This window comes from Bradyrhizobium sp. UNPA324 (genome assembly GCF_006658635.1).
GTDB classification, from domain to species: Bacteria; Pseudomonadota; Alphaproteobacteria; order Rhizobiales; family Xanthobacteraceae; genus Bradyrhizobium; species Bradyrhizobium nanningense.
The window spans coordinates 5,820,314-5,877,984 of record NZ_LFJD01000004.1 but is presented as its reverse complement, the minus strand read 5'-3'; the positions used below and the strand labels follow the sequence as shown (position 1 = coordinate 5,877,984).

The following is a 57,671-nucleotide window of genomic DNA, read 5'->3' as shown; positions in this document are numbered from 1 at the left end:
GGACATTCATCAACGCGAGCGGACCCGGCAGTCATCCTTGGCAGGACCGTCGGCGATTGGGACCTCTGAATTGCAAATGCAGCGGTGCGGGCATTGCGAGATCTGAGCCGGGCGATGAAAGGAGCTGTTCCGGACGTGCGGAGCCGGTGCCTTCCAAGTCACGCGCCCGTTCTTTGTGGTGCTGTCGAAATCATACGACGCGTCAAATGCCGGAAATAGCGCTGAGAGGTGCCGACTTCAGCACAAAATGCGGTCTGATGTGTACAATCGTATTGCTGCTGGAAGTCGTTCGTTGGGTTTCTGCGATCGAATTCCGCATTCGGCGTTTGCGAAAGGTTTCCAATCTTTCGCTTCCTCCCTCTACTTGGCCCGGCGCGATCGCCGGGCCCTTTTCTCGACGCTTGGCTAAATCTTATGTCGCTCGAAGCCGGTTGATCAGCGTTGTATGATCTTCTTCAAGATTTCGGTAAGCGTTCGAAATTCATCTCGGGTCAGGGGGGCGAAGGTCTCGCCAGAAATCTCGCCGATAGTTTCAATCGCTGCGTCCGCTATCCGTCTCCCCTTCTCGGTCAAATCGATCTCGCGTCGCCGCGGATCCAGAGGGTCTTTTGAGCTCTTGATGAGGCCGCGTGATTTCAGACGATTGATTACGCCGGTGATGGTCGCCGAGTCGTAATGAATTAGCCGTCCTAAGTGGTTTTGCGAACAAGGACCTACTTCCCTCAATTTCGCCAGCGTCGAGAATTGGGGCCCCGTTAATTCTTCAATCATCTTGGCGGCGAAGATCGACGTGTGAGTACGGAGCGCGACTCGCAATAAGAAGCCCGGTGCGTCATCCAACCGGTATGAATCTATAGCTTCTTTAACTTTCTCCGCCGGGCGCGGCTTTGTTTTGGGTTGCACCACTTTTACTTCCTTGCGGTAGGTTGCCTTAGCTCAAGAAGAGACAGGCTTTAGCTCCGAATGTCTTCGGTGCCGGCCGATTGTCTACATTTCCTGACCTTGGAAATCCATCGTTGTTCGACTTCGTCCGGTTTTATCGCGATTTGCTGCGTTGAGAGCGCCGGCGGGGGCACCCTTTGGGTGCGTCCGTCGTTCGCAATTGGAATTCCGCTCCGGCTGAGGGGCGAAGCTATTTGGCGCAAACGCTTGGTTAGACCGGTCCGTTGCGGCTTGCGTCGGACCATCGGCCCGAGATTGGGCACATTTCCATGACTCGTACACAAGTGCAGCACTTGCATACAAGTGATATATATCGTAATGTCCTGAGATTGCTCTCGGGAGGCTTGGGCTTCCCGCCTTAAGGGGGCGACGCACCTAAATACCAACGGATTTGCGTATGTCGGCGACTGACAACATGAGTGCGGTCCGACCGGACCTGATCGAAAAGGTCACGGGACGCGCCGAATACGTGACCGATTTGGCGATCCCGGGAATGCTGCACGGGTTTGTGGTTCGCTCGCCTGCCATCCACGCCCGCATCGTTTCGATCGACACGAGCGCTGCCCGATCGGTGGATGGTGTTGTGGACGTACTTACAGGTGACGATGTCGCGTCCTTCGGATGTTGGGGGGTTGTGCTCAAGGACCGACCGATCATTGCCATCGACCGGGTGCGGTATGTGGGCGAGCCGGTCGCGGTGGTGATCGCCGAGACCATAGAAATCGCAGAAAACGCCGCTGAGCTGGTCAACGTCGAATACGACGAGCTTCCACGCGCCACGACCATTCAGGAAGCGATCATGGACAATGCGCCGCTCATCCACGAGCGGCACGAAAACCTCGAAGATTTTTATTTCAAGGGCGGTGCCCGGCCCACTCAGAACAGCAACGTGTTCCACACTTACCGGAACAGCGTCGGAGACGTTGACGCTGCGGAAGCTGCTGCGGCCTACATTCACGAGGACCGGTTCACGTTCCCAGCCATTTCGCACTTTGCGATGGAGCCGCATGCAGTCATTGCGGACTTTCGTGGAGATTCTCTTACGGTCTGGGCCGGAGCGCAAACGCCGACCGCCGTTCAAAAGGTGCTGTCGCGTCTTTACCAATTGCCGCTCGCCAAGGTGCGCGTGATCGTTCCGTTCGTCGGCGGCGGATTTGGCGGCAAGGCTTCAGTCAAGATCGAGCCTCTGGTTGCGGCTGCATCATGGAAGGTGCAGCGACCGATCCGCATCGCTCAATCCATGATTGAGTCAATGCTCACCTGCCGAAGGCTGGGTGCCGACATCACGATCCGAACGGCTGTGGACGCGAAAGGGCGGATTCTGGCCAAGAGCGCCAAATTGCTTCTAGATGGCGGGGCATATTCTGACACCGGCTCGGCCGTTGCCACCAAAGCGGCAAATCGCATTATGGGCCCTTACGTTGTGCCCAATCTGCGCCTCGAGGCGTCTGCGGTCTACACCAATACCATCCCAGGTGCTGCATTCCGCTCGATTGGTGGGCCGCAAGCGGTATGGGCCAAAGAATCACACATGGACAATGTGGCTTCCGCTATTGGCATGGATCCGGCGGAGTTTCGTTTGCTGAACTTTGCTTCACGCGGCGAACGAATCCGCCCGGATTTGCGGGCCCTCGACATGGATATGGGCGAGTTGATGGGGCGTGTGACCCAGTCATTCGCCGCAAAGGCGCAGTCATCCAATCGTCGGGCAAGCGGGCTCGCTGTCGCCGCGACCGATCCGGCCAACACTCCGATCAGCAATGCGATCGTGCGTCTCAAGATCGATGGCTCGATCCTGGTTTCAGTCTCCAGTATAGAAATTGGACAAGGGGCGCACGCGACCATGGCTCGTATAGCGGCGCAGACCTTGAAGCAACCGCCCTCCGCGGTAACCGTGTTACGCACCGACACGGCCGTTGCGCCTTACGACTGGGGCACTGGCGCGAGCCGATCGACTGTTGTCGTCGGCCTGTCGGTCGAGAACGCCGCACTCGACGCGGCCGATCAGATCCTCGAAATGGTCGCCGACGTATGGGAGCTTCCCCGAGAGAGTTTATCGCTCGTCGAGGGAGGTATCTCGACTGGATCAGAAGTTCTCACTTTTCATCAAATTTTTCATCGCGCGCTTGGTGTCGACTCGGGAGAGGTCATCGGCCGTGGCGCGATCACGCCACGCTCGAAGAAGGGGGCCTTAGCAGAGTCTCCTCTGTTCTGGGAGACGTCGGCGGGTCTCGCTGAAATCGTTGTCGATGAAGATACTGGTGAGATTCATGTCCCTCGATACGCCAGCGCGGCTGACGTTGGCCGCGTGATCAATCGCGTCGCCGCGGAAGGGCAGGACGAGGGAGCCGCCGTCATGGGTTTCGGACACGCTCTCCACGAGGCGCTGGAGTTCGAGGATGGTCAACCCATTAATGCGACCCCAATCGATTATTCGATACCGCGCATATCTGACGTTCCGCCGGTGTTTGACACCATCCTTGTCGAGAATGGCGACGGCCCAGGACCAGGCGGCGCCAAGGGGATGGGCGAGGGAGCAATCCTTCCGGTCGCGCCAGCAATCGCGAACGCGCTTTTCTCTACCTACGGCATTCGGATCACCGACCTGCCAATGACGCCCGAAAAGGTTTGGCGCGCCCTGCAGAAGAGGAGCTGAATTCATGGAATTCAATATGTCGATGGTCGTGCCGGCGTCGCCCACCCAGCTTTGGAGCACACTGCTCGACGTCCCTCGCATATCCGGCTGTATCCCTGGTTGCGAGAACGTCGAGGAAATTGAGCGGCTCGCAACCTACAAAGCGACCGTCAAGCAGAAGATCGGTCCCTTCAAGGTCGAGGTTCCGGCCGACATTGTTGTCGAATCGATGACGGAGCCGTCGCATGTGCGCACACGCGCCACGGGCCGCGACAAACTTACCGGAACAAGGCTGGCGGTGGTCCTCGACGTGACCGTCACGCCCGAGGGATCCAGCTCTTCGACGTTTGCTGTAGATGCAAAGGTCGACGTGCAGGGCCGACTTGCGACCATGGGGTTCGGCGTCATCAAGCGACGTGTCGATCAGAACTTCGAGGAGTTTGAAAAGCGGCTCAAAGAAATGCTTGGTGCGGCTTAATCATGCTGCCTTCTCCTTTTGAATTCGACAGGCCCTCGACAATCGAGGATGCCATACGCGGGGTCGGAGAATCCGGCGACGGCATGTTTTATTCCGGCGGCACCGAGTTGCTGCTGGCCATGAAGATGCGCGTTATTCACACTGACCGGCTTATCGATATCAAAGGGATTTTTGGCCTAAATCGCATTTGTTTGAACGAAGCGAATGATATCGAAATCGGAGCACGGTGTACGCACGCCAAGATTGCCAGCGATCCCGTCATTCGTGAGCATGTGCCAGCGCTGTCGTCGCTCTGTGCCAATGTGGCGAACATCAGGGTTCGCAGCGTCGGCACGATCGGTGGAAATCTCTGCTTTGGAGAACCGCACGCCGATCCTCCGACCTTGCTCGCGGCTCTTAATGCGCGTCTCGTGCTCATTGGCCGCGACGGTACGCGCGTCGTTCCCGCTGACGACTTCATCCGGAGTGAGTTGGAAACGATACGAGAGCCGGACGAGTTGCTGACACTCATTGTCTTTCCGTGCCCGAACGGCCCGGTGACCTATCGGCGGTTCAAGCATGGAGAGAGGCCCTCCGTGAACGTCGCGATGGCCTGGTCCATCGACGCTGGCAAAGCGACCATCAAAGGTGCCCGCGTGCGGGTCGGAGCGCTCGGGTCGCGACCTCAACCTTTGAAGGTGGTCGAGGACGCGCTTCGGGGCCTCCCTGTCCGCGAAGTCCGTTCGGCCATCGAGGCTGTGCTCACGACCGCGCTAGATGAGCTTGAAGTCAATGAGGATCGGCATGGTGGCGCGGACTACAAGCGACATCTGGCAGGAGTCCTGCTTCTGAGAAACGTCGAAGAAGCGATCTCCGTCGGCGGGGGAGCGTGAAATGACCCACATGCTTCCGATTTCATTCTGGCTGAACGGTCAGATGATCGCGCTCGACGTCCCAACACATACGCTTCTGATCGACCTTATCCGGGATAAGCTTGGTCTCAAGGGAACGAAGCGCTCCTGTGACATGGAGGTTTGCGGCGCCTGTACAGTTCTGCTCGACGGCGAGCCAATTTCGAGCTGCACCATGCTCGCTGTCGATGTCGACCAGCGTGAGATCACGACCATCGAAGGCGTGACGCCTCCGGATGGCCTATCGCGGGTTCAGAAGGCCTTTGTACTTCACGGCGGCCTCCAGTGCGGCTTTTGCACACCTGGCTTCATAATGGCCGTCACAGCGCTTCTGAAAGCAACGCCACACCCGACTGACGAAGAGATACGTCATTACCTGCACGGCAACCTCTGCCGCTGCACCGGATACACCAAGATATTCGAGGCTGTGAAGAGTCTTGCCAGCGAGCAGGCCTCCGAAAATGCCATCTAACCTTCGGTAAGCAGCGCAATCAACTTTTAGAGATGTCATGAGCATTGAACAGGTCGGCAAATCCAGTGTCCTCATTGCCGGCGCCGGTATTGGTGGTCTGGCAATGGCGCTATCGCTGCTTCGTCGCGGAATTGATTGTGACGTATTCGAGCAAGCATCTGAGTTGCGCGAGGTCGGAGCGGGTCTTTGGATTTCCATGAACGGTGTCCGCGTCCTTCAAGAACTCGGTTTGACCGAAGAAGTTGAACAGAACTGCATAGCGGCCGAGCGACGCAACATTCGGCTGTGGAACACCGGTGAGGCCTGGTCCCTCTACGATAGGACCTCCGACGCAGCGCGAAATCAGCCCTATCTGCTGCTGCGTGCTCACTTGTTGAAAATTCTCGTCGACGGCGTGCGTCGCCTGAAGCCAGGCGCTGTCCATCTGAACGCGCATGTCGTCGGGTTCAGCCAGAACGAACATGGGGTTCGAGTCAAGCTCGCCAACGGAACCGAAGTCGCAGGACGCGCTTTGATCGGCGCCGACGGTGCTCATTCAAAAGTTCGTACCCGGCTGATTGGAAACATCGAGAGCCACTATACGAAGGCCATCGCTTGGCGTGGCCTCGTGCCGGTGGATCGCCTCGCACCGCATCAGCGCGACGCCGTTGTGTCGACCTGGATAGGGCCCACCGCGCATGTCACGGCCTATCCTGTGCGTTGGCAGGATACGGTCATGATGACCTTCTCAGGTCAGGTCGACCACGACGATTGGCTGCTCGAGTCCTGGTCGGAGAAGGGCTCCATCGAGGACTGCCTAAAGGACTTCGAGGGGTGGCATTCCGATATCGTCGAGTTGGTCAAGAACGTGGATACCCTGAACAAATGGGGCCTGTTCGTGCGTCCATCGCTGGGTACGTGGTCCAATGGACGCGTCACCCTGCTCGGCGACGCCTGCCATTCGATGCTGCCTTACCTCGGGCAGGGTGTGAACATGGCCCTGGAGGATGCATCCGTCCTCGGCCGCTGCTTCGGGGAGAATCCCGATGATATCCCGGCGGCATTCAAGACGTATCAGGGTCTGCGGCTCGATCGCACCACCAAGGTCGTGAAGTCCGCGGCCGGCATGCTGCCGATTTTCCATAACCAGGCGCTGTGCAAGCCGGAGACGGCGGGTGGTTACATCAAGACCCAATGGGCACCGGAAGCGACAGCTGCGCGATACGATTGGATCTACCAATACGACGCGACCACCGTGCCGCTTCACTGACATGCTCACGATTGTGAACGCTGGAGCGCAACAGTGAATGGCAGCAAGCAACCCTGGGACGATGTGATACCGCTGGACGAGCGCGAGACCTATGCCCTCGCCGGGCTGGGTGGCGCGGCGGGATTCGGCAAACGGCCGGCATTGCTGGTCATCGACGTGCAGTACCGTTCGGTCGGCAGCCGGCCGATGCCGATCCGCGAGGCGATCAAGGAATACCCCACCAGCTGCGGCGAGCCCGGTTGGCATGCCATCGCACACATCGCCGCATTGATGTGGCTGTTTCGCAAGAAAAAGTGGCCGGTGATCTTCCCGCACGTTGCACCGAAGGTAGGCCAGGACCAGGGCGCATTCTCCGCGAAAATCCCGGGTATCATGCGGATCCCGCCCGAGGGCTATGACTTCGTCCGCGAGGTGGCTCCGGGGTCCGGCGAGTTGGTCCTGCCGAAGACGCAGGCAAGCGCGTTCTTCGGCACTCCGCTTGCGACGTATCTGATCGGTGCCGGCGTCGACTCGCTGGTGGTGACCGGCTGCACGACCAGCGGCTGCGTGCGGGCTTCGGTCGTGGATGCGTGCGCGATGAACTTCAAATCAATCGTGCCGAGCGATGCGGTCTACGACCGCTCGCGCACATCGCATGCCGTCAACCTCTTCGATATTGCCAGCAAATACGCGGATGTCATGCCGACGGAGGCCGCCATCGAGCGGCTTCGCGCGCTGTCGGATGACCACATCAAGGATCACAAGACGTGAGCAGTGTCGCGACATCCGGGTTGCTTTACGGCGCCAATGTGCGAGCCAACGGCATTCGGCAGCATTACCTGCGGTTCGGCGGAGCCGGGCCGGCGATCATCATTGTCCCCGGCATCTCGACGACTGCGGCGCAATGGGCGTTCATCGCAGAGCGCCTGTGCTCCCGACACGACGTTTTCGTGCTCGATGTGCGCGGTCGCGGCCTTTCCGAAAGCGGCCCGCATCTCGACTACTCGCTCGACGCATGCGCTTCCGACCTCATCGGGTTCGCTGAAGCGCTCGGAATGGGCCCCTATACGCTGCTGGGCCACTCGATGGGTGGCCGCATCGGGATCCGCGCTGCGCGTTGGCGGCCATCGTCCATGGACCAACTGATACTGGTCGACCCGCCAGTTTCCGGTCCTGGACGTCGCGCCTATCCGATTCCGGTCGACCCGCTTCTCAAATTGCTGCAAAGCGCGAAGCGCGGAGAAGCCGACGTGGCGCTACGGCGCCCCTCTGCTCCGCGGTGGCCCGAGCAGCACATCCGCACCCGGGCCGAGTGGATGCATACCTGCGACGAGCGAGCGCTCATCGAGAGCCACAAGGGCTTTCATCACGATGATATTCACCTCGACCTCGCCCATCTCAGTGTTCCGACCGCATTGATCGTTGCGGGACGGGGAGGGGTCATTCGGCCCGAAGATGAAGAAGAATTTCGCAGATTGCTGCCGTCGATCGCGACCAGGACGCTGGAAAGCGCGGGTCACCAAATGCAAATCGATGATACCGAGGGTTTCCTTTCAATCGTTGAAGAGCTTCTAGCGCGACCACGCGATCGGTTCGACGGTCGCGCGTCTACGTTCGGCAGACAGGAGGTCAGTGAAGATGTCCCGACAAATCGTTGATGTTGAAATGCTCGAGCTCTTTAAGGCCGAGCTGGCGCTCTGCAAGGTGAAGAAGGACGAAGTCGTTGCCGTCCTAAGCGGCGGCGAGGATCAGCAGGAATACGCTCAGGCTTTCATGCTGGCCGCGCGGGCCCTGGGCGCAACGACCTTTCATCTGAATGTACCGAAGTACGGCCAGGGCAAGGTCGCGGGCTTGCAGGGCCGGCATGCGCTCACGGGCAACCAGCCGGCGATCGATACGCTCAAGCGCGTGGATATGGTGATCGATCTCCTCGGGTTGCTATTCTCTCGTGAGCAAGCCGAAATTCAGGAAGCAGGTACGCGCATCTTGCGCGTGATGGAGCCGTTCCACATCCTCAAGAAGATGTTCCCGACTGAAGATCTGCGCCGGCGAACCGAGCTCTCTCGAACCCTTCTCCAGTCAGCCAGCAAAATGCGGATCACGTCGCCGGGCGGAACGGACGTAACTTATGGCCTGAAGCAGTACCCGGTCATTTCCGAATACGGATACACGGATGAGCCTGGGCGCTGGGATCACTTCCCGTCAGGCTTCGCCTTCACTCAGGCGACCGACGGCGAGGTTAACGGCACGGTGGTGCTGATGCCAGGTGACATCCTCTGCGCGTTCAAGCGTTATATTCAGTCGCCGGTCACGTTGACCGTAAAGGACGGTTACATCGTCGATCTCAAGGGCGAGGGGACCGACGCGCTCCTCATCAAAAACTATATCGACAGTTTCGGCGATCCGCGCGGTTGGGCGATCTCGCATATCGGCTGGGGATCGAACGAGCGTGCCACCTGGCACCACATCGCGGCCTCCCAGGATCTCACGTCGGAGCACATCATGAATGCGCTTTCCTTCTACGGGAACGTCCTGTTCTCGACGGGTCCGAACACGGAGCTCGGCGGCACGAATGACACGCCGTGTCATTTGGACATCCCGCTTCGTGGCTGCAGCCTGTGGCTCGACGATATCCACATCCTCGACAAAGGCGACTTTGCTTATCCGGAATTGAGAGCGCCGGGCCGCTAGGCCCAGCGCATCAAAATCGGTGCCCGGAGCCGCATTTGCGACTCCCAATGACGCGGAAAGCGTTTCGGTAACGACCATCACTTGTCCAGTTCTTTCAACGGGAAGCGCACCACATGTCTACAAATATCGGAACTTCGGAAGATTACACGGCGAGGCAACGGTATTCGATTATGATCTCAGCAATGCTGGGCTACATTCTCGACTTCTACGACGTTCTGATCTTTCCGTTCCTTTTGCCCGCGATTCAACGGTCGATGGCGCTATCGTTGGCCGAGATCGGTTCACTGCAGGCTTTGACATTGTTCGGATCGGCCATTGGCGGCGCGCTGTTTGGCGTCATCGGTGATCGACTTGGCCGAAAGACCTCGCTTCAACTCACAATCGCGCTGTTTTCGGTTGCCGCGATCATTTCGGCCTTCGCATGGAATTACTGGTCGCTTGCCGTGCTGCGGTTGATCACCGGCATCGGTCTTGGCGGCGAGTATGGCGTGGGCATGGTGCTCTTCAACGAGGCCTGGAAAAAAGGCAGCCGAGGTTTGGGGGCGGCGGCGCTTCAAGGCTGTGCCGTGATCGCGTCATCCACGGCGTCAATCGTTGGCATTTGGCTGATTGCGACGTTCAGCGACGAGTGGAGCTGGCGTATCGGACTGCTGACTGGCGGCGTGCCCATTCTGCTGATTATCTTCATTCGTTTCTTCATGCCTGAATCCAAGATCTGGCTGGAGTATGAGGCGCAACGCAAGGCCGGTCAGGTCACCGCAGAAGCTCGCACACTTCCCCTTGCGGATCTCTTCCGCAATGGGCTAGCACGGCAGACCGTCATCGCCTTCGTATGGCTGATGAGCTACATGCTCTGCTACTACAGCGTCGTCTCCTTTATTCCGACGCTGCTGCTGCGGGATATGCATACACCAGGGGATATCGTTCGCACGACAGCCGTTCTGCTCTCGGTGGTCAGCGGCATTTGCTACCTCGCGAACGGATTTTTCAACGACAGGGCTGGCCGCCGCTTCGGAGCCCTCGTGCCCGCGCTGTTTTGGGTCGGGTCTTTGGTCGGTATGGCCATGTGGGGAAGCCAGCTCTACGCCGGATCGAAAACCGAATGGCCGATGTTCTGGCTCTACATCGGCTTCGGGATTGGCAACGTAGCGCTGGGTGTGACCGGTGTCTGGATCTCTGAACTCTATCCGGTCAACTTGCGTGCGACGGCGGTGTCTACATTCTATATGGGAGGGCGCGGGCTCGGCAGCATAGCCCCTGTGATTGTGCCACTTGCGGCCGCCAATTTCGGCGGAAGCCTGCTCAACGGCATGGTTGCGGTGGCCCTTCCCGCTGCAGCTATCTTCATTCTCGCCTCTCTTCTGCTTCCCGAGACCCTTGGTCGGGATTTATCCGCGAAGGGTTTTGAAGGCGGCACGGAAACGGATGCCACGATGAAAGCTGCTTCGGTGACGAGCATTTGACGCTGATGGAAGGACGGTTGATCGGCGAGATGAGGGCTGTCGACGTGCTCATCTCGTCGATGCGTGCGTAGGGAAAGGAGCTGGCACTCCGTCGTCCGATGTTGGTCAACGATGCCTGCCACTCTCTGATATCGACGTCCTCGTCGTACCGTAACGTTGATCGGACGACGCGCGAGCGTTCGATAGCCATTGTGAGAGATTATCTAGCACCGCTATTGAATGCGGTAAGCCGCCGGCCCGCCGGCGCGCAAGTGTTGTCCGATTTGTACCGGCTGTAACGAAACCTAAACCGATCACTTGTATACGAGCAATAATCTATGCGGCCGTGCCTACCGGTAATTGCCTTGGAGACGTTCCTTGAAACTACTCAATAACCTGCCGATCACTCCCAAGATCAGCATTCTGGTGGCGGTCTCGATGCTAGGCCTCTTCTCGGCTGGACTGCTTGCGGGCTATTTGATGCAGAAGGAATGATCAATTCGCGGGTCGAGCAGACCCGCGCGATCGTCGATATCGCCAAGAACGTTGCGTTGGGCTTGCAGAAGCAAGTTGACGCGGGCCAACTCAACAAAGAGGCCGCAATCGCGGAATTCTCACGTCGTGCTCAGACGATGACGTATGACAAGGGTGCGGGCTATATTTTCGCAAATACGATGGATGGTGTCGCGGTAGCCTCTCAGGATCCGAAGACAATCGGGGTCAATCGTCTCGACGGCAAGACAAACGGTCGTGCGCTGATCCGCGAATTGCGCGACGGCGTGGCAGCGAACGGCGATGTTGTGTTGCGTTACGAGTTCATGAGGCCTGGCGAAAAGGAGCCGATCAGGAAGCTGTCCTACGCGGTGGGCATTCCTGGATGGGACATGTTTGTCGGTTCCGGTGCGTATCTAGATGATCTTGATGCCAAGCTACAACCGATCATGTGGTCCCTTGGTGGGGCTATCATCGTAATCGGACTGGTCTCGGGTGTCATCGCCTGGTTCCTCGGTCGCAGCATCACTAAACCATTGGCCGCGTTAGGCACTTGCATGGGGCAGCTCGCTAGCGGCAAGCTCGAGCAAGACATTCCAGGTGTTGGTCGGAAAGATGAGATTGGCGCGATGGCCGCCACCGTCCAAGTGTTCAAAGACAACGCAATTCGTATTCGGAGGCTAGAGCAAGTTGAGGCCGAAGCTCAACGGCTCACGGCTGCTGAGCGCCGTGCCACATTAGAGAGCATAGCGAATGATTTTGAGCAAAGCGTAGATGGCTTCGTTCGTGCGGTCGCCTCCTCAGCCGCCGATATGCAGGGCACAGCGGATATCATGACCACAACCGCAAGGGATGCCAGTATGCGCGCGTCCACTGTCGACGCTGCGTCAGAAAGAGCATCTGGGAACGTTGAAATGGTAGCCGTTGCCGCCGAGGAATTATCGGCATCGGTAAGAGAGATATCGCAACAGGTGCTGCAGTCGACCGGAGTCGCCCGCCAAGCCGTTGGTGACGCCGAGCGCACAAACGCTACGGTGCAGGTCCTGTCAAACGGGGCCGAAAAGATCGGCGAAGTTGTCCAACTCATCCATAGTATCGCCGCACAGACCAATCTCCTGGCCCTCAACGCCACTATCGAAGCGGCACGCGCGGGCGACGCCGGACGCGGATTTGCTGTGGTGGCGGCCGAGGTTAAAGCGCTTGCCAATCAGACGGCAAAGGCTACGGAAGAGATCGCCGTGCAAGTAGGGACTATGCAAGCAACTACAAATGACGCGGTTCTCGCCATCAACGGAATTGCGCAAACGATCGCTAGGATGAGTGATATCACGTTAAGCATTTCCTCCGCGATCGAAGAGCAGAGTGCTGCGACAAGCGAAATTGCGCGCAACATCCAGTCCGTTGCCGCGGGCTCCAGCGAGATCAGACTCCATATAGGCAGCGTCAGCACTGCAGCGGCCGCCACCGGTGCGGCGGCCGGCGAGGTTCTCACTAACGCGCGTGGGTTGGAGAATCAGTCGAAGATGCTGCGTGTGGCGGTAGATCAATTCTTGACCACAATGCGAGCCGCCTGACCGGACGGTCCTGCCGGCGGCACATCGCTCGTGGTAGCACTGCTGTCACTCTCCTGCTGCGCGGCGTGTAAGTCGGCCACAGCGCCCCTCACACGTGGGAGATCGCCGATGATATTGCCGGTAGTCGGAGCGTCGTCTGCCGCGCTATCCAGGAACGTGAGGTATGGTCGATCCGCGAGACATCGCATAGCCGTAGTCGGCTCGATCCAGGACAGCCCTATGACATGCATCTGACTTAGGGCGCGACATCAGCCAAACTATAATCGGCCGCAAAGCGCAGTTCCCTTAGTGGTCGCACCCGCTTGATCGATTCCTGGTAGAGTTCGTGCGCTTTGTAAGCTGCGAGCTCAGCCTCATTGTCGAATTCACCATAAACCACGATGTCGATGTCGTTCCCGAGTTGGTCAGTCTTGCGGTTGCGGGCGACCTCGAGCCGGCGCGCATGCGGGATTGTGGTGAGAACCGACAAACCGTCGATTATCTGATCGATATGGGCTTTGCTGTTCGCGGTGAAGAAGACGATGTGACGAATCATGGCGGCTCTGGCTGTGCGCGATGAGTGTTGCCCGGCGATCTATACGGGCTTCGAAATGGCTGTCTACTCGTAAACATGAGGTGTCCGACGGCCGGCATAGATTCAACAAGATCTGGAGTCCTCGGTTGACCATGTGGGACACTTAATGCACTCGAAACGTCGGTGCCCAGCTTGCGGCGACTCCGCCTTCCATGACGATAGGGTGGGAAGTTCTTACGCGATGATCGCGCGACCATTAGATGTTCCTTCGCGTCCGGCTGCTGCTTTTTAGAGATATTTTTCTTTTTCTCTCCCTCAGTTGACAGTTTCATCTCGTGCTCCATAGGAGAGCGTCGGCTTTAGGGACACGAGCCAGGCTTAACGGAACCTTCAGATGAGAAAAGTGCTGGCCGCAAAGCTGCATGGCATCCACGTTACGGAGGCCAATCTTCACTATCACGGTTCAATCACGCTCGATCCGGATCAATGCCATGAGGCGGGGATTCTGCCGATGGAGTTTGTGGAGATCTGGAACAAGAACTCCGGGGCGCGAATTTCGACCTACGTAATATTCGGCGCGCCCGGCTCGTGTTGTTGTGTGCTCAACGGCGCCGCCGCGCGCACCTGCCAAGTCGGCGACCAGATCATCGTCTGCAGTTCGACGTACGTGGATGGGTCGCAGATCGCTCGGCTGAGACCAAGAATCCTTACCTTCGATCGCGACAATCACATTTCTGATCGCATGACTTATTTAGTCACGTGATGGTGCCGAGCGTTGTGGTTTCGAGATACTAGGTGAGGCAGGCGACGTGAAACCTATACCACTTCGATCCGCGGAATCGAACTAAGGCCGGCTGACGAGATAGGGGGCGAGAATGAGCCACACCTCAGAAGCCACGGGCGAGCGAGTCACGCTTCCAGGGCTGCAACGGTGGAAAGAGGGGGGGCGGCGGCTCGTGATGACGACCGCCTATGATGCGGTCACCGCACGTATTGCGGATCCCATCGTGGATATGATCCTTGTCGGAGACAGCGTCGGAAACGTCTGCCTCGGATTCGACAATACGCTTCCGGTCAGCATCGCGATGATGAATCACCATCTCGAGGCGGTTGCGCGTGTGAAACCTCGAGCCTTGCTCGTGGCCGATATGCCATTTCTGAGCTTTCACCTCAGTACAGAGGACACGATCCGCAACGGCGGAGGCTTCTTGCAGCGGGGCGCCGACGCAGTAAAGCTCGAGGGCGGAGCCAAACGCGTCGAAATGATACGTGCCCTGGTCGAGTGCGAGATTCCGGTGATGGGTCATCTCGGCTTGACCCCGCAGAGCGTCAATGCAATGGGTGGATTCAAAGTGCAGGGCCGCAAGGCCGATGACGCCTTGCGCCTGCTCGACGACGCCCACCGCCTGCAAGAGGCCGGCTGCTTCGCTCTGGTCCTGGAAGGCATTCCGGCCGAGCTCGCGGCGCGAGCGACAGAAACGCTGACCATACCTACCGTCGGGATTGGCGCAGGTCCTGGTTGCTCGGGGCAGGTGTTGGTCTTCCACGACGTGCTTGGCTTGATTGAAGGCCACGTCCCAAGATTCGTTCGTACCTACGCCGACGGCTTCCGGGTGCTGCAGGAGGCGTTGTCCCGATGGGTTGCCGATGTCCGCGACGGTACATTCCCGGCACCGCAAGAGTCCTACCGGCTTCCCGAAGGTATAGGCGAAACGATCGCAAACTGGGCGCCCTCCAACCGAACCCGATGTGAAGCGTAAAAATGCAGACAATCATGACGGTCGCCGAGCTTCGCCGCGCTCTCGCGGAGGCTCGCAGAGCCGACAAACGTGTCGGATTCGTACCGACAATGGGCTATCTGCACGACGGCCACCTGGCGCTGATCGACGCCAGCCGGGCGCAATGCGACGTCACCGTGGTCAGCATTTTCGTCAATCCCACTCAGTTCGGACCAAGCGAGGATCTCAGCACGTATCCGCGCGACTTCCAGCGCGATGAGAAACTGTGCCGCGATGCCGGAGTTGCGATCGTGTTCGCTCCTGGGGCGGAGGAAATCTATCCCGCTCAATTCGAGACCTTCGTTGAACCAGGCGAGCTCGCGAAACCACTCTGCGGCGCTTTCAGGCCGGGACATTTTCGTGGGGTCGCGACAGTCGTAAGCAAGCTTTTCAACATGGTACAGCCGGACGTCGCGTTCTTCGGGCAAAAAGATTTTCAGCAGTGCGCGGTCGTGCGTCGGATGGCCATCGATCTGAATCTGCCGATCGAGATCGTTACCGTGCCGACCGTCCGAGAAGCGGACCGTCTCGCAATGAGCAGCCGCAACCGGTATCTCAACGGGGAAGACCGAGGGCGGGCCCTCGCCATCAGTCGTGCACTATTCGGCGCAGCGGAGGAGTTCCGCTTGGGGGAGCGGAACGTGGATAAGCTGATTGCAATCGCTAAGACGGCTTTGGAAACGGTCGATCGGCTGCAGTACCTTGAGCTCGTCGACGGCGACACGCTCAAACCCGCCGTAAGTCCGCTGCACCGCCCCGCGGCACTGTGCGTGGCGGCCTATGTCGGCTCGACGAGGCTTATTGACAACGTGATACTTCAGCCAACTCCGTAGCGCGACAGAGGCGAAAGAATCTTCTTGATTGAAGCTGTCCGACGCGAGGAGCCTCCCGCACGCCGTCCTCACCTTCGTCGGGCGGCTGAAGGGATCATCTTCGAAGAAGTGCAGTTTCGGCGTGCGGACCGTCAGGTTCTTGCCATTCCCGAGCTTTACTTAGCTGAGCGCCGGATCGGCCTGATTGGTGACAATGGTTCAGGCAAGAGCACGATGTTGCGGCTGATGAACGGGTTGCTCCTGCCGGCTAGCGGGCGCGTCGAGGTGGCGGGGCTCGATACGGTACGGCATCGCAAAGACCTTCCGGCAAAAGTCGGCTTTCTGTTTCAGAATCCCGACCATCAGCTCATTTTTCCGACCGTCGTCGAGGAGGTCGCTTTTGGACCGGCGGAGCGGGGAATGCCAGCGCCACAGGCGCGCCAACAGGCGATGGCGCTACTGGAGCGGCACGGCTGCGCCCAATGGGCGGAACGCAACGTCAACGAGCTGTCCGGCGGCCAGAAGCAGCTTGTCTGCATCCTGGCGCTGCTCGCAACGGACCCGTCGATTCTGCTGATGGATGAGCCTTTCGCCAGTCTCGACTTGCCGACACGATTACGGATGTATCGCAGGATCACGGCACTTCCGCAGCGAGTCGTGATGGCGTCTCATGATTTCGAGCTGCTCGCAGAGTTCGATCGCATAATCTGGCTGGATGCGGGCCACATCCGCCTCGATGGCCGACCCGCCGAAGTGCTGCCCGCCTACCGGGCCCATGCAACGATCGTTGGGGCAGGGGACGCCCTGACGTCATGATGACCGACGGCCTCGCGCCACAGACCTGGCTGCACCGCGTACCGGCCGGTGTCAAGCTCGTGGGCCTTGCCCTCCTGAGTGTGCTTTTGCTGCCGGTCGGCGACTGGCGGATTCTGGCGGGCGTGTTGGCGATGATCGCCATGGTCTATGCCGGCTTCGGCCGGGTCGGTATCGCGCGCCTCAAGTTGCTGCGGCCATTGCTGCCGCTGCTTGTGGTCGTCGGCGGTGTGCAGGCTGCGTCTGCTGGTTGGAATGCCGGCGCCGTCGTTACGATGCGGCTCCTGGCAATGCTTCTGCTCGCCGATCTCGTCAGCATGACCACCACGATGAGTGCGCTGATGGAGGTGCTGGCGCCAGTGTTCCGCCTGCTACGCCCGTTTGGCGTCAATCCGCGCAAGATGGCGCTTGCCGTGGCCCTCGTCCTGCGTTTTGTGCCCGTCCTGATGGCGCGGTGGCGCGCGCGCGAGGAGGCCTGGAAGGCACGCACGCACCGGCGCATTCCGCCGCGACTGGTAGCCGCTTTCGTCGCCGACATTCTGCAACTTGCCGACCGCGTCGCGGAAGCGCTTGATGCGCGCGGCTTCGACCGGTCCGCCGCCGATCATCACTCATCCCCGTTGTAGGAGAAAATCCCGTGGAGTCCCGCGCCATCGTTCGTATCGCCCTACTTGCCGCCGTCATCGCAGCGCTCGGTATGGTGCCTAGCATCGTCTTGCCAATCGCCATGGGTGTGCCAATCACGGCCCAGACGCTCGGCGTCATGCTGGCCGGGATTATCCTTGGCCCCCGTCATGGCGCGCTGGCGGTGCTGTTGTTTCTGTTCGTCGTGCTGCTCGGAGTGCCGCTGCTATCGGGCGGACGCGGTGGGCTTGGCGTGCTTTTCGGGCCGTCGGTTGGCTTCCTGCTGGGCTGGGTTCCCGCAGCCTTTATGTCGGGTCTTGTGATGGCGCGGCTGAGGACCTTGCCGGCTTTCCCAGCGGCGCTCGTTGCCGCGATCACGGGCGGCATCGTGGTGGAGTATGCCTTTGGTATTCTCGGCCTGATGGCGATGGCAAGGATGAACTTGCAGCAGGCTCTGGTTGCATCCGCCGTGTTCGTGCCGGGCGATCTTTTGAAGGCGCTGGCCACCGCGTTTGTGGCGGAGGCGTCGCACCGGAGTTATCCGGCTGCAATCGTCAGCCGTTCATGACCGAGACCTCCACCATCACTGGAACGCTGTCGTGGCATGCCCGCGAAACGCCGGACCGACCGGCCGTCGTTTGCGACAACCATGCGGTGAATTGGAGAGATCTCGATGAGGCGGTGAATCGCCTCGCCGGACATTTGGCGAAGGTGGTGCCGGCGGGCCGCGGCGTTGCGTTGCATCTGCCCAACGGGCCGGCGCTCGTGCTGCTGTTTCTCGCCGCCTGCCGCGCAGGGCGGGAAGCGCAAATTCTCGATCCATCCTGGCCGACGGAGACCGCGCGGCTTGCGCTTACGGCGCTGGCGCCCGGGATCGTCGTGAGTGGCGATGCAACATTGGCCGGCGAGACGGAAGTTCTGGCGGTTGTCGATCCTCACGGCCCGTTTGCGTCCGTCGCGGATGCCATCGGCGCCGGTCCGCTGTCCGCGGCAATGGCCGAGCCGGATCCACTGATGCCGTTCTATGTCGGTTTCACTTCGGGATCGACCGGGACGCCGAAAGGATATCGCCGCCATCATCGATCGTGGATCGAGAGTTTTCGGGCGGGGGACCGCGAATTCGACATCGGCGCGGACGACATCGTTCTTGCGCCGGGTGCGCTGACGCATTCGCTGTTTCTCTACGGCCTTGCGCACGGGCTCTATGTCGGAGCGACCGTCATTCTCTGTCGGCAGTTCCGGCCCAATCTCGTCAACCGTCTGATCATATCGCACGGGGCGAGTGTGATCTATGGCGTCCCAACCCAGCTTGAAATGATGATCGAAGCCGCCATGCGCGATGGCCTGCCGCCATTCGCAAGCGTGAGGTGGATTTTGTCGTCCGGTGCCAAATGGCAAGGTCGCGCGCTCGCCGAATTGCGACGGCAATTTCCGGAGGCGCGTTTTTCCGAGTTCTACGGCGCGTCCGAGTTGAGCTTCGTTACCGTGGCGAAGGACGAGGAGGACGTCCCAGCGGACTCCGTCGGGCGTCCGTTCGCAGCTGTCAGCCTCACCATCCGCGACCATCTCGGGCGATGCCTTCCGCCTGGAGAGGCCGGTCAGGTGTTCGTCGCCAGTCCTTTCCTCTTCATGGAGTATGCCTGCGGAAGCGAAACGCTACTGCCACGTCACGGCGACGCGGTGTCGGTCGGCGACATCGGCATGCTCGATGAGCGCGGCTTCCTGCGGCTCGTCGGCCGTGCGAGCCGCATGATCATCACGGCCGGCAAGAATGTGCATCCGGAGGAGATCGAGCGTGTGCTTGAGGGACATCCTGCCGTTATCGCGGCAGGGGTTCTCGGTGCCATCGACGAGCATCGGGGCGAGCGGCTGGTGGCACTACTCAGGCTCGGCCCTGATGGGCGCCTGGCGTCCTCCGAACTGATAAGCCATGCTCGCCTGAGCCTGCCGCTCTACAAGATCCCGCGCCGTTTTGCCGTGCCCTCGCACTGGCCCATGACCTCGTCCGGCAAGACCGATTTCCATGCGCTGCGCCAGCTCTGGGACGCCGGCGCCTGCGAGTTGCTGCAATGAGCGCCGCATATCTCGTCGCCGCACGCCGCACGGCGGTCGCCCCTCGAGGCGGCGCGTTCAAGGCGTTGGAGGCCGACGAACTTGGCGCGGCGCCAATTCGGGCCGTGCTGGCCGACACTGGCATCGCGCCGGAGGCGATCGACGACGTCATCTTCGGCAATGCGCTGTATGGTGGCGGAAACCCGGCGCGGATCGCCGCGCTGCGGGCGGGTCTTCCCGATCACGTCCCGGCGCTGACCATCGACAGCCAGTGCTGCGGTGGCCTCGACGCGATCATGCTCGCCGCCGAGCGGATCGCGAGCGGAAGTGCGGACGCCGTCATCGCCGGCGGTGTCGAAAGTTTCAGTCGTGCGCCATTGCGCGCGCGGCGGCCGCGCCACGCCGGCGAGGCGCCGCAACCCTATGACCGTCCCCCGTTCGTGCCATGGCCGGAACGGGATCCTGACATGATTGCTGCCGCAGCGACGCTGGCTGAAAGGTTCGGCATTTCGCGTGCACGGCAGGATGAATTCGCCGTCGCAAGCCATCGCAAGGCGCTGCAAAATCCGCCTGACGCGGCGGAGATCACGCCGCTCGCAGGCCTGTCGCACGATGCCTTTCCTCGCGCCCTGACGGGGGCGACCTGCACACGCCTTGCACCACTTGCGGGCGATACTGCGTTCGGCGTGACGCGCGCGACGGTGGCGGTTGAAGCCGACGCGGCAGCAGCCGTGCTGGTGGTCTCCGAGGCGATGGCCCGACGGTTCAACGCGAGGCGGCCCTTGCGGATCATATCGGCGACCCGCCGCGGCGGCGACCCGGCCATACCCGGCGCGGCGCCGATTGCGGCGGCAAACAGCCTCGTTGCAGCGCAACGGATCGCGCCGGCGCAGATTGCGGTGGCCGAGGTCATGGAGGCATTTGCCGCCCAGGCGATTGTCTGCGTCGACGGCATCGGGGTGCAGGAATTGGCCCTCAACCGCGGTGGCGGCGGACTCGCACGGGGACATCCGATCGGTGCATCGGGCGCGATCCTGGCCGTGCGCCTGTGGCATGAAATGCAATCGGAATCATCCGGCGCGATCGGGCTGGCGGCGATCGCGGCCGCGGGCGGGCTCGGCAGCGCCCTACTTGCGACGATCTGAGGAGAAGGACGGGGCGCGATGATTCAAATGCCGCCAGACCCCGAAACTCCGACGCAGGCGACCGCACTTCGCGTTGCGCGGGCGATCGATCTTGCGGCCTTCGTGGGCACCGAACTCGCTCCCGGCCGCTGGCGATCGGTGACGCAGGATGAGGTCGACCGTTTCGTCGCGATGACGGGTGATCGGAACTGGGTTCATACCGATGCGGAGCGTGCCAGGCGCGAGCTGGACGAAGGTACGACAATCGTGCCCGGCCAATTGCTCCTGGCGCTCGTGCCGGCTCTTTTGCAGGAGGCGTATGTAGTCACCGGTGCCGCGCAGAGTCGTGCGGCGGCTCTCCGTGCGGTTCGGTTTCGCCATCCGGTCTGTCCCGGCGCCGTGTTCCGGTTACGGGTGCGATTGACCCTCGTGAAGCAGCGGTCGCGTTTTGTGCAGGTGGACGCATCGTGCGATCTCGAGCTGGGCTCCGGGCAACGGGCTCTAACCTCACAGCGTACCGATGTGCTTTTTGACTGAGGCAGGAGCCATCCCCCACGGGGCACGCAATGAATTGGGTGAAACGACCGTGAGCAAAGGGTGACGCAAATGCCTGTCGCTATCAGTAAAATCAATAACTTAGCGGATGGCCACCGTCATTCGAAGGGCAGGGGGACGCCTCGGTCAGATCGCAACCTGAACCGAATGTCGGCATCGGTGGTTGCGCCTCCGCGATTTGAACCTGCAATCTGGATCGGAAGGAAGGCGACGAGGGCACCACGTGCCTTTGGTCGTTTTCGATTTTCCACGATAGAGGCCGCTTTCGCTGACCTGCAGCTGGAGGTCTTTCAACTTTCGCCATTGTGAGGGTAATCTGCACTCGCCCAACGCGCTCACGAACTGCCCTATGCGTAAGATTGGAGTGCGCCCCGAGATCGTGTCCCGTGGCGTGGTGTAGCTGGCGGCGGATCACGTTCACCGGCAAGAGCCGGGCCGGTCAGCTGGCGATAGCCGGAAGACTGACGGTTGGATCATCGCTCATTGGTGCGATGGTTTCCAGCGTCATGTAACGGGCGCGTTGGACGGCCCACTCATCGTTTTGCTCGAGCAGGATCGCGCCGACGAGGCGGACGATGGCGTCTTCGTTGGGGAAGATGCCGACCACCTCGGTGCGCCGCTTGATCTCGCCGTTGAGACGCTCGATCGGGTTGGTCGAGTGCAGCTTGGTCCGGTGTTGCGGCGGGAAGGTCATGTAGGCGAGCACATCGGTTTCGGCCTCGTCGAGGAAGCCGGCGAGCTTGGGCAGCTTGGGACGGAGCTGATCGGCGACCTTGCGCCACTGCGCTCGTGCGGCCTCGGCATCGTCCTGGGCAAAGGCGGTGGCGATGAAGGCGGAGACGACGCGCCGGCCGCTCTTGCCGGCATGGGCCAGCGCGTTGCGCATGAAGTGCACGCGCCAGCGCTGCCAACTGGCGTTGAGCACCTTGGCCACGGTGGCCTTGATGCCTTCGTGGGCGTCGGAGACGACGAGCTTAACGCCGCGCAGGCCGCGGCGGGCGAGCTTGCGCAGGAACGCCGTCCAGAACGTCTCGGCCTCGGACGGGCCGATATCCATGCCGAGCACCTCGCGCCGGCCATCGCTGTTGACGCCGACCGGGATGATCACCGCGACCGAGACGATGCGCCCGTTCTGGCGCACCTTCACGTAGGTGGCGTCGATCCACAGATACGGCCAGTCGCCCTCGATCGGACGGGCGAGGAAGGCCTTCACCTTGTCGTCGATCTCGGCGCACAGCCGGCTCACCTGGCTCTTGGAGATGCCGCTCATGCCCATCGCCTGCACCAGATCGTCCACCGAGCGGGTCGAGACGCCCTGCACGTAGGCCTCCTGCACCACCGCGGTGAGCGCCTTCTCGGCCATCCGGCGCGGCTCCAGGAAGCCGGGAAAGTAGGAACCCTTGCGCAGCTTTGGAATGCGCGGGCGTGGAATGTCGCCGCTGCGTGCCTCATGATGAAGCCAGTCGGAAAGCCGGATGCGGTAAATCCGCACGTCCGGTTTGATGAGCGGGGAAGGGAAACGGGGCGAGGCCGCACGGCCCGAGCAACCGCGCCCTTCCTCGACTCTACTGAGATATCGTAGGCTTGGCCGTTGTGGGGAAAAGCGGTAGCGCTCCAGGGACTCGAACCCCCGACAACTCTCAGAACTCATTCAAACACGAGCTGCTCTTCGTCGAGAGTTTGCTACCGAGCCATTCCGACAAGGTAAAACCTGTTGGGGTCCTGAATAGGCCGCAACCGATAACGTACCCGCACTCCCCTTAGTGCAAGCCGGTTTCGCGCGAGGCGGGATTGCAGTCGCTCGGCCACGTTCGGAGCGGTCCGAACAATTTGAAGCAGGAAATCATCTGCCACGTCGGGATCGATGACCGCGGCGGATTTGCGATCAGTGGAGCCGAAGCTCGCCGGGATGCTCGCTTGTTACGCCGGGCTTTGAAGGTCGGTATGAGGTCGCCGTTATACGAACGACATTGCCTCTGCACTTTCAAGGATCAGCCTGAGTTCGGAAAAGGCTTTCTCCAGCTTTTCTTCGGTTTCCGGATGTCCCAGACAGATCCTGATGCCTAGGGTGCCGCGATCGACCTGCTGCAGCGCTCCCGGTGGAGCGATGGTGATACCGGACTGAGCGGCCTGCGTTATCAACGCGATCAGGGTCCGTCCGGCCGGAATAGGCAGCCAGCGATGGAAGCCGGGGCAGCCGACAACGGCGAGAGCCAGTTGCCCAATACACGGTCCGCAATCGCATTGCGGCGCGCCGCCGCCCCGCGTTTGGCATGCACCTGTCTCGAGAGATCGCCGCTATGGATCAGCCGCGAAACGACCTCCGACATTATGGGAGACGCCATCCACCCCGTGGCGCGGATTGCATTGATGACGCGATCGCGGAAAGGCTCCGGAGCGACGAGTGAGCCGATGCGCAGGCCAGGTGCGAGGCACTTCGCGAAGCTGCTCACGTAAAAGCTTCGCTCGGGGATCAGCATCGAGATCGGGATAGGGGGAGATTCGAACAAGAACGCATAGACGTCGTCTTCGATCAGGAAAGCGCCGTGCTTCTTGATCACGTTCGCGATCAGCTCGCGCCGCTCGGACGACATCACCGTCGCGGTTGGCGTCTGCAAGGTAGGGGTCGCGAAAAGCGCGCGCGCTCCGGTTTCGCCGAAAGCGCGATCCAACGCTTCGGGAAGCAGGCCGTGGGCATCGCCCGGCACGCCGTGCAAGCGATAGCCGTTCTGCGACGACAGCGCTACCATTCCGGAATAAGTAAATTGCTCGGTAAGCACCGCTTCACCGGGTGCGGAAACCATATTGAGTGCGATCGAGATCGCGTGCTGACCGCCGTGAGTTATAGAGAGGTTCTGAACGTCCGTCTTCAATCCGAGATCGGAAAGCCACCCCAGAAATATCTCTCTGTGAGCTGCCGCGCCCTGGTGTGGGAGGTAGCCCAGCAGAGACTCGAGCACGCCATCGTCCAGCAATTCGGACATCACGGATGCGATGAGCTCGCTCTCGCCGGTCGACGGCGGCACATTGAGTGCGAGATTGATGCTGCCCTGCCCAGCTGCTCCGCCGTTGGGCGAGGGGCGTCGCCGCTGCACGAAGGTGCCTCGGCCGACTTCACCCGAAATAAGCCCGCGAGCTTCCGCTTCTCGCGATCTCCGTGTCGCACCTTGAGGAGGACTGGGATCTACAGCTGGATTTTCCGCTTGGGCTTCACGATGAGCCCCGTCGCCCCGGCAGCAAAATAGGCATGGCACGTTGGGCAGCCGACCGTGCCGTCGATAAGATCCGCGATCGTTTTGGATCCTTCGTCGTGAAACATGAGCGTGGTCACACCCGTCGTCTTTGCGTCCTCGCGGTTCGGTTCGGCCGGTAGGCTGACCGGCCCAGCAACCCTGAGGTTAGTCCGGTCCGCGCCGGGCGGCGAGTATCGTATGCAACGTTGCGTGTGGCCGGCGCGCCCGTCGCCACATCTTCGGTACAATTGCCGGACCGTGCTACTTTCCCGCGCCTGTCGTCAGCCCGCTGACAATGTAGCGCTCGAGGAAGATGCCGACCAGGACGAGCGGGGCGATTGCCGCCGTCGACAGCGCTGCCATCGACCACCAGTTGATGCCTTGCGAGCCGGTCTGGCTCGCCACCATCACCGGCAGCGTCTTCGCATCCGTGCTGGTGAGGAGGGCTGCGAAGAAATACTCATTCCAGCACAGCACCAGCGACAGGATGAAAGCGGCCACCATCCCGGGCACTGCAAGCGGCAGCACGATGCGCAGGAACGCGCCCCAGGTCGACAGTCCATCGACGAACGCGGCTTCATCGAGCTCGATCGGAATCGCGTTGAACTGGTCGCGCATGATCCAGATGACGATGGGCAGGACGGAAAGCGTATAGAGCAGGATCAGGCCGAAGCGGGTGTCGAGCAGCGCGAGCGCCTTGTAGAGCACGAGGAAGGGCAGGGCGAGCACGACCGGCGGCAAGATCAGTTGCGACATGAAGAAGAACAGGATGTCGTCGTTGCGCATCCAGGCGAATTTGTAGCGGAAGCGGCTGAGGCCATAAGCGGCAAGCGAACCGAGGATCAACGCGAGCAGGGACGCGCCGACCGAGGTGATGATGCTGTTGACGAACCGGCTCGTGAACTCCGCGCGGGCGGTCGAGGTGCCGAACAGCGCGTCTGGCGAAAGCCCGAGCGAGCGCCATCCCTTCCAGTCCGGCTGGAAATCGACCCAAGGGATCAGATGCGCCTGCGTCACGTCGACCGCCGATTTGAACGACGTCGTCACCGTCCAGTAAATCGGGAAGAGGCAAATGAGCGTCCAGAACAGGAGCGCGGCATAGATCAGCACGCGGCCAAGCGCCCGCTTGGCGCGCGGTGCCGCGGGATGCCGTCGGACCGGCTTCAATGCCGAAGTCGATATCGACACGCGCGTGGACTCCTTGGTTCTAGACGACTCTCTGCGTCCAACGCTTGGACAGGCGCAGGAGCAGCGTCAGGAGGACGATGATCAGCACCAGATAGACCATGGCGAGTGCCGTGCCGTATCCGACATTGGAGCGGTCGCGGTACACGCGATAGATGAAGCTCGACACGGTGTCGGTGGCGCCCCCGGGCCCGCCGGCCGTCACGTTGATTACGATGTCCGCAAGCTTCAGCTTGAAGATGATGCGGATGATGAGGACGGTGATGCTGACCGGCAGCATGATCGGAAAGGTGACGTGCCAGAACGACTGCCAGGCGTTGGCGCCATCGACCTTGGCGGCCTCCTGTACCTCCCGCGGCATGGCCTGGAGGCCGGCGAGCAGGATGATCATGATGAAGGGGATCGACACCCAGGCGTCCATCGCCTGGATACTCAAGCGTGCCATCCAGGGCGAAGCGAAGAACGCCGGGTTCTCCCATCCAAGATAGCGCGCCAGCGCCGCAGCGGGCCCGAAGCGATATTCGAGGAGCGACTTGCCGATCATCCAGCTCACCGCGACAGGGCTCAGCATCATCGGCAGCAGGAACACCACACGGAAGAACTTACGCGCGCGGATCTCGGCGCTAAGCAGCAGCGCGAGGCCGAACGCGATCGCGTACTCGCCGAGGACTGCGACCGCGTAGAAGATCATGTTGCCCAGCGCGTTCCAGTAATAGGTGTCGTTGAGCATCCCGACGAGATTGCCGAAGCCGCTGAAGCGCGGGCCTTCGACCGAGCTGAGATTCCAGTCGAGCGAGGCGATATAGATCCCGAAGATGGTCGGGAAGATCACCACCGCAATGGTGAAGAACACCGCCGGCAGCAGGAACAGCGCGCGCTGGCCGCGCTCGCCGCGGATCAGCACTTGGGCGATGGCGAAGGCGAGGGCCCAGATGAGATAGGCGATGAGAATCGGTCGCCAATCGGAGAACCCGGACGCGGTCGCACTGGTCGTGTGCAGGATCTGGACCAGGAGCACGAGCAGGAAGCCGAGCGACGCCAGCGCGACAAGCGCGCGGCCGGCGGCCTTCCGCCTGGCCGGTGCGCGCGCTACCGCGAGCTGTTGGTGCAGGTCGTCGGTCACGGGAGCTGAATTCTGCATGGCAATCGAACTCTGCCGATCCTGAATGCCGGCCGGCCGCCGGGCAAGTTTTCGGCTGGCACCGCGAGAGCGTCGCCAGCCGAGGGTCTTCGTGATGCTCATGCGGCTACACGCCGAGCGAGGCCTTGTAGAGTCCGATCTGCCGCTCGCGGCCAATCTGGTCGGTCAGCTTCTCCCAGGCGGCGGCGATGTTGTTCGCGCCGGTCTGCGCGTCGACCTTGCCGGCAAAAATCTTCGTCAGCTCATCCTCCGCGATGCTGTAGTACTGGAAGATGCCGGGGATGCGCGGCTCGACCGCCCGGTTCGGATGATTGTAGGAGCCAAGCTGCGAGTTGAGGTAGGAGGTGATGTATTTGCGGTCATAGCCCGCGGCCACCCATTCGTCGAACTGGAAGTGGCTGGTGCGGTGGGCCTGGAAGCCCGACGGATACATCACCATCCACAGCGACAGATCCTTGCCGCCGAGATGCGCGGCCGCGCTCCAGGCGGCCTTGTGCTTCTTCTCGTCGCCATTGACCCTGGCCATCACATAGACGCCCCAGCCGAGATAAGCGCAGTTCGGCGCGTGGTTCGGACCGCTCGCGAGCTTGTCCCACTGTCCGGTCTTGGAATTATAGACATCGTCCGATCCCGGCAGGATGTCGAAGCCGACGATATCGCCGATGATCGAGGTGTCACTCGCCTTGGCGACCTGGCCGATGTCGCCCCACCAGGGGATCATCGAGCCGATGCCGGCGAGAAATTGCTGGAAGCCGGTGGTGTTCGGATCGGCGTTGAGCTGGTCGGCCGGCTCGAACGGCAGCGCGTCAATGACGTCCTGGATAGCGCGCACCCAGGCCGGATTGTTGATGCGCGGCTTCATCGTATCGATGTCGAACAGCCAAGCCTTGTCGTCGGGATGTTTGGCGTAGGCAGAGGCGCGGCTGCCGAGGAAATAGAAGCCGAAGCCGCCCCAGGGCTTTGGCGCATCGAGATAGCCGAACGCGTTCTGGTTCTTGATCTTCTTGCCTTTGAGGAATTTCGTCACCGCCTGGACCTGCTGCCAGGTTTTCGGCACGCCCCATTCGCCCGTATTGCCGGCGTCCTTCCAGGCTTTGGCAAGGGCTGCGTCGGAGAAGACGTCGGTGCGGTAGTTGAAGTTGTGGCAGTCGCCGTCGATGGTGACGCGATAGGTCTTGCCGTTCCAGGTTCCGACCGGCGGCTTCAGATATTCGACATAGTCATCGATATCGATCTGCTTTTTGACCCAGTCCGGCATCTCCGATGCCAGTCCCTTGCCACAGACATCGCCCTCGAACGGCGCGCCCATCTCGAGGATGTCGAAATCGACCGTGCCCGTCGCGATCGCCTGCTGGAGCCGTGGGTTGTAGTCGGCCTGGGCGAGATCGATCCAGGAGATTTTCGCGCCCGTATAAGCTTCCCACGGCTTGAGGAAGCCGCGGAACAGGAGATTATGCAGGTTCTGATTGTTGAGTCCCATAAACGAGAGTTCGACACCCTTGAATTCGCCTTCCTTGATGCTCGCTTTGGTCGGGCCGAGGCAGAGTTCGCCGACCTTCTGCCAATCGGCGTCCGTCGGTGCACCCTTGCCGACACCCGGAATTTGCGCGATCTGCGCGCGTAGGTTGGCTTGCGCCAATGCGAGTTCCGAGAACGTGCCGAGTGCTCCGCTGGTGCCGAGTGCTGCGGCGCTCGCCGCGCCTTTCAGCACCGTTCGCCGGTTCGGCTGGAATGCGGAATGCTGATCGTGATCGTGCTGTTTCACCGCGATACCCTCCCGTTTTTGACTTTCTTTGCGTGACCTTCCTTTGTGAAGTCCACCTCGCCCGAGCACCTCGATGACATGACGCTCGGCGGACTTCCGCGTCGTGGCGATGGCGGCAGAGGCCGTGTCGAGTATGCAGCGGCACATATCAAAGTCAACGAATGCGCGTGAAGTTGAGGTCGCGCGTGCCGTCGATGCGCGAACCAGAGCAGAGTCTTCGCGATGCCGCGCTGCAAGATGATTGATGCCGTGCAGCGCCGATCACCGTCGCGGTGATCGTGAATGAGCAGGTTCCGCAAGCGCGACATCATCTCGACGTCGTATTTATGTCAGGCGCCTCGCGCAGCCGTGCCGTCGTCCAGACGGCTTGTGAGGTGTTCACCTCAAGCAGCATCAGGCGGGATGACGCCCTTCTTGAAGATGAAGCAGCCATAGAAGCGCCGCTCTCCGGTCTGGACCACGCAATAGGATCTCTTCGCAAGCTCGTAGAATGCAAAGCGCTCGACTGAGGCCATCGGAAAAGATCGGCCCTGCGCCGCATCGATTTCGGCCTGGACCTCGCTCTGCACAGGCGGAATTTCGTTGGGCTGGCCGACGATCTCCATGCGGGAGGCCGGCTTGTCCACGAAGCTGTCGAGCGGCAGTACCGACAGGATCGCGCGGGCGGCGCGGCTTGCGGTGACGTTGTCGATGCGCAGCAGTCGCCCCAGCACAGTCTGGCGCGCGACCGCGTCGGCCGGAAAGTTCGTGTCGCAGAGCACGAGATCGTCGCCATGCCCCATGGACCGCAGCGCATAGAGAACATCGGCATTCAAAAGCGGATCGATCGATTTCAGCATGCGGCGTCTCCCTTGACGAGATCAGGCTTCTTGGATTGATTAACTATCCGACGTTGCGGAGCCGTCGTCCATATCGGCTCCACGATTTGCGAGGATCATGTATCTCGGCATCGATCTCGGCGCGTCGGCCGTCCTCGTCGATCGCGCTCAACGCGTGATCGCGAGCGCGAATCGGCCGTTGGAGACGGCCGCGCCGCGTCCTGGTCTTGCTGTATGTCGCGATGAGCCCCTAGCCCGTATTCCTGACCGCCTCAGCTAGCATGGCGTAAAGCTCGCGCCTGCTGAATTCATTAGGCTGCTGCCTCTCTAGCGGTTTCGATACCTCCTTTTCCATCGGGCCGGCACAGGCGGCCGACAACGCCGGCCGTCGGGACTAGCCTTATTCTGGGCTTTGCTGCTGGCGGCTTGTGACCACGCTTCAGGTGCAATCGAGTCAGCCTCCCGCAAACTGCGTTACGGCTACACCCGAGTGCGCGCGCGATCTGTGCGGCGCTGTGTCCCAATGCCCAGAGTTCTTTGAGCAGCGCTAAGTCTCTCTCATCCCAACTCATGCGAGATACTATAACGCCAACTGCCAACGACCGGATAGTCTAGTCTTCGTCTGGCTCGCGCACGACCGGTGGTTCGTCGGCGCGGTCCTCTTCATCTTCCTCATCGTCATCTTCGTCTTCATCAGGATCGCGGGGTGGCATCGCGCTGCCGATGATCACGAGCGAACTCCAGTCAATCGACCCAGGAGAAAAGACCTCGAGAATGTGTTGCTTCATGTTGTTGCTCCTCGAAAAACGCCAATAACCGAATGCGAAGACCTGACCACGGATTGAGATGGTACCCGATTTTGAACCCTTACTACGGCTCGGGAGTTCAAACCTTCGGAATGAGCATCATTGGAGGCGGAGGGGTTTCGAGAGGAACCTGAGCCCAGAAGGAGTAGCTCCATGGCCCATATTCAAACAGGTAGTCAGATGGTCACGCAGATCACTTTCATCGAAGCCGAACCGGCCAAGCAGAAAGAGGCTCTCTCGCTGATGGCTGATCGAGCACGATTCATGGCGCGTCAGCCGGGCTTTGTATCGATCAGCTTGCATCGAAGCCTCGACGGTCGGCGCATCGTCAACTACATCCAATGGCAAAATCGCGAACAGCTGCATTCTGCCCACCAATCGCCGGGCTTTCGTAAGGAGTGGCGCACGTTTGGCAACTTGACCGATCAAATCGATCCCCATCTCTATGAAGTTGTCGAGGTTCTGGACGCCGACTAAGCGTTTTCACACTTGCATCGAGATCCTGCACAGAGCCTGACGTGTGAATCGGCGTGCCCTTTGACCCACAAGCGGCGCTCACGACTGACCTCATCCCGCGTAAACGCGGCAACTCCATCCTCTGACGGCGCACGGGTCGATGTTGCACGAAAGGGGACGATATTCGAAGCCGATGCACTCGCATGAGCGTAGCCCCGCCTTTGGGGGGCTTTTGGGGGCTTGGGGGCGGAGCCACGCAGGCCACGCATTTGCGCGCGGACCTGTGGAGTCAACCTGGGTCGACCGGACTCGTTCCTCCGGGCACGCGGGCGGGAGCACAAAAGCTAAAGACTCTCGGTTCGGAAAGTATCATGATCCATTTCTCCAGGATTTCAGGGATGACTGCCTCGACCAACGAACGACCGATGTGTCCGGTATGCCCGCACCGGATGGCGTTGGCTCGCATCTCTCCCGGCCAAAGAGGAACCGAAGAGCGCACTTTCGAATGCTCGACCTGCGAGCGCACTGAAACTGTCTCTTTTGTCGTGGATCCGATGAAGACGGATGCGGTCGGCTGGCTCGCCAGCGAACTGAAACCGCCGCAATGATGTTCGGTGGGGGCTTGCGCGGGTATGGGGTGGGCGTGATGGACGAGGACTTCTGCAGAGAACAGTTGCAGCGCATTCGGATTTTGGCCGACCGGGCCGATCCCTTCACCAGGCGTCGCTTGCTGGCGCTGGTCGGCCGATACGACGCAAAGCTGGGCGTTCAGTCGCGGCCCTCGAAGATCGCTGAGCGGCCACTGCCGGCGCAAACTACGCCGCCTGCGTCGATCTTTTCGAGGGCGGGCGAAGCATAAGGATCGTGTCGAGATCCGGCGCGATGCCCACGGCGGCATGGGATCGCCGCAGGAGCCGGGTGCCCGCCGGCGCATCTGACCGCGCTGCTGCGAAGCCGGAAGGCACGCCATGACTAGCAACCTGAAACATCGGCTTCTAGTGTCTCTGCACAGTGATTTTGACAGTTTGCGTCCGGCGATCAGATTAGCTCGGGCAGGAGTTTGGGATTAACGATGGCCTCGATGCTGCGAGGCGTTCTGGGCTGCCTCCTAATGAGGCCGGCTCGTTCCGCGTGAGCACCATCTGGTGAACCGAAGGCGGGCTGACGCGGAAATATTCCTGCATGTCGGTTTCGGCCGGGGTCTACGGTGCAGGCGCGGATAGAGGTGGATAAAGGCCAGATACTGCCCCTGCGTGGGCGTGAAGGGTTTTGCCGAAGGACTCACGTCGGCCATCCGATTCAGTTGTTGGTGCGTGCCTCGAACACGGAAGCACGCCATGAATGTACGCTATCGGGTCGATCTCAGCCAAATTGAGCGCACGGAACTCAGGGCGCTGCTCAGCAGCGGCAAGCATGCGTCGCACAAGCTCAAGCGAGCGCAGATCTTGCTGGCCGCCGATGCCGGTGCCGGCGACGATGAGATCGCAAGGAGCGTCGGCGTAGGCGGCTCGCCCGTGTACCGGATCAAGCGCCGCTTCGTGGAAGGCAATCTGGAACGGGCGCTGAGCGACGAGCCGCGTCCCGGAGAGGAGCGCAAGCTCACGGGCAAGGAGGAAGCGCTGCTGGTGGCAACCGCCTGCGCCAGCCCTCCGAAAGGCCGCGCCCGCTGGACGCTCGAACTGCTGGGGGGCGCGATGGTCAAGCTCACCGAGCACACGAGCCTGTCGCACGAGACGGTTCGGCGGCGCCTGGCCGAAAATGGCCTCAAGCCCTGGCGCAAGGACATGTGGTGCATTCCGCAGGTCGATGGTGAGTACGTCGCCCGCATGGAGGAGGTTCTCGATCTCTACGCCGAAGCGCCCCACCCCAGGCGGCCGGTGGTGTGCGTCGACGAAAGCCCGGTGCAGCTCATTGGCGAGGCGCGTCAGCCCATCCCGGCCAAGTCGGGTCAGTTCGAACGTTACGATTACGAGTATCGTCGCAATGGTACGGTCAATCTCTTCGTGCTTCTCGACGTGCATCGTCCCTGGCGCAAGGTCAAAGTCACCGAGTGGCGCGCGGCAGAAGACTACGCCCGGTGTATGCGCGACCTCGTCGACATCCATTATCCCGACGCCGAGATAATCCGAGTCGTTCAGGATAATTTATCGACCCACTCCGCCGGTGCCCTGTACCAGGCGTTCCCGCCCGTCGAAGCCAGTCGGATCTTGCGACGGCTCGAGTTCCACTACACCCCCAAGCACGCAAGCTGGCTCAACATGGTCGAGATTGAGATCGGCGTCCTGCGCGGCCAGTGCCTGGATCGCAGGATCGACGATTCCAAGCGACTGCGCCGCGAGATCGCCATCTGGGAACGGAGGCGAAATGCCGCCCGCTCCCGTGTCAAATGGATGTTCACAACAGACAAGGCCCGCGCCAAAATGGGCCGCGCCTATCCCGCCACTTCCAAAGAGTCATAAGCGCCCGTTTCAGAACCAGCCCCATCTCCACAACTGGAAAGACACATGTCTGCAATCTACGGGATGGAGCTGCACGCTTCTCGGCAAATCGGGCATTCGGCCGGGCCCGCATGTCTCAGAGAGGCCAATAACGGACTCCGGTACCGCAGGCAAATGGCATCATCAATCGCCGCGTTGGCACGCAGCAAGAGGGACTCGGGAATTGTTAGGCCAAGTGCCTTCGCTGTCTCTTGGCGTCATCGAAGCTGGAGACAGGGAGGTCACTGGCTTTGAGCAAATTCCCGTCGCAAGTGGAATTGTCCAACTGCCGGCGTTAGATGGCCGCCTCGGTCTGCGCGTTGAAAACATGAAGCCTGGAAGGCCGCATGGCAAAGCGCAGCTTGTCGCCCACCCTCACCCTCGCGGTCGGCTCGACGCTCGCCACCATGATATTCTCGCCGACCTTCATATCGAGCAGGATTTCCGAGCCGAGTTGCTCGACCACCTCAATCACCGCATCGAAGCACGGGAGGTCGAGATCAGCGCTACCCGCCACTGTGAGGTCCTCCGGTCGTACGCCGAGCATGACCTCGCGCCCGATATGACCGCGCAGGCGCTGCGCGGTCTCGTCCGGCAGCTTGATGCGCAGGCCGGAGTTCTCGGCGATCAGCGATCCGTTCGCCTCGGTCACCGTAACAGCGGCGAAATTCATCGCCGGCGAGCCGATGAAGCCGGCGACGAACTTGTTAGCGGGCTGATTGTACAGCTCGAGCGGCTCCCCCACCTGCTGCACCACGCCGTCTTTCATGACGACGACCCGGTCACCCAGCGTCATGGCTTCGACCTGATCGTGGGTAACGTAAATGGCTGTAGTGCCGAGACGCAGATGCAGCTTCTTCAGCTCAACGCGCATCTGCACCCGCAGCTTGGCATCGAGGTTCGACAGCGGCTCGTCGAACAGAAACACGCGGGGGTGGCGCACAATAGCGCGGCCTAACGCTACGCGCTGGCGCTGGCCGCCTGAGAGCTGGCGTGGCCTGCGCTTTAGCAAATCGCCGATGCCGAGGATGTCAGCCGCCTCCAGCACCCGCTTGTCAATCTCGGGCTTTTCGAATTTGCGCATCTTCAGGCCGAACGCCATGTTGTCGTACACGCTCATGTGCGGGTACAGCGCGTAGTTCTGGAACACCATGGCGATGTCGCGGTCCATGGGCGCCAATCCATTGACCACGTTGCCGTCGATGGAAATGTCGCCGGAACTGATCGCTTCAAGCCCGGCGATCATCCTGAGCGTCGTCGTCTTGCCACAGCCGGAGGGTCCGACGAACACCATGAACTCCTTGTCGCGGATCTGCAGATTGACGTCTTTGACAGCGTGCACGCCGTCAAAGAACTTGTTGATCTCCTTGAGGACGACCTGGCCCATCCGCTTCCACCTGCCTCCCAACGGCCTATGCGCAGTCTGTATGCGCGCTTTCGAATCCCCTTGATCCGTGGTGCTGTCAGCCTTTCACCGATCCGGTCAATCCTGCGACGTAGTGCTCGACGAAAAACGAATAGGCGATAGCAACCGGTATCGATCCAAGCAGGGCCCCAGCCATCAGCGGTCCCCAGTAGAATACGTCGCCGCGGATCAGCTCCGATGTGACGCCGACCGGCACAGTCTTTTGCTCAGGCGAGGATAGGAAGACAAGCGCATAGATGAACTCGTTCCACGACAGCGTGAAAGCGAAGATGCCGGCCGAGAGGATGCCCGGGATCGCCACCGGGATGACGATGTAGAGCATAGCTTGCCAGCGCGAGGCACCGTCAATGCGCGCGCATTCCTCGAGCTCCTTGGGTACCGCCTTGAAGTAGCCCATCATGAGCCAGGTACAGAACGGAATAAGAAAGGTCGGATAGGTCAGAATCAGTGACCAAGGCGTGTCACCCAGCCGATAGTTGCGTATGATCTCTGCCAGCGGAATGAACAGCAGCGTCTGAGGCACCAGATAGGTAATGAAGATGGCGGTGCCCAGGCTGCCGGCAAATGGAAAGTTCAGCCGCGACAGAGCATAGCCGGCGAACACACCGCACACGAGCGAGATAGCGGTCGACGCGAGCGCGATGAACGTCGTGTTCCACAGCCACGATGCGAACAGCGTCTCCTCGAACAGGTACCTGACATGGTCCCAGGTCGGTTTCCAGGTCCAGAACGGATTGTAGTTGATCGAATTCCAGGGCCGGTACAGCTCGCCGTCCGGCCGCACCGAAGTGATCACCATCCAGTAGAACGGGAACAGCAGGAAAAGCAGGAACAGAGCCATGGGGACGTAGAAGAACACCCACTTTCGCCACCTTGCACCTTCGATCATGGCTCAGCGGACCTCCACGCGGCGGATGTAGAGAAGCTGGATGATGACGACGAGAAACAGGATGGGAAACATGGCGAGCGCGATGGCGGCGCCCTCGCTCAAGAGGCCGGTGCCGATGGCGATCTGATAGGCGTAGGTGGCGAACAGGTGCGTTGCGTTGGCTGGTCCGCCGCCCGTCATCACATAGACGATCTGGAAGTCGGCGAATGTCTGAATCACTGAGAACAGCACCACGACCATGGTCACGGGCAGCAGCAGCGGCCAGGTGATGTGCCAAAACCGCTGCCACGGCTTGGCGCCGTCGATCGCGGCGGCCTCGTTGAGTTCGGGACTGATGGTCTGCAAGCCGGCGAGCAGGCTGATGGCGAAGAACGGCACCCCGCGCCAGATGTTGACGATGATAATCGAGATCATGGCGAGGTCCGGATCGCCCAGCCAATTGATCCGACCGGTGATCAAGCCGAAATGGTAGAGGAGCCAATTGAGAACGCTGAACGTCGGGTCGAACATCCACTTCCAGGCGAAAGTCGAGAGCACGGTCGGGATAATGAAAGGCAGCAGGATGAAAGCACGGGTAAAAGCCTTGCCGCGGAAATTACGGTTGAGCAGCATGGCGAGCCACAGTCCGAGCGCCAGCTTGAAGACGGTGGTCACGCCCGTATAGAGGAAGGTGTTGTAAACGGAGGTGCGAAAGATCCCGTCATTGAAGATCTTGAAGAAGTTAGCGAGGCCGACGAAGTCGCCGGGAATACCGACGCGCGAGCTGGTGACCGACAGCAATATCCCTCGCATGAAGGGATAGGCGATGAACATGCCGAGCAGTACGATGGTCGGCACCAGCAGCACGAACGCCAGCCAGCGCTCGTCCTCGAGCAAACGCTGTCGCCGGGGAGGGGGCGCCTCGCGGAGCGTGGTGTCGGAAACCGCGCTTATCGCCATGTTCGATCCTCGTCGGCCGGAAGATTCCGCCGCCCCTCGAAAAATGGGAGGGGGGGCGGCTTATCCTCAGACGTAGACCTTCTTGAGCTCAGCCTCTGCCCATTTCACGGCATCCTCGGGGGGCATGCCTTGGACAGCCTTTGCGTACATATCAACGATGACGTACTTGGTCACGACTTCGGCTGCCTTGCGCGTAGAGGGTCCCTCGTAGCCAGCGAAGCGCCCTGTGCGCGCGGCTTGCTTGTAGGGCAGCATGATCGGGTCGTCGCCCCACAGCTTGTGCTTTTCCCAATCCGTGGTCGGGCCGACCGAGAAGCCCTTCTGGGAGACGAACCACTTGTCGTAGACGTCCTTGGAGTGAATCCAGCCAAGGAATTTCTTCGCCGCATCCTGGTTCTTCGAATAACCCATCAGGAGGTTCGAGAACGGGACGTGATAGCTGAACTGTCCGCCGGGGCCCTTGGGCAGCGCGGCATGCAGGATGTCGTCCTTCAGCGGGCCGCCGGCCTCCGTCTTGTAGGTATCCGGCTTGCGCAGGGCCTCGATGTAGATCGAGGCGCCATTGAGCGTGGCGCTGCATGTCCCGGACAGAAAAGCGCGGTTGTTGTTGGAATCGTCCCACGCGAGTCCGCCTTCATCGTGGGCGTCCTTCCAGAAGGCCACCATGAATTTTACCGCCTCGACCGTTGCCGGGCTATTCAGCGCAACCGTCTTGCCGTCTGCCTCGACCTCCTTGCCGCCCCAGGACCACAGGTAGGGGTAAGCGAAGGCGGGCGCATCGCCGAAGGTGTGGCCCAGCGTTTGGCCGATGGGCCTTCCCTTTGCCTTCAGCTTCTTGCCGGCCTCGCGATACTCTTCCCACGTCTGGGGAAATTTTCCATCGGTGTAGCCGATCTCGGCAAACCAGGACTTTCGGTACGCGATCTGCAGGCCGACGATGCACCACGGCACTGCAATCCATTTCTTGCCGTCATTGGCGACGGCGCGGGACGTTTCGTAGAAGCCGCCCTGGCCCTTGCCGAGTTCCTCAGCGATGTTGCTGACGTCTATGACGCTCTCGCCGTAAAGTTGCCCCCAATTGTTGAGGACGCAGACGACGTCGGGGCCTGACCCCGACTGGATCGCCGAGGTGACGCGGGCCTGGATATCGTTGGCGTTGATGGTCTCGATATTGAGCTTTATGCCGAGCGCCTTCTCGCCCTCCTTGGCGATTTCGTTGCGCAGAAGCTGATCTGACGCCGGAACGAAGTCGGTCCAGCGCAGCCAGTGCACCGTCGTGCCCTGTGCAAAAGCGGGCGCGCGGCCGCTGGCCAGAATGCCGGCCATGCCGCCCGCGAGCGCGGCACCGCTCTTGAGGACGTTACGTCGGGTAACTGTTGTCATGGATTCCTCCCTCGGTGTGTCTGAGCTGATGCCCTTCGGCCAGTCTTACGCCGGCTCCGAGTCCCTTTCAGTCTATCGCGCCTCCGTGGTTCGACGCATGCGACGCGCCGTCGCCTGCGCAATACGTTGGCTCGATAATTATTTGTTGATGTTCCGCTTGCAGCGCCGTGGTGGCGAGTTCGCCGCGAAACTGGGGAATTCTTCGCAGGGCAGCGGCGCGATTACATCGTTGCCAATCGCAACGGAGATGCGACCGGCGGCCTGGATCGTGTCGGCGCCAGAGCCAGCGCATGAACCCTACCGTCATAACGGTCCCTCCCGAGCAGCGACGGTATTGCCGTGGCCAAGCGGGTTTTCCCCGTCTTATATGAAGTTCGGTACCGGAAGCTAACGCGACGCCATTGTCGCCCGTCGCAGTAGGAAATCAAGTGCTAGCTTTGACGCGGCGGCCATGGTCTCACCTCGTGAACTGGCCGGCCACCAAAAGTATCGAAGCTGTTACGTAAGACGCTTGATCTGAGGCGACTACAGAATTGCCCATAGGTCGCTTTGCGGGTTCGTGGCCAATGGAGGAGTCTTCTCTTGGGCAATCGCGCGGGGTCGCCGGTGAGGCCTAACGGCTCGCGCCCTTCATTTCTTTATTCTGGGGTTCTGGTCCTTCATCAAGAGCCGGCGGAAGGAGCCTGCTGGCGCAGCTGTCGCGCCGAAGGCAATCGAAGCGATGGGGCCTCGAGCGGAGGCCACGACTTCCGACGCTCAAGGCCTGGGCCGACGGAGGACCGCCGAAGGCTACGCTATACCATTGCCCGAATCCGAATCCCTACAACCACCAGATCTTCTCGATCGCCGCGCAGCTGGTGCCGCCCAAGATAGCAGTGCAGATCGATTCCCAAGAGCCTCATAACCCAGATGACAGTCCCGTCTCGCCTGGGCTATCGCCGAATTGCAGCGGTGGGGTGAAAAGGCGACATTTCTTCCGGAACTGAATCTTCTGACGATCGATGGAGCGCTTACGGTTGTGATCGCGACCGCATGGTCGGTAGCAGATGGTACGCTTGACGGCCGCCGTCACCGACGATGGCATGTTCGCAAGCTCAAGTTCCCTAGGGCGGACCAAGCTCTCTCATCCGAATGCAGGAAGCCAACGCAAGCATCATGGACTACTTCTTGCTAGGCACGAAGAATTTGCCCTTCACGAAAGACCGGAAGCTCCGAGTGTCAGAGCTCAAATTTGCTGACTACCGGCACGGCCGGCTCAGTTCTGTATTGCGTGCCATTTACGATAGGCTCCGGCAAAGTCGCGACATTCAGTCCTCACGTTGAGAATAACCAGAGCAGCAGCTGTTTCTGCAGCCAAGTCACTCCCGCCGCAACTCCCGCCGCAAGTAAACCGCCCCAAACCCATGAGCGGCCGCGTGCCGCGCTGATCGACCTCAGATAAAGGAACGCGCCCAATAGCGTACCGTAATTTCTCCTGAAGTCTCCATTGAGCTTTGCAATCTTTGACAGCTCCGAAGATGCCTCGATTTCATCCGCCATTTGCGCTGATCCTCATCGTTGAGCCAGCGCCCTATGAACCCTTGTTTTGCCCGACGGAGCAAGTTGAATTTCGGTATTTCAAAAACATTTTCGAAGACTCAGCTGGTCCTTGACCAAGCTTTGGGCACGGTGCCGCGGGGCATCTCTAGGGCTAGCGGCTTGCCTCCTTCCCCATTCGCCGGAATCTATCCGGTATGGGCACGAAGTCGCGAGAGATCATCTGGGGTGGCCGGATCATGGGGGCGAAGATCCGCGCTCAGGGAGCCCGCGAGCATGCCGAGCAGGCCATTCGGGAGGCTGACCGGGCGGAGGCCGAAGCCTGGTCGGTCCGCATGCAGGGCTACGGCGGCCCTGCCCAGCCGTCCCCGACGATCGGCCAATGCCTCAACGGCGGGCTTGCTTGGCTGGAGGTCGAATGCCCTCGGTGTAGGACGCGCGCCAGCCTTCCGCTGGATGCAGTCCGCCGGAGTGAGACCGAGACTCGTACTCCAGAGCGCTGCGGCTCCTGTCGTCGACCGGCGAATCGGTCCTAACCTGCATTCGCCTTCAGCCCCGCCGACTGGATGCCCGCCACCGCGCAGGCCTCGTCATTGTCGGAGGTGTCACCGGAAATGCCCACCGCGCCGAGCAGCGTCGTGCCGTCCATGATCAAGACGCCGCCGGGCACCGGCACCAGCGCGCCCTTGGCGATCGTGTTCACGGCGTCGATGAAATAGGCCTGCTCCTGCGCCCGCTGGAATAGCGCGCGCGAGCCCATGCCCATGGCCAGCGCGCCATAGGCCTTGCCGTGCGCGATCTCAGCGCGCATCAGGCTGGTGCCGTCCTGCGCCGCGGCGAGCTTGAGCACGCCGCGCGCGTCGAGGATGGTGACGACCAGCGGCTTCAGCTTCAACTCGGTGGATTTTGCGAAGGCGGCGTCGAGAATCTTGCGGGCAATGTCGAGCGTGAGGTCAGCCATGGCTGGGTTCCTTTGCAGCGGTGGAAGTGGAATTGATTTCGGCGCGATCGAGGCTCAGCGCCAGCACGCGTGCGACGTGAAGCGCCTCGCGTCCCGCGCCGTCGCGAATCTGGTGGCGGCAGGAAGTGCCGTCGGCGACGACCAACGTGGTCTGGTCGGCGCGCCGCACGGCGGGCAGCAGCGACAGCTCGGCCATCTCGATCGAGGCATCATAGGTATCCGCGCCATAGCCGAAGGCGCCCGCCATGCCGCAACAGCTCGATTCGATGGTCTCGACCTTGAGCCCGGGGACGAGGCGCAGCACCTGCTCGACCGGCTTGAAGGCGCCGAAGGATTTTTGATGGCAATGGCCATGCACCATTGCCTTGTCCGCGACGCTGCCGAGCGGCAGCTGCAGCCGGCCGGCCTCGGCCTCGCGCACCAGAAATTCCTCGAAGGTCAGGGCATGGGCGCCGACCGCCTTGGCGTCATCGTCCTTGCGCAGCGAAGCGAGCTCGTCGCGCAGCGTCAGCAGGCAGCTCGGCTCCAGGCCGACGATCGGCACGCCGCGCGCGGCGAAGGGCGCAAAGGCACTGACGAGACGATCGAGTTCGGTTCTGGCTTCATCGACGAGACCAGCGGACAAGAAGGTGCGGCCGCAGCATAACGGGCGGCTGCCGCTTGCAGGCTTCGGCAGATGCACGCGATAGCCGCCGGCTACGAGCACGCGCAGCGCGGCGTCGAGATTCTCGCGCTCATAGATGCGATTGAAGGTATCGGCAAACAGTACGACTTCGCGGCCGCCCGCGGGTCCAACCGCTTCTGCCGGCGGCACGAAGACGTCGCTGCGAAAGCCGGGCAGAGCGCGGCGCGCGCTGATGCCGGCAAAGCGCTCGAACAGCTTTCGCAGCAGCGGGCTGCGATTGCGCAAATTCGCCAGCGGCGCGAAGCGTGATGCGAGTCCGGCATAGCGCGGCAGATACCCGACCAGGCGATCGCGCAGCGTCAGGCCGTGGTTCGCTGCACGTGCCGCCAGCACCTCGATCTTCATTTTGGCCATGTCGACGCCGGTCGGGCACTCATGGCGGCAGGCCTTGCAGGAGACGCAGAGTTTCAGCGTCTCCATCATCTCGTCGGAGCTGAGCGCATCAGCGCCGAGCTGACCGGAGATCGCGAGCCGCAGCGTGTTGGCGCGTCCGCGGGTGACGTCCTTTTCATTGCGCGTGGCGCGGTAGGACGGGCACATCACGCCGCCCTCGAGCTTGCGGCAGGCGCCGTTGTTGTTGCACATCTCGACCGCGCCCTGGAAGCCGCCGCCGGCGCCGGGATAAGCCGACCAGTCTAGCCTGGTCTTCAGCTCGCCGACGCGATAGTCGGGTTTGAAGCGAAACAGCGAGCGGTCGTCCATCTTGGGGACATCGACGATCTTGCCGGGGTTGAGCACGCCGTCGGGATCGAAGCGTTGCTTCACCGCCCTGAAGTCGGCGACGAGACGTTCGCCGAACATGGTCTCGTGGAATTCCGAGCGCACCAGGCCGTCGCCATGCTCGCCGGAATGCGAGCCCTTGTACTCGCGCACCAGCGCGAAGGCCTCCTCGGCGATGGCGCGCATCGCCTTCACGTCCTTCTCCAGCTTCAAATTCAGGACCGGGCGCACATGCAGGCAGCCCTCGGAGGCGTGCGCATACATCGTGCCGCTGGTGCCGTGCTTGGCGAATACCTCGTTCAGCCGCTGGGTATAGTCGGCAAGGTGCGGCAGCGGCACCGCGCAATCCTCGACGAAGGAGACCGGCTTGCCTTCCTGCTTCATCGACATCATGACATTGAGGCCGGCGGCGCGGAAATCGGCGATGCCGCTCTGCAGGGCAGGCTCGGTGATCTCGACCACGCCGCCCCATTTGCGCGGTTCGTTGGTCCAGCCGAAGCCGAGGTCGCCCATCAGCTCGCCGAGCTGCTTCAGGCGTACAAGGTTATCGGCCTGGTCCTCCTCGGCGAACTCGACGACCAGCACGGCATCCGGATCGCCCTTGATGGCTGCGGAGATGATCGGCCTGAACATGGCGATGTCGCGGCCGAGCGCGATCATGGTGCGGTCGACCAGTTCGACCGCGATCGGCTTGAGCTTGACGAGATGCTGGGCCGCATTCATCGCCTCGTAGAAACTGCCGAAATGGCAGACGCCAAGCGCCTTGTTGCGGATCACCGGCCACAGTTTCAGCTCGACCTTGGTGGTGAAGGCGAGGGTGCCTTCCGAGCCGACCAGGAGGTGCGCCATGTTGTTCGGCGCGTTGCGGGGCACCAGCGCATCGAGATTGTAGCCGCCGACGCGGCGCTGCACCTTGGGAAATCGCGCCGCGATCTCCTCGGTTTCGCGCATCCCGAGGTCGAGCATGTCGCGGAACAGGGCGCGGGTGCTGTCGGGCACTTCGACGTCGGAGAGATCGCGCGAGACCTCTCCGAAGCGGCTCAGTGTGCCGTCGGCGAGGGACGCCTCCATCGACAGTGTGTTGTCGCGCATCGTGCCGTAGCGCAGGCTGCGGCCGCCGCAGGAATTGTTGCCGGCCATGCCGCCGATGGTGGCGCGCGACGCCGTGGAGACGTCGACCGGAAACCACAGGCCGTGCTTTTTCAGTTGCCGGTTGAGGTCGTCGAGCACGATGCCGGGCTCAACCACGCAGGTGCGGCCCTCGACGTCGAGCGACAGGATCCGGTTCAGGTGCTTGGAGAGATCGACCACGAGCCCGTCATTGACGGTCTGGCCGCATTGCGAGGTGCCGCCGCCGCGCGGGGTGACCTTCAGCCCTTCGTCGCGGGCAATCGCCAGCGCTCGCAAGGCCTCGTCCACGGTCCTGGGCACCACCACGCCAGCCGGCACGATCTGGTAAAACGAGGCGTCGGTTGCGTAACGGCCGCGGCTGAAGGGGTCGAACAGGACGTCGCCGGTCAGTTCCGACCGCAGGCGCCGTTCGAACGAGGAGGCGTTTGTCATCCCTGATCCCGGACTGATCCAGTAAGGCTCAGCCTTGCTGAGTTATTCATTATTCTTCCTGAGCGATTATATTATGAATTCAAAATGAGCAAGCCGGCTGCCCTCAGGGCGAGGCCAGCGAATCCTCTTGGGGCTCGGTCAGGTGCTCGATCGCGGCAGTCCGCTTGTTTCGCAGGTGCTGGAACAGGATGTCGCTGAGCTCGCTCGTAGCGCGGCGGCGCAGCGCATCGAGGATGGCCTCGTGTTCGCGCATCGCCTCCGCCCAGCGCTGTCGCTTGCGGGCGAAATTGGCGGAGTAGCGGACGCGGCGAATTCTCCCCGCGAAATTGGCGTAGGCGGCCTTCAGCGTCTCGTTGCGCGCGGCTGCGACGATGCTCTCGTGGATGCGCTGGTTGGTCTGGAAATAGCCGTGCATGTCGCGGTGCAGATAGTGGCCGTACATCTCGTAATGCAATTGCTCGATCGCGGCGATTTCCGCATCGGTAATGGCCTCACAAGCGAGTCGTCCGGCGAGGCTCTCCAGTCCTGCCATGACGTCGAACAGCTCCTCGAGGTCGCGCTGGCTGAGCTGGCGCACCCGTGCGCCGCGGTTGGGCAAGAGCTCGATCAGGCCCTCAGCGGCGAGCACTTTCAGGGCTTCGCGCAGCGGCGTGCGGGAGATGCCGAGCATCTCGCAGAGTTGCCGCTCGGGAACGCGGGCTCCGTCCGGGATGTTGCCCTCGACCACGTAGTCCCGCAGCCGCAGCAGGATCTCGCCGTGCAGCGAGGCCTCCTGGCGGTCGCCGCCATTGCCGGCGGGCGGGGTGATCGGAACCCCAGTGTCGGGAATCGTGGATTTCATTTGCCGCACAGTAGTTTGCCCGTTCGATCGCGTCGATGTCCACAATCGCATACCAAAATTCGATTGAAGTGACAAAAAATGAATGCAAAATAGCGGCAAGGTCTTACCAGGACCCGCCGCTACGGAGGTCTTCATGCATCAGGGACGTCATTTCCTCCAGATTCCGGGCCCGAGCCCGGTCCCCGAGCGCGTCCTGCGCGCCATGGACATGCCGGTCATCGACCACCGCAGCGCGGAGTTCGGCGAGCTCGGCCGCACCGTACTCGAAGGCAGCCGGCAGATTTTCAAGACCAAGGGTCCGGTCGTGATCTTCCCCTCCTCGGGGACGGGGGCCTGGGAGGCTGCGATCGTCAACACGCTGTCGCCGGGTGACAAGGTGCTGATGGTCGAGACCGGCCATTTCGCGACGCTGTGGCGGCAGATGGCGGGCCGCTTCGGCATCGAGGTCGACTTCGTCCCCGGCGACTGGCGCCGCGGCGCCGATCCGGCCGTGGTCGAGGCAAGACTTGTCGAAGACAAGGCGCACGCCATCAAGGCCGTCATGGTCGTGCACAACGAGACCTCGACCGGCGCGACCAGCCGCATCGCCGAGATCCGTGCCGCGATCGACCGCACAGGCCATCCGGCGCTGCTGATGGTCGACACCATCTCCTCGCTCGGCTCGGTCGATTATCGCCACGACGAGTGGAAGGTCGACGTCAGCGTCAGCTGCTCGCAGAAGGGTTTTATGCTGCCGCCCGGCCTCGGCTTCAATGCGATCTCGGAGAAAGCGCTTGCTGCGGCGAAGAGCAACAAGATGCCGCGCTCCTATTTCGACTGGGAGGAGATGCTCAAGCCGAACGCAAAAGGCTTCTTCCCGTACACGCCGGCGACCAATCTGCTCTACGGCCTGCGCGAGGCGATCGCGATGCTGCTCGAAGAGGGGCTCGACAACGTGTTCGCTAGGCATCAGCGGCTTGCCGCGGCGACGCGCGCCGCCGTCGATCATTGGGGGCTCGAGATCCTTTGCCAGGAGCCGGCCGAGTACTCGCCGGTGCTCACCGCGGTGCTGATGCCGCCGGGGCATGACGCCGACCAGTTCCGGAAAGTCGTGCTCGACAATTACAACATGTCGCTCGGCTCGGGCCTGTCGAAGGTCGCCGGAAAAGTCTTCCGCATCGGCCATCTCGGCGAATGTAACGCGTTGACGCTGCTCGCTGCGCTCACGGGCGTCGAAATGGGCCTCTCGGTCGCCGGCGTGCCGCACCGCGCCGGCGGCGTCGACGTCGCGATGAAGCTGCTGGAGCAGCGCCCGCAGGGCAATGCCTCGCCGCATCTGAAGATCGTCGGCACGTAGAGGCGGCGCGATGGAAGGGAAGGCAGGCCAGGGCGGGCCGGTCCGCCATGCATGGACAGACCCTTTCGAGAGAGGACAAGCCGGTCAAATGGTGCTATTCGGCGCCCACCAAACCAAGGCTAGACCGGGAAGGACGCCGATGACCGTGCATACTGGAAGGCATTTTCTACAGATTCCAGGACCGACCAACGTGCCCGACCGCGTGCTGCGGGCGATGGACATGCCGACGCTGGACCATCGCGGTCCGGAGTTTGCCGAGCTCGGTTTCTCGGTTCTCGCCGCGATGCAGCGGGTGTTCCGCACCAAGCAGCCCGTGATCATCTTCCCCTCGTCCGGCACCGGCGCCTGGGAAGCGGCGATGGTCAACGTGTTCTCGCCCGGCGACAAGGTGCTGATGTGCGAGACCGGCCAGTTCGCCGTGCTGTGGCGCGGCATCGCCGACAAGTTCAAGCTCGACGTCGACTTCATTCCGAGCGACTGGCGCCATGGTGCCGACCTCGCCGAGATCGAGAAGCGCCTTGCCGCCGACAAGCAGCATGCGATCAAGGCGGTCTGTGTCGTCCACAACGAGACCTCGACCGGCTGCCTGACGCCGCCGCTCGAAGTCCGCAAGCTGCTCGATCGGGTCAAGCATCCGGCCCTCTTGATGGTCGACACCATCTCCGGCCTCGGCTCGATGGAATATGAACACGACGCCTGGGGCATCGACGTCTCGGTCGCCGGCTCGCAGAAAGGCCTGATGCTGCCGCCCGGCCTCGGCTTCAACGCCGTCTCGGAAAAGGCGCTCGCTGTCGCCAAGGCCAATCCCGGCATGCGCTCCTATTGGGACTGGCAGGAAGTCATCAGCTTCAACAAGCTCGGCACCTTCCCCTATACGCCCGCCACCAATCTGCTCTACGGCCTGCGCGAAGCGGTCAAGATGCTGGAAGAGGAGGGGCTGGAGAACGTCTGGACCCGCCACAAGCGTCACAGCGCGGCCACGCGTGCCGCGGTCAAGGTCTGGGGCCTGGAGACGCAGTGCTCCGACCCGGCTGCGCACTCGCCGGCGCTGACCGGCGTGCGCGTGCCTGAGGGTCACGACGCCGATGCGTTCCGCAAGGTGGTGCTGGAAAACTTCGACATGTCGCTCGGCACCGGCCTGAACAAGGTCAAAGGCAAGGTGTTTCGCATCGGCCATATCGGCCATTTCAACGATCTGATGCTGATGGGCACGCTCGCCGGCGTCGAGATGGGCCTCGATCTTGCAAAGATTCCGCACCGGAGCGGCGGTGTGTTGGCGGCCATGGACGTCCTGAAGGGGCGCGACGCGGTGCAGATGGCCAAAGCTCAGGTGGCCTGAACTAACTTGGAAAGTGAAAGCGCGATGAACGCACCGAATGCTAACGAAGACCTGCTCTACTCCATCACGGACGGCATCGCGCGGATCACCTTCAACCGCCCCCAGGCGCGCAACGCAATGACCTTCGCCATGTATGACCGCATGGCGGAGATCTGCGTGGAGATCAACGCCGACCGTTCGATCAAGGCGTTGATTCTGACCGGCGCAGGCGACAAGGCGTTCGCCTCCGGCACCGACATTTCCCAGTTCCGTGCGTTCAAGACCGCGCAGGACGCACTCGACTACGAGGCGCGCATCGACCGCGTGCTCGGCACGCTCGAGCAGTGCCGCGTGCCCGTGATCGCGGCGATCGCGGGGGCCTGTACCGGCGGTGGCGCCGGCATTGCCGCCTGCTGCGATCTGCGCATCGGCACCGAGACCACGCGGATGGGCTTTCCGATCGCGCGCACGCTCGGCAACTGCCTGTCGATGTCCAACATCAGCCGCGTCGTCGCGCTGGTCGGACCCGCCCGCACCAAGGATTTGATCTTCAAGGCGCGCCTCGTCGAGGCGCAGGAAGCGCTGGCGCTGGGTCTGCTCAACGAAGTCGTGCCCGACGTCGAGACGCTGCAGCGTCGCGCCGACGAGACCGCAAAGCTCGTTGCCAGCCACGCGCCGCTGACGCTGGAGGCGACCAAGGAAGCCGTGCGCCGCATCCGTCGCACGCTGTCGCGCGAAGAGGGCGAGGACCTGATCCTGAAGGCCTATATGAGCGAAGATTTCCGCGAGGGCATGGACGCCTTCCTCAACAAGCGCTCGCCGAACTGGAAGGGCAGGTAAAGCCTGGTGAGTTTTCGGCTTCGTCAGTCGAAAGTCATACGCGCTGAACCGCCCCTCTGCTTGAACTCGTCAGTATTAGTCCGCACTATGCAGGGATAGATCTTTCCGCACTACAACTCAAAAAAACATCAGGGGACGAAACTCGTGCGAATTCCAGTGAAAGCCGTCGGCGCTGCGACGGCGCTGTTGTTGAGCACGCCGGCCTTCGCCGGCTGGGAGCCGGCCAAGCCGGTCGAGATCGTGGTGGCGGCAGGCGCGGGCGGTGCCTCCGACCAGATGGCGCGGATGATGCAGGCCGCGATCCAGAAGAACAATCTGATGAAGCAGCCGATCGTCGTCTCGCTGAAGGGCGGCGCCTCGGGCGCGGAAGCGCTGATGTACATGAAGTCCAGCGAGGGCGATCCGAACAAGGTGCTGATCGCCTATTCGCTGATCTACATGCTGCCGCTGTCGGCGAAGATCCCGTTCAACTGGCGTGAGCTGACCCCGGTTTCGGTGGTCGCGCTCGACCAGTTCGTGCTGTGGGACAACAGCACTGGCCCCAAGACGGTGAAGGAGTTCGTCGCGGCCGCCAAGGCCGCGAGCGCGCCGTTCAAGATGGGCGGCACCGGCTCCAAGCGCGAGGACCACGTGCTGACCGTCTTCCTCGAGCAGAAGACCGGCGCGAAGTTCTCCTATCTGCCCTACAAGTCCGGCGGCGAGGCCGCGACCCAGTTGGTCGGCAACCACACCGAAGCCAACGTCAACAATCCATCCGAAAATCTCGAAGTCTGGCGTGCCGGCCAGGTGCGTCCACTCTGCGTGTTCGACAAGGAGCGCATTTCCTACACCAGCAAGGTGACGGACACCCAGTCCTGGGCCGACATCCCCACCTGCAAGGAGGAGGGCGTCGACGTGCAATATCTGATGCTGCGCGCGATGTTCCTGCCCGGCAAGGTGACGGCCGAGCAGCAGGCGTTCTATGTCGATCTCTTCCACAAGGTGACGCAGACCGCCGAGTACAAGGACTACATGGAGAAGCAGGCCTTGAAGCCGATCTTCCTCACCGGCAAGGACATGGTGCAGTTCCTCGAGGAGGATGACGCGCTGAACAAGTCGCTGATGACCGAAGCCGGTTTCGTCGCGAAGTAGTCGTCTGCCTCTTCTCCCTCGCCCCGTTTTGCGGGGAAAGGGTTGGGGTGAGGGCTCTCTTCCCGAAGGTAGTGACAGATGGACTCGCGGAGAGTCCCCTCACCCGGCGCTTCGCGCCGGCCTCTCCCACAAGCGGGAGAGGTGATGTAACGCAGGCTTTCGCAAATCAGCTCATGTCGCAAACCGATCTCGAAATCGTCGTCGACGATCCGACCGCGCCCGAAGACGACTCGCCCTCCGTCGTGTCCTCCGGCACGATCGAGATATTCGTCTGCCTCCTGCTGCTCGCGCTCGCCGTCACGCTCGGCTACGACAATTGGCGTACCGGCGCGTCCTGGGACGCGACCGGGCCCGAGCCCGGCTATTTTCCGTTCTATCTCTCGGTCATCCTCGGCGGCGGCAGCCTCTATGGCTTGGTCGTGGCGCTGATCGCGCACCGCAAGGCGGCCGAGACCTTCGTCACGCACGCGCAGGCGCGCCGCGTGATGGCGGTGTTCGTGCCGACGCTGCTGTTCTGCCTGGTGACGCAGTTCCTCGGCCTCTATGTCGCGAGCTTCTTCCTGATCGCGGGCTTCATGCGCTTCGTCGGCAAGATCGCGCTGTGGAAGTCGCTGCTCACGGCCTTGCTGTTCACGGCTGTCATGTTCGTCACCTTCGACATCGCCTTCGACGTCATCATGCCGAAAGGGCCGCTCGAAGCGGCCTTCGGCCACTAGGCGGGCCTGCAATGGAAGCTTTCGGTCTCCTGCTTCACGGCTTTGCCGTCCTGCTGACGTGGAAGACGCTCGTCCTGATGATGGTCGGGCTGGTGCTCGGTATCTTCGTCGGCGTGCTGCCGGGCCTCGGCGGTCCCAATGGCGTCGCGATCCTGTTGCCGCTCACCTTCACGATGGATCCGACCTCGGCGATCGTGATGCTGTCCTGCATCTATTGGGGCGCGCTGTTCGGCGGTGCGATCACCTCGATCCTGTTCAACATTCCCGGCGAAGCCTGGTCCGTCGCGACCACCTTCGACGGCTATCCGATGGCGCAGCAGGGCCGGGCGGCGGAGGCGCTGACCGCGGCGTTCACCTCCTCCTTCATCGGCTCGCTGGTCGCGGTGCTGCTGATCACCTTCCTTGCGCCGATGATCTCGTCCTTCGCGCTGAAATTCGGTCCGCCCGAGTTCTTCGCGGTGTATCTGCTCACCTTCTGCTCCTTCGTCGGATTGGGACGCGAGGCCAAGCACAAGACGGTGATCTCGATGTCGCTGGGGCTGCTGTTGGCCGGTATCGGCATGGATACCGTGTCGGGCAATTTGCGCATGACCTTCGGCTCGCCGGAGTTGCTGCGCGGCATCAACTTCCTGGTCGCCGTCATCGGCCTGTTCGGCATCAGCGAGATCCTGCTGACAATGGAGGAGCGGCTGGCGCTGCGGGGACATGCGGCGAGCATTTCGCTGCGCGTCGTGCTCAGCGTCTGGAAGGATCTGCCGAAATACTGGGTGACGCTGCTGCGCTCCTCCTTCATCGGCTGCTGGCTCGGCATCACCCCGGGCGGCGCGATCGCGGCCTCCTTCATGGGCTACAACCTTGCCAAGCGCTTCGCCAAGGAGCCTGAGAGTTTCGGCAAGGGCCGCATCGAGGGCGTGTTCGCGCCCGAGACGGCCGCGCATGCCTCCGGTACCTCGGCGCTGCTGCCGATGCTGGCGCTCGGCATTCCCGGCTCCGGCACCGCGGCGATCTTGCTTGGCGGCTTGATGGTGTGGGGGCTCAATCCGGGGCCGCTGCTGTTCGTCGAGCACAAGGACTTCGTCTGGGGCCTGATCGCCTCGATGTATCTCGGCAATGTCGTCGGCCTCGTGCTGGTGCTGACGACGGTGCCGATCTTCGCCTCGATCCTGCGTGTGCCGTTCGCTGCGGTGGCGCCGATGATCGTGGTGTCCTGCGCGATCGGCGCCTACGCGATCCAGAACGCGATGTTCGACATCTGGCTGATGCTCGGCTTTGGTGTCGTCGGCTACGTCTTCAAGAAGATCGGCATTCCCTTGGCCCCGTTTACCCTCGCGCTCGTGCTCGGCAACCGCGCCGAGGACGCCTTCCGCCTGTCGATGATCGGCTCCGGCGGCACTCTGAAGGTGTTCTGGTCGAACGGCTTGGTCGGCTCGATCACGACGCTGGCGATCGTGCTGCTGTTCTGGCCCGTGATCGACGGCTTGCTCGGCCGTGTCGGTTGGCGGCAGCGGGATAAGCTGGCAATAAAAGATTGAGTTAGATCAAAGTCTTAGTTCTATCATGTCGCCGTAGTCCGGTCGCTGGAGCCTAGCGGTTGTTTCCCGATGTTGCTGTGGCGCGACAGCCGGGGCCGGCCTTGGCGCTTATGCTCCACGTAGATTTTCTTGTTTTTCACGGGGCATTGTCATGAAGCAGGTTGTGATGGGAATTGTGGCGGCATCGCTGGTCGCGACCAGCGCATTGGCCGCTGATCTGGCATCGAAGCCGTACGTGAAGGCCCCCGCCATGGTCGATCCGATCTGGAGCTGGACTGGCTTCTACGCCGGCGCCAATGGTGGCTATAGCTGGGGCCGGTCGAATGCCTCGGTCCTGCCGACCTCACCGCTTGGGGTGAACATCCGACAGAACGTTGATGGAGGACTTGGCGGCGTTCAGGTCGGCTACAACTGGCAGGTCGATCCAAAATGGGTTTTGGGTGTTGAGGCCGATATTCAGGGCACCCGCGAGCGTGGACGTTCGATTGATCCGCTTCTGGCGGTCAGGATCGGTTCGGTTGGATTTTCCGGCTCGACCAACAGCAGCACAGATTTCCCGTGGTTTGCGACCTTCCGCGGTCGAGCCGGGCTTTTGGCTGATCCGAGCCTGTTGCTCTATGCGACGGGTGGTTTGGCTGTTGGTGAGGTCAAGTTCGGCACTCAGGCGACGCTGACCGCACAGCTATTCGATGGAAACAGCAACACGCCCATCGGTGCGCCCATCACGGTCGTCGGTCCGGCGGTTTCAGAGAGCAAGACTCGCTGGGGTTGGACCGCAGGGGCCGGTGTCGAGAAGAAGTTTAACCGCAACTGGTCAGCCAAGCTCGAATATCTCTACATAGACTTGGGATCGTCCACCTATTTTGGCGGGACCGTCAATTCGACCAGCGTCTCGTTCCACGATCATGTCTTGCGAGCTGGATTCAACTACGCTTTCAGCCCGGCTCCGGTGGTCGCGAAGTACTGAAATCCAGAAGGCGTCAACAAGAAGCAAAGCCCGGCTCGCGCCGGGCTTTGTCGTCGGAGGGCGGGTGCGTGACGGTCACACCACCTTGGCGTCCCTGAGCTTGGCAATCTCGTCCGCACTGAGGCCGAATTCCTTCAAGACCTCGTCGGTCTGTTCGCCGAATTCCGGTGGCCGCGCCACCATCCTGCTCGGCGTGCGTGACAGCGTCACGGGCTGGCCGACCAGGCGGATATGGCGGCCCTCCTCGTTCGGCACGTCCTGCGCGATGCCGAGATGCTTGACCTGGGCGTCCTCGAACATCTGGTCGATGGCATAGATCGGCCCACAGGGCACGCCGGCCTCGTTGAGTTCGCGGACCCAGGTCTCGGTCGACTTCGTTACCGTGCGCTTCTCGATCTCGGCGTTGAGCGCGTCGCGGTTCTTGGAGCGGGCAGGGGCCGTCGCATAGTCGGGATGGGCATAGAGCTCAGGTGCGCCGATCGCCTGCGCGCAGCGTTCCCAGATCCGCCCACCGGTCGTGGCGATGTTGATGTAGCCGTCCGAGGTCTTGAACACGCCGGTCGGGATGCTGGTCGGATGGTTGTTGCCGGCCTGCTTGGCGACCTCCTTCTCCATCAGCCAGCGCGCGGCCTGGAAGTCGAGCATGAAGATCTGTGCCTGGAGCAGCGACGTCTGCACCCACTGGCCCTTGCCCGACACCTCGCGCTCGAGCAGGGCGGTGAGGATGCCCATGGCGCAGAACAGGCCGGCCGTCAGGTCGGCGACGGGAATGCCGACCCGCATCGGGCCTTCGCCCGGCGCTCCGGTGATCGACATCAGCCCGCCCATGCCTTGCGCGATCTGATCGAAACCGGGCCGCTTGTGATAGGGGCCATCCTGGCCGAAGCCGGAGATGCTGCCGTAGACGATGCGCGGATTGATCTTGGCGAGGCTGTCATAGTCGATGCCGAGCTTCTTCTTCACGTCGGGCCGGAAATTCTCGACCACGACGTCGGCCTTGGCGGCGAGGCGCTTGAACACGGCGAGCCCGCGCTCGTCCTTCAGGTTCAGCGTCATGGCCCGCTTGTTGCGGTGCAGATTCTGGAAGTCGGAACCTCGCCGGGGCCCACCCGGCTGCTCGCCGCCGGCGTCCTCGGTCAGTGCGTCGATCTTGACGACATTCGCCCCCCAGTCCGCCAGTTGCCGCACGCAGGTCGGCCCGGAGCGGACCCGGGTCAGATCGAGTACCGTGAAGCGCGACAGGGCTTCCGAGGCATGCGGAAAGGGCATCGTGAAAGGCTCCGGGACAGATTGCGGGCCTACCATAGGGCCGAAAGATCGCGCGACAAGCCGGCCCGACGCCGATCCCGCCTGCCGAAATGCCATGCCTGATGCGGTGCCTGCGAGATCAGCGCGACAGGCGCTTCAACTCGGCACGCGCCTGCTCGGCCAAGGGATCATCGCCGTGGCGCGCAATGAAGAGCTCAAGGGCCTCCCGCGTTCCCTTCCGGCGGGCGGCTTCGTATTCCTCCGCCACCGCAGCGGCAGGATCGCGGGCCATCGGCATGGAAGGCGCGCGCGGCGCCTTACCGCTGTCGTCGGCCTTGGCTTTCTCCACCATGACAGGCAGTCCTCCGAGGGGGTGATAGGGCAATCCGGCGAGCGCGATCAGGGCGCCAAACAGACCGGCCGGAAGTGAACGTCGTTTCATGAAACCCTGCAAATCACGGGTGTTCCGGGAACGAAACCCTTATGCGCGTCCCGTGTGACTACGGGATTTAATGGCTAACAGCACATTATAGCTGGAGGCCTGATGGTCTTGCCCCATTTAAACCAAACGTTCAGCTCTCTAGCTACAATCATCTGTTAACGCCTCGGATAGGACGGGGCTCGCCGATTCGGAGTTCCCCTTTGGCTACCGCTGTTAATGTCAGTGCCACCAACAACGCCGAGATCGACGGCCTGCTGTCCGGTTACAAATGGACCGGCGCGATCACCTATAGCTTTCCCGATGCTTCCAGCGACTATTCCTATCCCTATTCCGGCGGCTACAGCGAGCCGACCACGTCTGGCTTCGCCTCGGCGCCGACCCAGATGCAGGCGGCGATCAACTACGCCATCGGGTTGATCGACGGTTACACCAACGCCAACATCCAGTACGCAGGCACGAACGGCGCCGACATCATGATCGCGCAGTCGCCGGCGGCCAACCCGACCTCCTACGCCTACTATCCCGGCAACTATGCGTCGGGCGGCGATATCTGGTTCGGGACTCAGTACGATTATTCGCAGGCTAAGCTCGGCAATTATTACTTCGCGACTGCGCTGCACGAGCTTGGCCATGCCGTCGGCCTCAAGCACAGCCAGGAAACCGGTGGCCCGGCCAACGTCGCCGTGCCGACTGCGCACGACGACAGCGAATACACCGTGATGAGCTATCGCAGCTATGTCGGCGCTTCGACCACGTCCGGTTACACCAACGAAGCGTACGGATATCCGCAGACCTACATGGCCAACGATATCCTCGCGCTGCAGACGATGTACGGGGCGAACTTCAATACCCAGAGCGGCAGCACCGTCTATACTTGGAATCCGACCACGGGGCAGGAATTCGTCAACGGCGTCGGGCAGTCCGCGCCGGGCGGCGGCGTTGGCGGCTCGGCCAACCGGATCTACGAAACCATCTGGGACGGCGGCGGCGTCGATACCTATAATCTGTCGAACTACACGACGAACCTGAGCATCAACCTCAACCCCGGTGCATCGTCGGTGTTCTCCTCGACGCAGCTGGCCTATCTCGGCGACGGCCACTACGCTTCGGGCAACGTCTACAACGCCTATCTCTACAACGGCGATGCGCGCTCCTACATCGACAACGCCATCGGCGGATCCGGCAACGACACCATCATCGGCAACGCCATCGCCAATTCGCTGAACGGCGGCGGCGGCAACGACACGATCACGGGCGGGGCTGGCAACGACACCATCATCGGCGGCGCCGGCACTGACACCGCGGTGTACTCGGGCAGCCAAGGCAATTACACGATTACCTACAACACCACGACGCAGACCTTCACCTTGGTCGACCTGCGCAGCGGTTCTCCTGACGGCACCGATACCGTCACCGGCGTCGAATACTTCCAGTTTGCGGGCGTCGCGGTTGCCAGCTCCAGTCTGGTGACGACCGTGATCGAGACGCTCGGATCGACCAGCGTGGTCCAGTCGGGCGGCAACTATTACCTGGACAACATCGCGACTGGCACCGGACCTACGCTGAAATATTCAGGCGCTGCGGTGAACACGGCCAATTACACCACCTGGTCGGTCATTGCCGCGGAGCAAGTGTCGGGCGGTGGCTACGACGTCGTCTGGAAGGATTCGTCGAACGGGCATTACTCGGTCTGGAGCACGAACAGCGCCGGGAATTTCCTGACGACCCTTGCCTCGGCCCCAGAAGTGCTGGGCACCGATCCGTCTCTGCAGGCGCTGGAGCCGACCCTCCAGCAAGATCTCAACGGCGACGGGACGATTGGCCTCAAAGTCGTCACGATCGAGGCATCGGGATCGACCAGTGTGGTGGTTTCTGGCGGCAACTACTACCTGGACAACATCTCGACCGGCATCGGACCGACGCTGAAATATGCAGGCGCTGCGGTGAACACGGCCAATTACACGACATGGTCCGTCATTGCGGCCGAGCAGGTCTCAGGCGGCGGCTACGATGTGGTCTGGAAGGATTCATCGGACGGGCATTATTCTGTCTGGAACACCGACAGCGCTGGCAATTTCGTGACGACGCTTGCTGCGGCTCCCGAAGTGCTGGGGACCGATCCGTCCCTGAAAGCATTGGAATCGACGCTGCAGCAGGATCTCAACGGCAACGGTGTGATCGACAGCAACGTCACGATCGAGGCGTTCGGATCGACCAGCGTGGTGCTGTCTGGCAGCAACTACTATCTGGACAACATCTCGACAGGCACCGGGCCGACGCTGAAATATGCAGGCGCCGCGGTAAACACGGCCAATTACACCACGTGGTCCGTCATTGCTGCCGAGCACGTGTCGAGCGGTGGCTACGACGTGGTCTGGAAGGATTCATCGGACGGGCACTACTCCGTCTGGAGCACGGACAGCACCGGCAATTTCGTGACGACGCTCGCCGCAGCCCCTGAAGTGCTGGGCACTGATCCATCGCTGAAAGCGCTGGAGACGACGCTCCAGCAGGATCTCAACGGCGACGGGACGATTGGCATCAGCGGCGTTACGGTCGAAGCGCTCGGATCGACCAGCGTGGTGGTGTCTGGCGGCAACTACTACCTGAACAACATCTCGACCGGCGCCGGGCCGACGCTGAAATATGCAGGCGCTGCGGTCAACACGGCCAACTACACCACGTGGTCCGTGATTGGTGCAGAGCAGGTGTCGGGCGGTGGCTACGACGTGGTCTGGAAGGATTCATCGGACGGGCACTACTCGGTCTGGAGCACCGACAGCACCGGCAATTTCGTGACGACGCTTGCCGCGGCCCCCGAAGTGCTGGGCACTGATCCGTCGCTGAAAGCGCTGGAGCCGACGCTGCAGCAGGATCTCAACGGCGACGGCACGATTGGTGCATCCATCATCAGCAATGCCACGATCGAGACGTTCGGGTCGACTAGCGTGGTGGTGTCCGCTGGCAACTACTATCTGGACAACATCTCGACCGGCACCGGACCGACGCTGAAATATGCGGGGTCCGTGGTGAACACGGCCAATTACACCACTTGGTCCGTGATCGGAGCCGAGCAGGTGTCGGGCGGTGGCTACGACGTGGTCTGGAAGGATTCGTCGAACGGGCATTACTCGGTCTGGAGCACGGACAGCAGCGGCAATTTCGTAACGACGCTTGCCGCGGCCCCCGAAGTGCTGGACACCGATCCGTCGCTGAAGGCGCTGGAGCCGACGCTCCAGCAGGATCTCAATGGCGATGGCGCCGTGGGCGCGGCGCCGCTCGCAACTGCGGGGCTCGAAACGTCCGGGGAGGGCTTTGCCTTCAATTTCACTCAGGGCGGCACTCTGACCACCTCGTCCGAATTGCCGGATCCCATGCCTGCACCCGCGAATGTGCAGACGGCGGCAGAGCTGTCGGCGCAACAATCGGGATGCCCAGATACGGCTGTAAGCGACATTCTGGCCGACTTTCTTCACAACCTGCACGAACACGGTTTCCTGCTGAGCTGACAGCGTGGGTCGTGGCGATCGACGCAGTTTGGGCGGTCGTTCGGCGCGATCTCGACGACGGCTGCCGCGCTGGGCCGCGGCTGCGTCAGCTCACCAGGCGTACTTGAACACGCCCTTGCCGGAATAGCTGGTGACGTTGCCTGAGAACTCGCCGTCGAAGGTGGCGGCGATCGACAAGCCGCTCAGCCATTTCATCTCGGCGCTGCCGCTCACGAGCGCGGACTCGGCATCGACCTTGGCGCCGTTGACGACGAAGCTGGTGCCCGGCAAGGTCTGGAACAGCGCGGTGACGGCGCGGCTCGGATTGTAGTCGTGCGCCCAGGCGGCGCGGCCACGCAGCGTCAGCACGCCGTTCTGCATGGCGTAGGACCTGTCGGTGCGCAGGCCGAGCTCGGAGCGGGTATCAGTCAGCGATTGTGAAGCGTAGTTCAGGGCGAACAGCCCGCCGCCGTTAAGGCTGACTTCGGAGTAATTGGGAAGATTGAAATTCGTCACCTGCGCCGCAGCGTACGGCGTGATGCCGATCAGCGGCGTCGTGAAGCGATAGCCGCCCTCGAAGCGCGCCGAGAACGTGTCGGCCTTGAAACGGCCTTGGAGCTGGTCGAAGCCGCCGGGCGTCACGGTGCGGTTGGTTGTGACGTCGTGCCAGCCATAGGCGAGCGCAGCCGAGACGTAGGCCGGTCCGAAATTGT

General features: G+C 61.8%; 51 protein-coding genes and 2 pseudogenes (1 of these 53 cut by a window edge). 31 read left to right on the top strand and 22 right to left on the bottom strand.

Features of this window, described 5'->3' with window-relative positions; genetic code table 11:
* Positions 1-435: 435 nt before the first annotated feature.
* Positions 436-906 (bottom strand): MarR family winged helix-turn-helix transcriptional regulator, encoded by a 471-nt coding sequence (locus UNPA324_RS28165; RefSeq protein ID WP_128918387.1) that lies wholly within the window; start codon positions 904-906, stop codon positions 436-438.
* Between the two features lie 433 nt (positions 907-1,339).
* Between UNPA324_RS28165 and UNPA324_RS28160 the strand changes: the two genes are divergently transcribed.
* The 10 genes and pseudogenes from UNPA324_RS28160 to UNPA324_RS28115 all read left to right on the top strand — a co-directional run bounded on the left by UNPA324_RS28160 (position 1,340) and on the right by UNPA324_RS28115 (position 12,844).
* Positions 1,340-3,598 (top strand): xanthine dehydrogenase family protein molybdopterin-binding subunit, encoded by a 2,259-nt coding sequence (locus UNPA324_RS28160; RefSeq protein WP_141937119.1) that lies wholly within the window; start codon positions 1,340-1,342, stop codon positions 3,596-3,598.
* A 4-nt stretch (positions 3,599-3,602) separates the two neighbouring features.
* Positions 3,603-4,055: an SRPBCC family protein gene (locus tag UNPA324_RS28155; protein WP_128918385.1), complete on the top strand. Its 453-nt coding sequence runs from the start codon at positions 3,603-3,605 to the stop codon at positions 4,053-4,055.
* 2 nt (positions 4,056-4,057) lie between these two features.
* A complete protein-coding gene (locus UNPA324_RS28150; protein WP_128918384.1) occupies positions 4,058-4,927 on the top strand; it encodes an FAD binding domain-containing protein in 870 nt (289 codons plus the stop codon).
* Position 4,928: 1 nt separating this feature from the next.
* Positions 4,929-5,417, top strand: a complete 489-nt coding sequence (locus UNPA324_RS28145; RefSeq protein WP_128918383.1) for a (2Fe-2S)-binding protein — start codon at positions 4,929-4,931, stop codon at positions 5,415-5,417.
* 37 nt (positions 5,418-5,454) lie between these two features.
* Positions 5,455-6,666 carry an FAD-dependent monooxygenase gene (locus UNPA324_RS28140; protein WP_128918382.1) on the top strand — a complete coding sequence of 404 codons (1,212 nt, stop codon included), beginning with the start codon at positions 5,455-5,457 and terminating at the stop codon, positions 6,664-6,666.
* Positions 6,667-6,699: 33 nt separating this feature from the next.
* Positions 6,700-7,416 (top strand): isochorismatase family protein, encoded by a 717-nt coding sequence (locus UNPA324_RS28135; RefSeq protein ID WP_128918381.1) that lies wholly within the window; start codon positions 6,700-6,702, stop codon positions 7,414-7,416.
* Positions 7,413-8,303, top strand: coding sequence for an alpha/beta fold hydrolase (locus UNPA324_RS28130; protein WP_128918380.1), 891 nt, complete (start codon positions 7,413-7,415; stop codon positions 8,301-8,303). The genes UNPA324_RS28135 and UNPA324_RS28130 overlap by 4 nt, the downstream gene beginning before the upstream one ends.
* The gene (locus UNPA324_RS28125) at positions 8,284-9,336 is read left to right on the top strand and encodes a 2,5-dihydroxypyridine 5,6-dioxygenase NicX family protein (protein WP_128918379.1); all 1,053 of its coding nucleotides are present in this window, start codon (positions 8,284-8,286) and stop codon (positions 9,334-9,336) included. The genes UNPA324_RS28130 and UNPA324_RS28125 overlap by 20 nt, the downstream gene beginning before the upstream one ends.
* Before the next feature lie 182 nt (positions 9,337-9,518).
* Entirely contained in the window at positions 9,519-10,799 is a 1,281-nt protein-coding gene (locus UNPA324_RS28120) for an MFS transporter (RefSeq protein WP_245471630.1), read from the top strand.
* 417 nt (positions 10,800-11,216) lie between these two features.
* A pseudogene (locus UNPA324_RS28115) lies at positions 11,217-12,844 on the top strand (methyl-accepting chemotaxis protein).
* A 235-nt stretch (positions 12,845-13,079) separates the two neighbouring features.
* Here UNPA324_RS28115 and UNPA324_RS28105 read toward each other — a convergent pair.
* Entirely contained in the window at positions 13,080-13,379 is a 300-nt protein-coding gene (locus UNPA324_RS28105) for a Dabb family protein (protein ID WP_128918376.1), read from the bottom strand.
* A gap of 373 nt (positions 13,380-13,752) precedes the next feature.
* Here UNPA324_RS28105 and panD point away from each other — a divergent pair.
* The 9 genes and pseudogenes from panD (at position 13,753) to UNPA324_RS28060 (ending at position 21,098) form a co-directional block, all read left to right on the top strand.
* Positions 13,753-14,206: pseudogene (gene panD, locus UNPA324_RS28100) on the top strand (aspartate 1-decarboxylase).
* A gap of 27 nt (positions 14,207-14,233) precedes the next feature.
* Positions 14,234-15,118, top strand: a complete 885-nt coding sequence (gene panB / locus UNPA324_RS28095; RefSeq protein WP_141937115.1) for a 3-methyl-2-oxobutanoate hydroxymethyltransferase — start codon at positions 14,234-14,236, stop codon at positions 15,116-15,118.
* 2 nt (positions 15,119-15,120) lie between these two features.
* On the top strand, positions 15,121-15,969 hold the full coding sequence (gene panC / locus UNPA324_RS28090) for a pantoate--beta-alanine ligase (RefSeq protein ID WP_141937113.1): 849 nt from the start codon (positions 15,121-15,123) through the stop codon (positions 15,967-15,969).
* A 24-nt stretch (positions 15,970-15,993) separates the two neighbouring features.
* A complete protein-coding gene (locus UNPA324_RS28085; RefSeq protein WP_245471631.1) occupies positions 15,994-16,764 on the top strand; it encodes an energy-coupling factor ABC transporter ATP-binding protein in 771 nt (256 codons plus the stop codon).
* On the top strand, positions 16,761-17,387 hold the full coding sequence (locus UNPA324_RS28080; protein WP_128918372.1) for a CbiQ family ECF transporter T component: 627 nt from the start codon (positions 16,761-16,763) through the stop codon (positions 17,385-17,387). Before UNPA324_RS28085 ends, UNPA324_RS28080 begins: the two co-directional genes overlap by 4 nt.
* 11 nt (positions 17,388-17,398) lie before the next feature.
* Positions 17,399-17,953: a biotin transporter BioY gene (locus UNPA324_RS28075; RefSeq protein ID WP_141937111.1), complete on the top strand. Its 555-nt coding sequence runs from the start codon at positions 17,399-17,401 to the stop codon at positions 17,951-17,953.
* Positions 17,950-19,458 carry an AMP-binding protein gene (locus tag UNPA324_RS28070; RefSeq protein ID WP_141937110.1) on the top strand — a complete coding sequence of 503 codons (1,509 nt, stop codon included), beginning with the start codon at positions 17,950-17,952 and terminating at the stop codon, positions 19,456-19,458. Before UNPA324_RS28075 ends, UNPA324_RS28070 begins: the two co-directional genes overlap by 4 nt.
* Complete coding sequence (locus UNPA324_RS28065; RefSeq protein WP_128918370.1) at positions 19,455-20,582, top strand: acetyl-CoA C-acyltransferase; 1,128 nt, start codon at positions 19,455-19,457, stop codon at positions 20,580-20,582. Before UNPA324_RS28070 ends, UNPA324_RS28065 begins: the two co-directional genes overlap by 4 nt.
* 18 nt (positions 20,583-20,600) lie before the next feature.
* Positions 20,601-21,098 (top strand): MaoC/PaaZ C-terminal domain-containing protein, encoded by a 498-nt coding sequence (locus tag UNPA324_RS28060; RefSeq protein WP_141937108.1) that lies wholly within the window; start codon positions 20,601-20,603, stop codon positions 21,096-21,098.
* Positions 21,099-21,555: 457 nt separating this feature from the next.
* Here UNPA324_RS28060 and UNPA324_RS28055 read toward each other — a convergent pair whose 3' ends face one another.
* From UNPA324_RS28055 to UNPA324_RS35365, 9 genes are all read right to left on the bottom strand, one after another.
* On the bottom strand, positions 21,556-22,767 hold the full coding sequence (locus tag UNPA324_RS28055; RefSeq protein WP_141937106.1) for an IS256 family transposase: 1,212 nt from the start codon (positions 22,765-22,767) through the stop codon (positions 21,556-21,558).
* Between the two features lie 496 nt (positions 22,768-23,263).
* Positions 23,264-24,211, bottom strand: a complete 948-nt coding sequence (locus UNPA324_RS28050) for an aminotransferase-like domain-containing protein (RefSeq protein WP_181769545.1) — start codon at positions 24,209-24,211, stop codon at positions 23,264-23,266.
* Positions 24,212-24,300: 89 nt separating this feature from the next.
* The gene (locus UNPA324_RS35370) at positions 24,301-24,447 is read right to left on the bottom strand and encodes a hypothetical protein (protein WP_181769544.1); all 147 of its coding nucleotides are present in this window, start codon (positions 24,445-24,447) and stop codon (positions 24,301-24,303) included.
* A gap of 163 nt (positions 24,448-24,610) precedes the next feature.
* Positions 24,611-25,516: a carbohydrate ABC transporter permease gene (locus UNPA324_RS28040; protein ID WP_128918130.1), complete on the bottom strand. Its 906-nt coding sequence runs from the start codon at positions 25,514-25,516 to the stop codon at positions 24,611-24,613.
* Between the two features lie 40 nt (positions 25,517-25,556).
* Positions 25,557-26,675: a carbohydrate ABC transporter permease gene (locus tag UNPA324_RS28035; RefSeq protein WP_128918127.1), complete on the bottom strand. Its 1,119-nt coding sequence runs from the start codon at positions 26,673-26,675 to the stop codon at positions 25,557-25,559.
* Between the two features lie 106 nt (positions 26,676-26,781).
* On the bottom strand, positions 26,782-28,440 hold the full coding sequence (locus tag UNPA324_RS28030) for a type 2 periplasmic-binding domain-containing protein (RefSeq protein WP_141937102.1): 1,659 nt from the start codon (positions 28,438-28,440) through the stop codon (positions 26,782-26,784).
* A 383-nt stretch (positions 28,441-28,823) separates the two neighbouring features.
* Positions 28,824-29,279, bottom strand: a complete 456-nt coding sequence (locus UNPA324_RS28025; RefSeq protein ID WP_141937100.1) for an RbsD/FucU family protein — start codon at positions 29,277-29,279, stop codon at positions 28,824-28,826.
* Between the two features lie 290 nt (positions 29,280-29,569).
* Positions 29,570-29,830 carry a GcrA family cell cycle regulator gene (locus UNPA324_RS28020; protein WP_246667227.1) on the bottom strand — a complete coding sequence of 87 codons (261 nt, stop codon included), beginning with the start codon at positions 29,828-29,830 and terminating at the stop codon, positions 29,570-29,572.
* A gap of 39 nt (positions 29,831-29,869) precedes the next feature.
* Positions 29,870-30,046: a hypothetical protein gene (locus tag UNPA324_RS35365; RefSeq protein ID WP_164936083.1), complete on the bottom strand. Its 177-nt coding sequence runs from the start codon at positions 30,044-30,046 to the stop codon at positions 29,870-29,872.
* A gap of 171 nt (positions 30,047-30,217) precedes the next feature.
* Here UNPA324_RS35365 and UNPA324_RS28015 point away from each other — a divergent pair, with 171 nt between their 5' ends.
* The 4 genes from UNPA324_RS28015 to UNPA324_RS27995 all read left to right on the top strand — a co-directional run bounded on the left by UNPA324_RS28015 (position 30,218) and on the right by UNPA324_RS27995 (position 32,979).
* Entirely contained in the window at positions 30,218-30,541 is a 324-nt protein-coding gene (locus tag UNPA324_RS28015) for an antibiotic biosynthesis monooxygenase family protein (RefSeq protein WP_141937098.1), read from the top strand.
* 350 nt (positions 30,542-30,891) lie between these two features.
* On the top strand, positions 30,892-31,128 hold the full coding sequence (locus tag UNPA324_RS28010) for a response regulator (protein ID WP_246667226.1): 237 nt from the start codon (positions 30,892-30,894) through the stop codon (positions 31,126-31,128).
* A 38-nt stretch (positions 31,129-31,166) separates the two neighbouring features.
* Complete coding sequence (locus UNPA324_RS28005; RefSeq protein ID WP_141937097.1) at positions 31,167-31,379, top strand: hypothetical protein; 213 nt, start codon at positions 31,167-31,169, stop codon at positions 31,377-31,379.
* Between the two features lie 478 nt (positions 31,380-31,857).
* The gene (locus UNPA324_RS27995) at positions 31,858-32,979 is read left to right on the top strand and encodes an IS630 family transposase (RefSeq protein WP_141937095.1); all 1,122 of its coding nucleotides are present in this window, start codon (positions 31,858-31,860) and stop codon (positions 32,977-32,979) included.
* A gap of 313 nt (positions 32,980-33,292) precedes the next feature.
* On the opposite strand, the gene UNPA324_RS27990 is transcribed toward UNPA324_RS27995, so the two are convergent.
* The 8 genes from UNPA324_RS27990 to UNPA324_RS27950 all read right to left on the bottom strand — a co-directional run bounded on the left by UNPA324_RS27990 (position 33,293) and on the right by UNPA324_RS27950 (position 43,940).
* Positions 33,293-34,384 (bottom strand): ABC transporter ATP-binding protein, encoded by a 1,092-nt coding sequence (locus tag UNPA324_RS27990; RefSeq protein ID WP_141937094.1) that lies wholly within the window; start codon positions 34,382-34,384, stop codon positions 33,293-33,295.
* Between the two features lie 76 nt (positions 34,385-34,460).
* Positions 34,461-35,312: a carbohydrate ABC transporter permease gene (locus tag UNPA324_RS27985; protein WP_141937092.1), complete on the bottom strand. Its 852-nt coding sequence runs from the start codon at positions 35,310-35,312 to the stop codon at positions 34,461-34,463.
* Between the two features lie 3 nt (positions 35,313-35,315).
* Positions 35,316-36,251 (bottom strand): carbohydrate ABC transporter permease, encoded by a 936-nt coding sequence (locus tag UNPA324_RS27980; RefSeq protein WP_141937090.1) that lies wholly within the window; start codon positions 36,249-36,251, stop codon positions 35,316-35,318.
* A gap of 66 nt (positions 36,252-36,317) precedes the next feature.
* Entirely contained in the window at positions 36,318-37,634 is a 1,317-nt protein-coding gene (locus tag UNPA324_RS27975) for an ABC transporter substrate-binding protein (RefSeq protein ID WP_141937088.1), read from the bottom strand.
* A 1,314-nt stretch (positions 37,635-38,948) separates the two neighbouring features.
* Entirely contained in the window at positions 38,949-39,173 is a 225-nt protein-coding gene (locus tag UNPA324_RS27970) for a hypothetical protein (RefSeq protein ID WP_141937086.1), read from the bottom strand.
* A 529-nt stretch (positions 39,174-39,702) separates the two neighbouring features.
* Entirely contained in the window at positions 39,703-40,131 is a 429-nt protein-coding gene (locus UNPA324_RS27960) for a GlcG/HbpS family heme-binding protein (RefSeq protein ID WP_141937083.1), read from the bottom strand.
* Positions 40,124-43,099, bottom strand: a complete 2,976-nt coding sequence (locus UNPA324_RS27955) for an FAD-binding and (Fe-S)-binding domain-containing protein (RefSeq protein ID WP_141937081.1) — start codon at positions 43,097-43,099, stop codon at positions 40,124-40,126. The genes UNPA324_RS27960 and UNPA324_RS27955 overlap by 8 nt, the downstream gene beginning before the upstream one ends.
* Positions 43,100-43,202: 103 nt before the next feature.
* Positions 43,203-43,940 carry a GntR family transcriptional regulator gene (locus UNPA324_RS27950; protein ID WP_181769543.1) on the bottom strand — a complete coding sequence of 246 codons (738 nt, stop codon included), beginning with the start codon at positions 43,938-43,940 and terminating at the stop codon, positions 43,203-43,205.
* A 133-nt stretch (positions 43,941-44,073) separates the two neighbouring features.
* Here UNPA324_RS27950 and UNPA324_RS27945 point away from each other — a divergent pair, with 133 nt between their 5' ends.
* The 7 genes from UNPA324_RS27945 to UNPA324_RS27915 all read left to right on the top strand — a co-directional run bounded on the left by UNPA324_RS27945 (position 44,074) and on the right by UNPA324_RS27915 (position 51,780).
* Positions 44,074-45,276 carry a pyridoxal-phosphate-dependent aminotransferase family protein gene (locus tag UNPA324_RS27945; RefSeq protein WP_181769542.1) on the top strand — a complete coding sequence of 401 codons (1,203 nt, stop codon included), beginning with the start codon at positions 44,074-44,076 and terminating at the stop codon, positions 45,274-45,276.
* A gap of 139 nt (positions 45,277-45,415) precedes the next feature.
* Positions 45,416-46,615 (top strand): pyridoxal-phosphate-dependent aminotransferase family protein, encoded by a 1,200-nt coding sequence (locus UNPA324_RS27940; protein ID WP_141937075.1) that lies wholly within the window; start codon positions 45,416-45,418, stop codon positions 46,613-46,615.
* A gap of 24 nt (positions 46,616-46,639) precedes the next feature.
* Positions 46,640-47,434, top strand: a complete 795-nt coding sequence (locus tag UNPA324_RS27935; RefSeq protein WP_141937073.1) for an enoyl-CoA hydratase/isomerase family protein — start codon at positions 46,640-46,642, stop codon at positions 47,432-47,434.
* Positions 47,435-47,590: 156 nt separating this feature from the next.
* Entirely contained in the window at positions 47,591-48,565 is a 975-nt protein-coding gene (locus tag UNPA324_RS27930; RefSeq protein ID WP_502705460.1) for a Bug family tripartite tricarboxylate transporter substrate binding protein, read from the top strand.
* A gap of 173 nt (positions 48,566-48,738) precedes the next feature.
* Positions 48,739-49,281, top strand: a complete 543-nt coding sequence (locus tag UNPA324_RS27925) for a tripartite tricarboxylate transporter TctB family protein (protein WP_141937069.1) — start codon at positions 48,739-48,741, stop codon at positions 49,279-49,281.
* Between the two features lie 11 nt (positions 49,282-49,292).
* On the top strand, positions 49,293-50,813 hold the full coding sequence (locus UNPA324_RS27920; protein ID WP_141937067.1) for a tripartite tricarboxylate transporter permease: 1,521 nt from the start codon (positions 49,293-49,295) through the stop codon (positions 50,811-50,813).
* A gap of 151 nt (positions 50,814-50,964) precedes the next feature.
* A complete protein-coding gene (locus UNPA324_RS27915) occupies positions 50,965-51,780 on the top strand; it encodes an outer membrane protein (protein ID WP_141937065.1) in 816 nt (271 codons plus the stop codon).
* 75 nt (positions 51,781-51,855) lie between these two features.
* On the opposite strand, the gene UNPA324_RS27910 is transcribed toward UNPA324_RS27915, so the two are convergent.
* Complete coding sequence (locus UNPA324_RS27910) at positions 51,856-53,049, bottom strand: CaiB/BaiF CoA transferase family protein (protein ID WP_181769541.1); 1,194 nt, start codon at positions 53,047-53,049, stop codon at positions 51,856-51,858.
* A gap of 118 nt (positions 53,050-53,167) precedes the next feature.
* Complete coding sequence (locus tag UNPA324_RS27905) at positions 53,168-53,470, bottom strand: hypothetical protein (protein WP_141937063.1); 303 nt, start codon at positions 53,468-53,470, stop codon at positions 53,168-53,170.
* 200 nt (positions 53,471-53,670) lie between these two features.
* Between UNPA324_RS27905 and UNPA324_RS27900 the strand changes: the two genes are divergently transcribed.
* Entirely contained in the window at positions 53,671-56,979 is a 3,309-nt protein-coding gene (locus tag UNPA324_RS27900; protein ID WP_141937062.1) for a M10 family metallopeptidase C-terminal domain-containing protein, read from the top strand.
* A 90-nt stretch (positions 56,980-57,069) separates the two neighbouring features.
* On the opposite strand, the gene UNPA324_RS27895 is transcribed toward UNPA324_RS27900, so the two are convergent.
* On the bottom strand, positions 57,070-57,671 hold the end of the coding sequence (locus UNPA324_RS27895; RefSeq protein WP_141937059.1) for an autotransporter outer membrane beta-barrel domain-containing protein. 2,827 nt of this gene lie beyond the right edge of the window; the window shows 602 of its 3,429 coding nt (coding positions 2,828-3,429); its start codon lies off the right edge, out of view — the gene reads right to left on this strand; the stop codon is at positions 57,070-57,072.

What these genes read in the sequence shown, in the direction of transcription:
- UNPA324_RS28015 (WP_141937098.1), top strand. Translation starts at nt 30,218, where the DNA reads ATGGCCCATATTCAAACAGGTAGTCAGATGGTCACGCAGATCACTTTC.
- UNPA324_RS35365 (WP_164936083.1), bottom strand. Translation starts at nt 30,046, where the DNA reads ATGAAGCAACACATTCTCGAGGTCTTTTCTCCTGGGTCGATTGACTGG.
- UNPA324_RS27905 (WP_141937063.1), bottom strand. Translation starts at nt 53,470, where the DNA reads ATGAAACGACGTTCACTTCCGGCCGGTCTGTTTGGCGCCCTGATCGCG.
- UNPA324_RS28080 (WP_128918372.1), top strand. Translation starts at nt 16,761, where the DNA reads ATGATGACCGACGGCCTCGCGCCACAGACCTGGCTGCACCGCGTACCG.
- UNPA324_RS27950 (WP_181769543.1), bottom strand. Translation starts at nt 43,940, where the DNA reads ATGAAATCCACGATTCCCGACACTGGGGTTCCGATCACCCCGCCCGCC.
- UNPA324_RS28120 (WP_245471630.1), top strand. Translation starts at nt 9,519, where the DNA reads ATGCTGGGCTACATTCTCGACTTCTACGACGTTCTGATCTTTCCGTTC.
- panC (WP_141937113.1), top strand. Translation starts at nt 15,121, where the DNA reads ATGCAGACAATCATGACGGTCGCCGAGCTTCGCCGCGCTCTCGCGGAG.
- UNPA324_RS27975 (WP_141937088.1), bottom strand. Translation starts at nt 37,634, where the DNA reads ATGACAACAGTTACCCGACGTAACGTCCTCAAGAGCGGTGCCGCGCTC.
- UNPA324_RS28020 (WP_246667227.1), bottom strand. Translation starts at nt 29,830, where the DNA reads ATGAGTTGGGATGAGAGAGACTTAGCGCTGCTCAAAGAACTCTGGGCA.
- UNPA324_RS27940 (WP_141937075.1), top strand. Translation starts at nt 45,416, where the DNA reads ATGACCGTGCATACTGGAAGGCATTTTCTACAGATTCCAGGACCGACC.
- UNPA324_RS27985 (WP_141937092.1), bottom strand. Translation starts at nt 35,312, where the DNA reads ATGATCGAAGGTGCAAGGTGGCGAAAGTGGGTGTTCTTCTACGTCCCC.
- UNPA324_RS28150 (WP_128918384.1), top strand. Translation starts at nt 4,058, where the DNA reads ATGCTGCCTTCTCCTTTTGAATTCGACAGGCCCTCGACAATCGAGGAT.
- UNPA324_RS28155 (WP_128918385.1), top strand. Translation starts at nt 3,603, where the DNA reads ATGGAATTCAATATGTCGATGGTCGTGCCGGCGTCGCCCACCCAGCTT.
- UNPA324_RS27970 (WP_141937086.1), bottom strand. Translation starts at nt 39,173, where the DNA reads ATGGCGGATGAAATCGAGGCATCTTCGGAGCTGTCAAAGATTGCAAAG.
- UNPA324_RS27920 (WP_141937067.1), top strand. Translation starts at nt 49,293, where the DNA reads ATGGAAGCTTTCGGTCTCCTGCTTCACGGCTTTGCCGTCCTGCTGACG.
- UNPA324_RS27925 (WP_141937069.1), top strand. Translation starts at nt 48,739, where the DNA reads ATGTCGCAAACCGATCTCGAAATCGTCGTCGACGATCCGACCGCGCCC.
- UNPA324_RS27910 (WP_181769541.1), bottom strand. Translation starts at nt 53,049, where the DNA reads ATGCCCTTTCCGCATGCCTCGGAAGCCCTGTCGCGCTTCACGGTACTC.
- UNPA324_RS28140 (WP_128918382.1), top strand. Translation starts at nt 5,455, where the DNA reads ATGAGCATTGAACAGGTCGGCAAATCCAGTGTCCTCATTGCCGGCGCC.
- UNPA324_RS27955 (WP_141937081.1), bottom strand. Translation starts at nt 43,099, where the DNA reads ATGACAAACGCCTCCTCGTTCGAACGGCGCCTGCGGTCGGAACTGACC.
- UNPA324_RS28025 (WP_141937100.1), bottom strand. Translation starts at nt 29,279, where the DNA reads ATGCTGAAATCGATCGATCCGCTTTTGAATGCCGATGTTCTCTATGCG.
- UNPA324_RS28065 (WP_128918370.1), top strand. Translation starts at nt 19,455, where the DNA reads ATGAGCGCCGCATATCTCGTCGCCGCACGCCGCACGGCGGTCGCCCCT.
- UNPA324_RS28035 (WP_128918127.1), bottom strand. Translation starts at nt 26,675, where the DNA reads ATGCAGAATTCAGCTCCCGTGACCGACGACCTGCACCAACAGCTCGCG.
- UNPA324_RS27915 (WP_141937065.1), top strand. Translation starts at nt 50,965, where the DNA reads ATGAAGCAGGTTGTGATGGGAATTGTGGCGGCATCGCTGGTCGCGACC.
- UNPA324_RS28005 (WP_141937097.1), top strand. Translation starts at nt 31,167, where the DNA reads ATGGACGAGGACTTCTGCAGAGAACAGTTGCAGCGCATTCGGATTTTG.
- UNPA324_RS28060 (WP_141937108.1), top strand. Translation starts at nt 20,601, where the DNA reads ATGATTCAAATGCCGCCAGACCCCGAAACTCCGACGCAGGCGACCGCA.
- UNPA324_RS27960 (WP_141937083.1), bottom strand. Translation starts at nt 40,131, where the DNA reads ATGGCTGACCTCACGCTCGACATTGCCCGCAAGATTCTCGACGCCGCC.
- UNPA324_RS28105 (WP_128918376.1), bottom strand. Translation starts at nt 13,379, where the DNA reads ATGATTCGTCACATCGTCTTCTTCACCGCGAACAGCAAAGCCCATATC.
- UNPA324_RS28125 (WP_128918379.1), top strand. Translation starts at nt 8,284, where the DNA reads ATGTCCCGACAAATCGTTGATGTTGAAATGCTCGAGCTCTTTAAGGCC.
- UNPA324_RS28145 (WP_128918383.1), top strand. Translation starts at nt 4,929, where the DNA reads ATGACCCACATGCTTCCGATTTCATTCTGGCTGAACGGTCAGATGATC.
- panB (WP_141937115.1), top strand. Translation starts at nt 14,234, where the DNA reads ATGAGCCACACCTCAGAAGCCACGGGCGAGCGAGTCACGCTTCCAGGG.
- UNPA324_RS28055 (WP_141937106.1), bottom strand. Translation starts at nt 22,767, where the DNA reads ATGAGTTCTGAGAGTTGTCGGGGGTTCGAGTCCCTGGAGCGCTACCGC.
- UNPA324_RS27990 (WP_141937094.1), bottom strand. Translation starts at nt 34,384, where the DNA reads ATGGGCCAGGTCGTCCTCAAGGAGATCAACAAGTTCTTTGACGGCGTG.
- UNPA324_RS28160 (WP_141937119.1), top strand. Translation starts at nt 1,340, where the DNA reads ATGTCGGCGACTGACAACATGAGTGCGGTCCGACCGGACCTGATCGAA.
- UNPA324_RS27980 (WP_141937090.1), bottom strand. Translation starts at nt 36,251, where the DNA reads ATGGCGATAAGCGCGGTTTCCGACACCACGCTCCGCGAGGCGCCCCCT.
- UNPA324_RS27945 (WP_181769542.1), top strand. Translation starts at nt 44,074, where the DNA reads ATGCATCAGGGACGTCATTTCCTCCAGATTCCGGGCCCGAGCCCGGTC.
- UNPA324_RS28070 (WP_141937110.1), top strand. Translation starts at nt 17,950, where the DNA reads ATGACCGAGACCTCCACCATCACTGGAACGCTGTCGTGGCATGCCCGC.
- UNPA324_RS27995 (WP_141937095.1), top strand. Translation starts at nt 31,858, where the DNA reads ATGAATGTACGCTATCGGGTCGATCTCAGCCAAATTGAGCGCACGGAA.
- UNPA324_RS27935 (WP_141937073.1), top strand. Translation starts at nt 46,640, where the DNA reads ATGAACGCACCGAATGCTAACGAAGACCTGCTCTACTCCATCACGGAC.
- UNPA324_RS28010 (WP_246667226.1), top strand. Translation starts at nt 30,892, where the DNA reads ATGATCCATTTCTCCAGGATTTCAGGGATGACTGCCTCGACCAACGAA.